The following is a 57,671-nucleotide window of genomic DNA, read 5'->3' on the forward strand; positions in this document are numbered from 1 at the left end:
CTGCTGGGAACAGCGATCCGGCCCCCACCCCCCGGATCGCCGGGCCGATATCCGCTGAGAACACCGATCGTGCACCGGCTACCGGGGCCACGGATTCCCCGTCCGCCACCGGACCGGAGACGCCGGAAGCCGCAACCGCCGGCTCGGAATCGGCGTCCTCCGAACCCGAGGCCCAGGCCACCGGCGCGTCCTCACGAACCTGATCCGGCCGTGCCGGATCTGGATTTGAACCTGCTGGTGGCCCTGCACGCCCTGTTGGAGACCAACAGCGTGACGCAGGCCGCCGAACGGCTCAACACCTCGCCACCGGCGATGAGCCGCACCTTGGCCCGGTTGCGCCGGGTCTACGACGACCCGCTGTTGGTCCGGGCCGGGCGCCGGCTCGTCCCGACGCCCCGCGCGCTCGAGTTGCGGTTCGAGGTCGGCGCTCTGGTCGAGCAGGGACGTGCGTTGCTGGCGAAACCCGATACCGTCGACCCGGCCGCCCTGGTACGCGAGTTCGCGTTGTACGTCGACGACGCGGTGCTGCCCGAACTCGCCGCCCGCCTGCTCACCGAGGTCCGTGCCCGGGCACCGGGAGTGACCTTGCGATTCGTGCCCGGCGAGACGGCCGGTTCGGCGAGTGCGCTGCGCGACGGCCGGATCGACGCACAGGTCGGGGTGATCGCGCAGACCGATCCGCAGACCCGGGTGGAACGGGTACGCGGGGACCGGTTGATCGGTGTCGCCGCCCCCGGGCATCCACTGGTCACCGAGCGGGTCACCGTGGCCGCCTACGCCGCGGCGGCTCATATCAGCGTCTCGGCGCGCGGGATCGCCCGCGGCCCCATCGACGACCGGCTCGCCCTGCACGGCCGGACCCGTCGCGTCGTGGCCACTGTCCCCGATCTGACAACGGCGTTGCTGGCGGTACGTTCCGGCGTCGCGGTATGCCCGGCCCCCGCCGTCGTGGCGGCCACCACTCTGCCCGCACTGGGTCTGCGCGCGTTCGAGATCCCACTGCCGCTGCCGGAGGTGACGATTTCGCTGGCCTGGCATCCACGCAACACCCCCGACCCCGCGCACGCGTGGTTGCGCACCCTGGTGCGTTCGGCGCTGGCACCGGCGGATCCGGTGACCGGGACACCCTCGGGGATGAAGGTTGCGCAAGTCCCATCTGGGTAACTGCTGGGCAGAAACCTGGCGGTGACCGGCCTCTGTGGAGCACCCTGGAATATGTCGGTGTGGTGTCGGGCCGACATGGTGGGACGGGTTAGATGGGTGGTCGCATGCAGACGAAGCGGCGGACTGATATTCGGTGTGGGCGCCGGACGATGTTGTCCGACCTCGGTATATCCGACGGTCCGGTGGGTTCGGACACGGCGGAGCAGACCACCTCCGGGTACGGTTGCGGCTGCGCGCACTGCGCGGAGGCGCAGTGGGATGCGCAGCGACTCAAGTACTGGCTGGCGAGCCGGCTGCTCGCGTTCGGCGCGGACGAGGCGGTGGTGGACCGGCGCTGCGGCCCGGCCACCGTCGACGTATGGTGGCGGCGCGGCGCCGAGCAGTTCGCGATCGAGGTGCGCACCGGTCCACTGACTCAGGAACTGGCGCAGCAACATACCGACCGGCTGCGTGCTCTGGGTTGCGCGAATGTGCTGTGGTTGTGCGCGCCCGGTTTCTGGGTGTCCCAGTTGCCCGCCCTCGGTATCGCCGATCTCGCGCCGGCCTCGTGTGAGTACCGCGCCGTGAGCGGCATGCTGGAAACCGGTCCCACCGGTCTGGTCGTGCCGAGCGCGCGGCCCTACGAATTGCGGGAGTTCCTGCGCGAGTGGGTGGCAGGCGAGGTCGCGTGGGGTTATCGCGATCATGTGAGGAAAGGATGGGCGGCCGTGACCGACTGGGAGAAGCACACCAGGACCCAGGCACTGCTGCTCGAACAGCAGCGGCAGGAACTGATGTCGCAGCGCACCGCGCTGGCTGTGTCCCGGCAGGCGGTGCGGGAGAAGAAGCGGCAGCTCGCCAGGACCGTTGCCCGGATGGAGCGGACGGCGCAGCGTGCCCGGGAGCAGGCCGAGGCGGTGGCGGCGGTGAATCGCCGGATCGCCGATGAGCGGCGGGTACACCGCGCGCTCGAGGACACCATCCGGCGCCTGCACAAAACCATCGACAACTGGCAGCTGATCACGGTTTTCGTCATGTTGTTGCTCGCGACCTTCATCGCGGCGACCATGCTGGTCAAACCCTGACGACGACCGCCCGGCCCGGTTTCGTACTCGCCGGGCAGATCTCAGCGCGGGCGGGCCGCCGGGTCCGCCGCGGGCGGTCGCTTGTCCAGGGCGGCGCACGCGGCGTCGAGCGCGGCGGCGCGTAGTTCTTCTACCGGCGTATCGGCGAGTAGGACCAGGCAGTCGCCGAGTCCGCCCAGCGCGACGATGGCGCGGGCCCGATCGCCCAGTCCGGCGTCGGGACCGACCAACAGGGCCGTGAGCCGACGGCGCCAGTCGACGACACGATCGAGGAAACCGAGTTCGGCCAGCGGCGCGATATCGCGCAGCAGCAGCGCGGTGACCGCGCGATGCCGGTAGGAGACGTCGAAATAGCGTCCGAGTAGTTCCCGTGCGTCCACCGGGCCTGCGCCGGCGCGGGCTTCGTCCGCGGCGATCGCGGCCTCGGCCTCGTCGAACAACGGTTGTACCAGGCTGCGCAACAGATCCTCGCGGGAGGAGAAGTGATAGTACAGCGCGGGTTTGGTGAGTCCGAGGCGTTCGGCGATCTGGCGCAGGCTTGTTTCCCGGATGCCGTGCGCGGTGAAGAGTTCGAGTGCCGCGGCGTGGATACGCTCGCGGGTTTCGCTGGATCGAGGTCTCGGCACCACTCCACCCTAGCGTGTTGACCGCCCGGTAAGTAAGGTAATTTACCGACCGATAAGTAAACGAACTAGGGGAGCGCATGCACATCCTGATCTCCGGTGCGAGTGTGGCCGGGCCCGTTCTCGCCTATTGGCTCGATCGTTTCGGTTTCACGCCGGTCGTCGTCGAGCGCACCGCCTTGCCGCGGCTGGGCCTGGGTGGTCACGCGGTGGATCTCTTCGCCCCGGCGACAGCGGTGATGGGCCATATGGACCTGCTCGAACCACTGCGGGAGGCGAGCACCGAATCGACCGCGCTCCGGCTCGAACGGCCGGGCAAACGGTCCATCGATGTGGATCTGCGCGATATCTCGGAGGCTTTCACCGACGGACGGCACCTCGAGATCATGCGCGGCGAGCTGGCGGCGATCCTGCACGAGGCGACCGGTAGCCGCGTCGACTACCGCTTCGGAGACTCGATCGCCGAACTCACCGACCACGGAGACGGCGTCGCGGTGACGTTCGACAGTGGTGCTTCGGCCCGGTTCGATCTGGTCATCGGCGCCGACGGTATGCATTCCCGGGTCCGGGAACTGGTCTTCGGGCCGGAGGAGCGCTGGCGGCAGCACCTGGGCGGCTACTTCGCGGTGGGGACTCTCCCGAATCATCGGGAACTCGCCGGGCTGACGCTGCTGTACAACGCCGTGGACCGGATCGCCGCGATGTATCCGGTCCGGCAGACCGGCCTGGCGCGTGCGGTGTTCCTGTTCCGGCGTGGCGAAGAACAGGGGCACGACCCGCGCGATATCGACGCCCAGCGCCGGCTGCTGCGCGCGGAATACCGCGACGAGGGCTGGGACATACCGTTGCTGCTCGACGAGATGGACCGGGCCGAGGATTTCTATCTCGATTCCATCAGCCGAATTCGGTTGGATGCCTGGTCGAGGGGCCGCGTGGCGCTGGTGGGCGATGCCGGATACGCTCCCGGACCGGCGGTCGGGGGCGGTACCTCGCTCGCCGTTGTCGGCGCCTATCTCCTCGCCCGGGCCCTCGCCGAAGCCGGCGGCGACCATTCGGTGGCCTTCCCCGCCTATCAGGCGCAGGTCGACGACTACGCCCGGCGCTGCCGCGAAGTCGCCCCCGCGGTGCTGCGGCGGGGTATTCCGCGCTCCCGAACCCAGTTGCTGTTCAGCGAAACGGCGATGCGCCTGCTTCCACATGTCCCGCGCGGGATCCGTGCCCGCCTGATGTCCGGCAGCGCGAGCAGTACGCTCTCGGACTTCACCGTGCCCGAGCCACTTCCGCGGGCCCGGTCGCCGCGACCCGGGGGTTCCGGCTCCGGGTCCGCGCCGCTGCACTGAACGGACTCTCGCCGCGGCATGGGCCCGGATGTCGCAACCGCTACCCGGCGCTCAACCGGAACGGTCCTCTGTCCCACCGCCATCGGTTGCGGATCACCAGCGCGATCAGGTCCAAGAGGTCGAACCCGGTCTCCGCCCGCACCTGTCGCAGCGCGGGCAGCCGGACCGGCCCCTCGGCGAGTAGCTCCGTGAGCCGGTTCTCGAGCCCGGCGGGCGCTCGGTGGGCCGCCAGGTCCGGTTCGCCGAGATGGCTGCCCGTCCACAGCAGCCAGCCCCAGCCGTTCTCGTGCGCCCGGGCGCGGGCCGCCGCGGATTTCATCCGGTTGACATGGAAACCGATATGCCCCAGCGGTTGTTCGTCGATCAGTACCCGGCGCCCGTCGGTGAGTTCGGCGACGACGGTCGGGAAGTGCAACTGTTCCGTGCCGTCGATCCGGTACCCGACGGCATCGGGATATTCCTGGAAGTTGCGGATCCGGTCGTCGGCATCGAGCAGGCGCAGGAGCCGGGCCTCGAGCCCGGAGTCGAAACCGATATCACGTCCGGGTTTGGGTAGATAGAACCTGCCACGGCCGTCGTCGTCCACATCGAACGTCCGTGCCGGGGCGGTGGGCAGCGGTGCGGGCGAGCCGGTTCCGGTGGGCCAGTCGATCCGGTCGAGCCAGGGCGCCGGCGGTCCGGCGGGTTCTTCGTCCGGCCGCAACCGGGACAGCAGATGGTTGGTCTTCTTGCGCCAGCCCACGATGCGCTGCGTGACGAAACCCGCGACCCGTTTCGCGTCGGCCGCGGTATGCCCCGCCAAGCGCAGTTTCAGATACGACAGATCGTTGACCGCGATATCGGTATCGGTGGCGTAGGTTTCGGCCAGCAGCGCGCGCGTGAGCGCCGTATCCCGGGTGCCCACGGGATAGCGCCGGGCGTACTCGGGAACCGGCAGCCGGCCGGAGCGCGCGGTGTGCCGGAGCAGTTCGCCGACCGCCTTGGTGTGCAACTGGCGGGCGCGGTCCCGTGCGAAATCCAGTCGTGCGCCGATACGGGTGAGTGTTTCGGGGCGGTCCCCGGTGATACCCAGCCGCAATCGCAGGATGGTCGCGGCCCGTTCCCGGTCGACCGCGTAATCGTCCACCAGTTCGGCCAGGACGTGTCCGCATTCCTCGAGTTCGAAGGACAGATGCGCCCGGAGATCATCCGGAAACGTCTCCCCGGTGTCCGTGGCGGCCGGACCGTCCGGCATCACATCGCGGGCTGGTTCCGTCTGCACGCACACCCCCTGTCGGGACCCGGCGGACCGGTCGGCTCGAGTTCGTGCGGGTCAGCTTAACGTTGTCCGCCGACATCTCCGTCGGCCACAGCGACCGTCCGTCCGGTGGAGACGGCTGTGCCGGGCCCTGAACCGCCCGATACGCCGCGGCCGATGCGCTCGGGCATCGGCCGATGACGCTCGGTGCGCAGCGATAGCGACCCGATCGCCGCGCGGCCCTGCTGCCACCATTGCGTGGCACCGGATCATGGGAACAGGGCTCGGACACCGCCTGTTCTGTGATCTAATAATGTTTGCTGCATACTTGCTCCAGTAATATCGGCCCGTCGGCCGACGTTCGCGAAGCACGCTCCGGAGACGAGCTCGCCACGACCCACCGCCGAGATCCCCGACCGGTGTCATGGGATATCGGCGCGCCGACCCCACGATGTGGAGGATTTCGTGCTGCACACCGATATCCCGACTCGCGGCGAGATCGAAGCGCTCGCCGCACTCACCGACGACTGGTGCGTGTCGATCTACACCCCCACCGAATCGGACGCCGCCGATCCGGACCGCAACCGGATCGCGTTCTGGGACCAGGTCCGGCAGGCACTCGACCAGGTCACCGATACAGCGGCGCGGACCGCCCTGGAAGAAGAGTTCGACGTCCACATCGACGACGCCGAGTTCTGGCGCTACCAGTCGCGCACCCTGGTCGCCCTCGCCACGCCGACGCGGATCCGCACTTTCCGGGTGCCCAACGAGTTGAATGCCTCCGTCACGGTGGGCGACCGTTTCTACCTCAAACGCCTGCTCCGCGCGGTCACCTTCCCGCAGTCCGCGTTTGTCCTGGCCCTGGCCGAAGGCGGGGTCCGGCTGGTGGAGGTCTCCGCCGACAAACCGGCGTACACGGTGCGGATACCCGGGCTGCCGACCGACGCGGCCGCGCACGCCGGCAAATCGAGCCTGGGTGATCGGGCCCCGAAGCGCCGTTTCCAGGGGGAGGAGGGCCGCAAGATGCGGGTGCGCCAATATGCCCGCGCCATCGACGCCGAACTGCGCGACTTCCTGTCCGGCCGCCAGGTGCCGCTCATCCTCGCGGCCACCGAACCGATCGACTCCCTGTTCCGGTCGGTGAACAGCTACGACGGTTTGCTCGCCGAGAGTATTTCCGGCAACCCGGAGCAGTCCTCGGACGAGGAACTCGCCGAACGTTCCCGGGCCGTGCTGGACCGTCACTACGCCGCGCAACTGTCCGAGCTGATCGACCTGCTGGACCGCCGGCGCAGCGAGGGCCGGGCCGCCACCGATATCTCCGATCTCGCCCGGGCGGCCACCGCGGGTGCGGTCGACACCCTGCTCGTCGATATGGACGCCTCGGTGCCCGGCGCCGTAGCCACCGACGGCGCGGTCACCTTCGCCGAACAGGCGCCCGCCGACGCACCGGGCATCCTGGACGAGATAAGCCGCCGCGTCCTGCTCACCGGCGGCCGGGTCATGGCGGTGCGCGCCGCGGACCTGCCCGGTGAGACACAGGTCGCGGGCATACTCCGCTACGCGGCGTAGCCGCCCGGAGCTGCACGAGAGGCGTCTTCCGATCCATTCGGAAGACGCCTCTCCACTGATCCGATGCGGTGCGCTGTTCAACTACGCCGGTACCACGCCGACCCGTTGTGCGAGCCTGCCGAGGTCGCCCGCGGTCAGGTCGCGGCGCGCCGAGCGCATCATGTGCCCGACCAGTTCGCGTACATGGGTCATGTTCCGGACGTGCTGCGGGGCTGCGTGCTCGGCCCGCAGCAGCGCATACAGTGAGTCGCGGTAGTTCCGCTGCATGGCGTGCGCGCGGCCGATCTCGACGAAGTATTGAGCCTTGCGGCCTTCGGCGGGCAAGTCGGCCGGGGACAGCTGTGGCGCGAGTGCGAGCACCCGGCGCGCCTCGCGCCGTTCCATCGCCGCCGACATGCGCCACAGGGTCACGTTCGCGGGGCCGAAGGTGGGATTGCGCAGTATCGATGTCCCGGCCGGTGCGCCGGCAAGCCTGGCTGCCTGTTCGGCCGCTTCGTCCAAGTGCGGTTCGGGGTCGCCGCCGAGCGCCGCCGTGACGAGCGATGCCTGTAGATGCAGCATTCCCAGCGTCTCTACCTCTCCGACCGTGCACGCGTCGGCGGCGATTTTTTCGGCGGTCCCTTCTGCGTGCTCCAGCGCGGCTCGAAGCGAGTGAGGCCGGGAGAGCAGCACCTGACTACGCGCGAACGCCGTAGCGGCGAGCGCGGCTGTTCCGCCGATGGTGCGGGCGGCGTTCTCGGCCTCCTGCGCAGCCGTCCAGGACAGTGCACCGTACCCGCGTGCTTTCAGTGCCGCCGCGGTGGTGTGCGCGACCATCGACAGCACGTCCCAGGCCCGCTCACGCTCGGCGCCGGCAGCATCACGGATGTGGCGGTGGCAGTCGGTCAGCATCGGCGCGAGCATCGGCCCCAGTGCGGCGTAGTCGCATGCGATTCGCAGTTCCGCCGCACGTTGGGCGGCTGTGGTCAGTTCGTCCAGGGACCGCGGCGGCCGGGTGTCGGTCACGTTACCGGCCGTCCACAGCGCGATTTCGATCTCCGGCACCGACATGTGGAACCCGGCTGCGGCCGGATCGAGCTTCTCTTGCTCGTGGCCGGTCAGATCGGCGATGGTCACGCCGAGCGCTGACGCCAGTGCGAGCAGCGTGCGACGCGAGTCGACCGGTCGTAACCCGTTCTCGTACTTCGCGATAGCGCTGCGTGATAGTCCGGCGCGGTCGGCGAGGACCTGTTGCGAGATTCCGCGCCGGGCGCGGATGGTGCGCACCTGACGGCCGACATACCGGCCGTCGTCGGACTGGAAATCGCTCACGACTTCGAGTGTTCCAGAGCGGAACGGTTTACGACGGGCCCGCTGTCAAGCTTCCCGCTCGAGCCCCGCCGCCGGGTGAGCATGCCTCGGCGGCGGGTGCGGACCAATTACGCACCGCGACAGGGGAGTAAATGGACGGCAGGGGTAGGGCGCTCGGCTTGATCCGCAGAGATGTGTGTGGTTACAGGGTCGATATCCACCGGGTAGCCGAGCGGTTCGAGCACCGGATCGTGTGGACGGTCTACCTCGATACCGGCCCGCTGGTGTCTGCGTTGATCCTGACGAGCGCAGTCATGGAACACGGTGCCGAGGCCGTGGTCGTGCCGGGCTTCGAGCACGCCGACGCGGTGCGCCACACGATTACCGATATCGCCGCGCTGATCACTCCGATGCAGGTCTACCCGCGCGGCTACCGATGGCCGGTCATAGACCTGGACCGGAGGTGGCCGTGATCACGCTGGGGTTCGTGGTGGCGGCAGGGCTGCCGCTCGCAGTGCTGGTCTGGGCGCTGGTCTGGCCCGAAGGCGGGCGCGGACAGCGGCTATACCGGCGAGAGGCGCACTGCGACAAGCAGATCAAAACGCGAGACCGTACCGGTGGGTGATGTCCTCGGATGGCGGACGTCTCGATCGAGTCGACTGCGAAGTAGGCGTATCGTGGCCGACTCCGTTGGGCAGTTCGATCGCATGAGGCGCGCTGTGTGGTGCCGGCATGTCGAATGTATCGAACCCACTCGGGATCGGTCGCGGTAGCCCGCGATTACTTCCACCATGTGTAATCAGCGGCAGAAAAGTGAAAAGGCACTCTCTGGGTCTCCTCAGAAAGTGCCTCTGACTGCTGTCACGATGGTGCGCGATACTGGGATTGAACCAGTGACCTCTTCCGTGTCAGGGAAGCGCTCTCCCGCTGAGCTAATCGCGCGAGGTGGAGACGGGAATCGAACCCGTGTGCACGGCTTTGCAGGCCGTTGCCTCACCACTCGGCCACTCCACCGCGCAAAGGGGGAAGGCATTCTATGCGCCTGGCCCTACCTCTCGAGCGGATGACGGGATTCGAACCCGCGACCCTCACCTTGGCAAGGTGATGCGCTACCAGCTGCGCTACATCCGCATTCTGCATCCCCGGTGGCCGTTTCCGTCCTCCGTGGTGCGAGACAGAACATTAGCCGACGTTCGGCGAAACCTACAAATCGCCTGGTAGACGCCAGTAAATTACAAATTTGTCATTTACAGGCGGTGCCCGGTCCGGCCCGGCCGGGCAGCCGGTCGGCCGCGACGGGACCCCCCTTGCCACTGGGCAGTGCGCGGCCCCGGCCACCCCGCTACGGGAATGACAACCGGGTGATTTGGTGGCGAACGGGTGGTGCGTGTTAAGGTTCGTACTCGTTCGGAGGGCTTCGAAATCCTCCCGAGCGGTTCATCCCGGTCTCATAGCTCAGCGGGAGAGCGTCCGCCTCACACGCGGAAGGTCGCTGGTTCGATCCCAGCTGGGACCACAACAATCCCCCTGCCATATCGCCTGGTCAGGGGGATTTTTGTATTTCAGGATCGGTCTGGTGGAAGTCCGGGAATATGCGCCGAGATCGGGTCGAAGTCGCACGTATGTTGCACGCGATGCGCGCGGAGCCACCACGGGATGGCTCTGCTGGGGGCTGGCATGCGTAAACGCGGGCCGGCTCCCCGCCTGCCCCGATGAGGCCCGCGGTCCGGGTGCACGTGTCGATATCCGGATATGCGTATCCGGTGATGTGGTAGCGGGCATCGGGTGGGGCCCGGAGCTGTATCGTCAACCGCTCCGGTGATAGCTTTCAGGTATGGGTTTCGGGGCGGAGCAGTCGGCTCGCGCGATCGTCCCGGCGCGGCTCGTTGCCGGTTCGGAGAAGCGCCGGGCCGAGGCGGTGTGCGGGTGGGCCGAACCGGTGCCGTACCGGGCAGCGTCGAGATGACGGTCACGGTTCTTCTCGGCGGCGATGTGATGCTGGGTCGTGGCGTGGACCAGATCCTGCCGCATCCGGGAGCCCCGGAATTGCGGGAGCCGTGGGTCCGGGATGCGCGGCGCTACGTCGAATTGGCGGAGTGGGCCCACGGATCGGTGCCGCGGCCCTGTGGCTACGAATGGGTGTGGGGTGAGGTGCCGGCCCTGCTGGACGAGCTGGCGCCCGAGGTGCGCCTGGTCAATCTGGAGACCGCGGTCACCGCCGACGGTCGCTTCGAGCCCGGCAAAGGCATCCACTATCGGATGCAGCCCGGCAATCTGCCGGCGCTCACCGCGTTCGCCCCCGACGTCTGCGCGTTGAGCAACAACCATGCCCTCGATTTCGGTATCGGCGGATTGATGGACACACTCGGCGCACTGGCCGACGCGGGCATTCGGGCCGTGGGCGCGGGGGCCGATCTCGACGCGGCGCAACAGCCCGTCGCGGTGCCACTACCGGACGGACGGCGCGTCCTGATCGCGTCCGTAGCGACCCGGTCCAGCGGTGTGCCGGCGGGCTGGGCCGCGGGCCCCGGCCATCCCGGCGTCTGGCGACTCGACCACCCCTCCGTGCGGCATGCCGACGAAATCGCGGCGCATCTATCGGACCACCGGCGCGACGATGATCTCACGATCGTTTCGATCCATTGGGGATCCAACTGGGGGTACGGAACCGGCCTGAGCGAGCGGCAATTCGCACACCGTCTCATCGACGCCGGCATCGATATCGTGCACGGTCACTCCGCGCACCATCCCCGGCCGATCGAGATCTACCGGGGCAAACCCATCCTGTACGGATGCGGTGATGTGATCGACGATTACGAGGGTATCGGCGGCCACGAGTCCTACCGGCCCGACCTGCGGCTGCTGTATCTCGTCACGCTCGATCCGTCCGGCCCGGCCGTGCTGCGAATGCTGCCCCTCCGTATCCGTCGCATACGGCTCGAGCGCCCGGGGCGATCGGATACGCAGTGGCTACGGACTCGGCTCGCCGATATCAGCCACCGCTTCGGCACCCGGGTCGAGATCGGGTCCGACGATCTGCTGACTGCCGAAGCCGCGGCGTGACGCTCGGCTTTCCTTCTGCCGCAGAACTTTCCGGATTCGGCCTGTAACGGGTCGGCGACCGCGCACGCCGGGAGGCGGCCCGCCGTTACGGATCCGATCAGGGTCGCCCTGGCCTTCGCGGCGAGCCGTCCGGGTGCGGCCGTCGCTGCTGCGGCTCTCCTCGGTCGCGGCTATACGCCGTGGCCCGCTCGGTACCGGGGGCGAGGGCCGAGCGCGAAGTCGGCGAATCGCCCGCCGGAGACCGGCCGTGTGCCGGTCGCTCGGGATGTGTGGCGAGTTGTCCGGCCGGGATCAGCTCCGGAAGGCGGTGGATGCGCAGGGGCGGGAGGTCGCCCGTGTAGCGTGCGATCTGGACCAGGCAGCTGTTGGCCGACGGCCCCTGGGCCAGCGAACTGGTGCCGATGTCGTTGGTGACGGTGTTCGGATTGCCGTGTATGTCCAGTGAATTCGGGTCGGCGGGGTCCAAGGGGTCGTACCAGGCGCCGGTTGCCATGTGCACGACCCCGGGCCGGACCGCGTCGGTGAGCTGCAGGCCCGCGAGCAGGGCGCCGCGGTCGTTGAAGACGCGGACGATATCGCCGTCGCGCAGGCCGCGGGCGGCGGCGTCGGCGGGGTGCATGCGTAGGGGTTCGCGGTCGCGGATCTTGGATTCCCGGCTGGTGACGCCGTAGTCGAGCTGACTGTGCAGGCGGGTCGCGGGCTGGTGGGAGAGCAGGTGCAGCGGGAAGCGTTGCGCGCGGGGGCTGCCGAGCCATTCCCGGGCGGGGAACCAGGCGGGGTGCCCGGGGCAATCGGGGTAGCCGAAGTCGGCGACGGTGCGGGAGAAGATCTCGATCCGGCCCGACGGTGTACCGAGTGGGTGGCGGTCCGGGTCGTCGCGGAATCGTTCGAGTACGTGGCGGCTTTCGGGTAGCCGGGGGCGCAGATCGATCGGCGAACCGGAGCGGAACTCGCTGTAGCCGGGGAGGGTGATACCGGCGGCGGCCGCGTTGTCGACGGTGGTCTGCCACAGGTGCTCCACCCACTGCCGCGCGGTGCGGCCTTCGGTGAACCGTGGGCCGAAACCCAGCCGGTCGGCGAGGTCGGCGAAGATCGCGTAGTCGTCGCGTGCCTCCCGGTAGGGCGGCAGAACCGCGCGCATGGGGGAGAGCCAGTGATCGACCCGCGCGGCGGCGAAATCCTCGCGTTCCTGGGCGGAAGTGCTGGGCAGCACGATATCGGCCAGGCGCGCGGTGGCGGTCCAACTGACCTCGTTGACGATCACCGTTCGCGGCCGGGTCCAGGCGCGGCGCAGCCGGTTGAGGTCCTGGTGATGGTGGAACGGGTTGCCGCCGGCCCAGTAGACGAGGTCGATATGCGGAAGGGTGAGGACGCGGCCGTTGTAGTCGACGGTCTCGCCGGGGCGCTCCAGCATGTCGGTGAGGCGCGCCACCGGAACGACCTCGGCGACCGGGTTCGGCGGCTGCGGCAGGGCGGCGATCTCGAATGGCAGCCGGCGGCGCTGCATCCCGTTGGTCATTCCGCTGCCGGTGCCCATGAGGACGCCGCCGCCGGGCAGACCGATATAGCCGAGTGCGGCGGCCAGTGCCCAGGCGGCCCAATAGGTCTGTTCCCCGTGTTCGGCGCGCTGCAGAGCGTAGGGGAGCCCGATCACACAGCGTTCCCGGGCCAGTAGCCGGGCCAGCTCCCGGATCTCGGCGGCGGGCACTTCCGACAGCGACGCCGCCCACTCCGGGGTTTTCGGTTCGCCGTCCGCGCGCCCGGTCACATAGTCGGCGAAGCGGTCGAAACCGACGGTGTAGCGGTGCAGGAAGGCCCGGTCGTACAGATCCTCGGTCACGAGGGTGTGCACCAGGGCCAGCATGATCGCCACATCACTGCCCGGCCGGCACGGGATCCAGCGGGCGGCGAGCACCGGCTCGAGATCGTCTCGGACGGGCCCGATATTGATCGTGTCGACACCGGCGGCCCGGAGAGCCGCGAGGTGGTCGCGATAGCCGTGGGCGCCGAAGCCGCCCGGGTTGACCTGCGCGTTCCGTGCCGCCGCGCCGCCGAAGAAGACGATGCGGGCACAGTGGCGCGCGATCTCGTCCGTGGTGGGGGCCTGCCGCGCGGCGTAGTAGGCGTTCATCCCGAGTACATGCGGGATCGTGACTTCGGCGGCGGCGAACGAATAGGTGTCGACCGAGGCGGTGTAGCCGCCGAACATCCGCAGGAAGCGATGGATCTGTCCCTGGGTGTGGTGGAACCGGCCGGCGCTGGCCCAGCCGTAGGAGCCGCCGTAGATCGCGCGGTTACCCGCTCGCTCCCGGGTGGACCGCAGGGCGTCTGCGGCGATATCCAGCGCCTCGTCCCAGCCGACCTCCACGAACGGTTCGCGGCCCCGGTGCGCGGTGTCGCTGTGCTCGCGGTCCCGGTAGTAGCCCAGCCGGACGGCGGGCCGGGCGATGCGGTGATCGGGGTCGTGGGTGGCGGTGAGCGAGCGGCCGATCGGCGAGGGGTCGGGGTCGGATCCGGCGGGGGTGACGCGAAGTTCGCCGTCGCCGGCGCGGTCGATCAGGTAGTTGCCCCAGTGTGTCGCGGTCGGTAGCGGCTGCGTCATCGTGGTCCTTCGGGCGGTTGTACGGCGATCCGGGTCATCGATCACGGTACGACCGGGTCGATGTCCGAAGCGGGTCATGGGGTCGAAGGGGCGCGTAATTCGTCAGCCGGGAAGGTTCGGGTCCCTGGGCAGGGTGACAACCGCGGGGGACCCGTCGGCGGGTTACCCGGCGATTGCTATCTTGAACGTCGTTCAAGTCATGGTGTTGCGGAGGTATCCCGGTGAGCGGTGTCGACAACGAGCGGATGCCGCGGCCGGGTATCACCGCCCGCGATATGGCACAGATCGCGGTGTTCGCCGCGTTGATCGCCGCGCTCGGCCTCCCGGGTGCCATCACGGTCGGATTCACCGGTGTGCCGATCACCGTGCAGACCCTCGGTGTCCTGCTGGCCGGGGCGGTGCTGGGACCGCGCAAAGGCACGGCCGCGGTGGCGGTCTTCATCGCTTTGACCCTCATCGGGCTGCCGCTGCTGTCGGGCGGCCGGACCGGGCTGACCGCGCTGGCCGGACCGAGCGCCGGCTATCTGGTCGGCTGGATCCCGACGGCGCTGTTCATCGGGGTGCTCACCGCCCGGCTCGTGCCCAAGTATCCGGTGCTGCCCGCATTGCTGATCAACGCGGCCGGCGGGATCGTGGTCATCTACTTCTTCGGGACCCTCGGACTGCTGCTGCGCACCGATATCGCGCTGTGGGCGGCGATCACCTCGAACGGCGTGTACCTGCCCGGTGATCTGCTGAAGGTGGTCGTCGCGACGATGGTGGCCAAAGGTGTACACCGCGCCTACCCCGGGCTGATCCGTGCCTAGCCGCGAACTCGGCGGAGCCGGCGACGCGCCCGCGCTCGATCTCGGCGGGCAGCGGTACAGCTACGCCGAACTCGACCGCGCCGTCGACCGCTGGATCGAACGGCACGAGCCGGGACCGGGCGGATACGACGCCTCCACTCTTCCCGTCGCCGAAGCGCTGATCTGCGTCTGCGCGGCCGCGCGGCGCGGTGTCCCGGTCGCGGTGGAGGACCCCACCACACGCCCCGACCGCACCGAATGGCCGGCCTCGGCATTCCTGCTGGTCGCCACCTCGGGGTCGACCGGGCGGCCCCGGCCGCTGGCCCGCACCGCCGCCTCCTGGTACGACAGTTTTCCGTCCTTCACCGCGCTCACCGGGGTCACGGCCGCCGACCGGGTCCTGCTCACCGGCCCGCTGCACGCGACGATGCATCTGTTCGGGGCCCTGCACGCGCTGTGGTGCGGGGCCTGTGTCACCGACGACCCGCGACAGGCCACGGTCGTGCACGCCGTTCCGGCGGTACTGCGCGAGGTCGTGCGTACCGCGCCCGAGTTGCGCACCGCCGTCGTCGCCGGAATCGCGGCCGACCCCGGAGCGCTCGCGGCGGCCGGTCATCTGCGCGTCGTCGAGTACTACGGCTCCTCCGAGGTATCGCTGGTCGCCGCCCGGCGGGTACCCGAACCGCTGCGGTTGCTCGACGAGGTGGACGCCGAGATCCGCGACGGGTTGCTCTATGTCCGGTCGCCCTACACGGTGCTCGGTGCGCCCGAATGGTTCGGTGTCGGCGATCTGGCCGTACTCGGGGACAATCGGGAACTCGCGGTGCGCGGACGGGGCGAGGCGGTGATCAATGTCGGTGGTACCACCGTCGTCGCCGAGGACGTGGAACGGATACTCGGCCGTATCGACGGTGTGGTGGCGGCCGCGGTGATCGGTTCGAAGCATGCGGTGTTCGGCTCAACGGTTACGGCGGCAGTGCAATTGGACGGCGTCGCGATCGATGAGGTGCGGCGGCGAGCGCGCGGGCTGCTGAGCCGGGAAGCGGTGCCGCGCCGCTGGGTGCGGGTCGGTGAACTCCCCACCACGACCGCCGGGAAGGTCGCCCGGGGCCGGTTGAAAGACTTGCTGGCGTGAGTGCTGTTCCTGTTCTGGTCGCCGCCCGGCGCACCCCGATCGGCACGGCCGGGCACGCGTTCGCCGGCCTGACCGTCACCGATCTGGCCGCCCCGGTCCTGCGGGCGGTCGCCGGGGAGGTGCGCGCGGCCGGGCTGGACGACGAGATCGACGATGTGGTGCTGGGCAACTGTCTGGGCCCCGGCGGGGATCCGGCCCGGGTCGCGGCGCTGCGGGCCGGGCTCGGAACGCAGGTACCCGGCGTCACCGTGGACCGGCAGTGCGGTTCCGGCCTGGACGCGGTGATGCAGGCCGCGCTGCGGGTGCGCAGCGGCGCGGACGGGCTGATCCTCGCCGGCGGTGTCGAATCCGCGAGTACCGCGCCGTGGCGGTTCTGGCCGCCGGAGCCGGAGCGGGAACCGGTGCGCTACACCCGCGCGCCCTTCGCGCCCGCGGGTTTCCCGGACCCGGATATGGGCGTGGCCGCCGATGATCTCGCCCGGCGCCGCGGTATCGGCCGGGAACGGCAGGACGTCTATGCCGCCCGCTCCCATGCCCGGGCCGCGGCCGCCGATTTCGGCGCGGAGCTCGTGCCGGTCGCGGGGGTGAGCCGGGACCAGCGCATCCGGCCGGGGATGACCGCGCAGCGGCTGGGCCGGTTGCGGCCCAGCTTCGGCGCCGACGGCACCGCGACCGCGGGCAACTCCTGCGGGATATCCGATGGTGCCGCTGTGCTGGCCGTGACGAGCGAGAGGCGGGCGGCGGGATTGCCCGGTCTGCGGATCCTCGGTTCGGCGGTGAGCGGTTCGGACCCCGCGCTGCCCGGGCTGGGGCCGGTGCCGGCGATCCGCAAGGTGCTGCACCGCACCGGTCGCTCGGTGGCCGACCTCGGCATCGTGGAGATCACCGAAGCCTTCGCCTCGGTGGTGCTGGCCGTGGCCGACGAACTGGGTCTGGACGAAGAGACTCTCTGCCCGGAGGGCGGCGCGATCGCCATGGGACACCCCTGGGGCGCCTCGGGTGCGGTGTTGCTCGTGCGGCTGGCGAGTCAGATGCTACGGCCGGACGGACCCGCCCTCGGACTGGCGGCCTGTGCCATCGGCGGTGGTCAGGGGATCGCCGTACTCGTGGAGCGGATGCAATGAGCGAGATCGTCTTCGACGCGGTGAGCCACCGCTACGGTGAGCGCCGGGTCCTGCGCGAGGTGGATCTGCGGATCACCGAGCGGCGGGTCGGGATCATCGGCGCCAACGGGTCCGGGAAATCGACACTGGCCCGGATGATCAACGGCCTGTTGACCCCGACCGCTGGCACCGTCACCGTGGACGGTGTCGACGCCTCGAAGAAAGGTGCGCGGGTCCGCCGCAAGGTGGGGTTCGTGTTCACCGATCCCGACTCCCAGATCGTCATGCCGACGGTCGCCGAGGATCTGGCGTTCTCGCTGCGACGGACGGGTCTGAGCAAGGCCGAGATCGCCGGCCGGGTGGCCGAAGTACTGGACCGCTTCGGCCTCGCGGCGCACGCCGAACATCCGTCCCATCTGCTCTCCGGCGGGCAGAAACAGTTGCTGGCGCTGGGTGCGGTCCTCATCCGGCGCCCGGAGGTGATCGTCGCCGACGAGCCGACCACCCTGCTGGATCTGCGCAACGCCCGCGCGGTCGCCGCGGCGCTCGACTCGGTGGATCAGCAGGTGATCGTGGTGACCCACCAGCTCGGACTGCTGGACAGTTTCGAACGGGTGATCGTCGTCGACGAGGGCGCGGTGGTCTTCGACGGCACCCCCGCCGCGGCAGTACCCGCCTATCGGGAGCTGATCGAGTGATCGGGCTGTACCTTCCCGGCCACTCGCTGCTGCACCGGATGCCCGCCGGTGTGAAACTGCTGTCACTCGTCGCGATCATCGTGGCGGCGACCGTGCTCGTGCGGACACCCGCGCAGGTCGGTCTTCTCGCGCTCGGCGTCGCCGCGGTGTTCGCGCTCGCCCGGATTCCCTGGCGGACGGCGCTGGCCCAGCTGCGGCCGGTGGTGTGGATGCTGGCGTTCATCGCGGTGGTCCAGGTGCTGACGACCTCGCCCGCGCGCGCCACGGTGGTGTGCGGGCTGCTGCTGATCTCGGTGGCGCTGGCCGCGCTGGTCACCTTGACGACCCGGGTCACCGATATGTTGGACGCCGTCACCCGGGGGCTCGCTCCACTGCGCCGTCTCGGCGTCGATCCCGAACGTATCGGCCTGCTACTGGCGTTGGCGATCCGTTGTGTGCCGCTGCTGGCCGGGATCGTCCGGGAGGTGGCCGACGCCCGCCGCGCGCGCGGACTGCAGTGGTCGGTGACCGCCCTGGCCACTCCGGTGCTGGTCCGTGCGCTGCGCACCGCCGACGCGCTGGGCGACGCGCTGGCCGCCCGCGGAGTCGACGATGACTGAACTGCTCGCCGAGCGGATCGCGCGGCAGGCGGCCCGGGATCCGGCGGCGACCGCTGTCGTCGCCGCCCGCGGACACGCCACCTACGGCGAATTCCTGGAGCGGGTCACCCGTACCGCCGCGGGCCTGGCCGGCGCGAACCGGGTGGCGGTACTGCCCACGTCCGATATCGACTCACTGGTCACCGTGGCGGCGGCGATGTCCGCCGGGGTCGGTGTGGTGCTGCTGCACCGCCATCTGCTGCCGCGGCAGCTGGACCGGGTGCTGACGTTGTCGCGTCCCGCGCAGGTGTGCGCCGCTGCCCGCCATCATCGGCTGCTGCGCCGGCTGGGCTGGACGGGCGCGATCCGCACCGCGGCGGAACTGGAATCGGACGGGCCCTGCGGGCGCGCGGCTCCCGGTAGCGAACTACTGGTCGGGATCACCTCCGGTACTACCGGTGAACCCAAACTGTTCGTGCGGGATCAGCGATCGTGGGCGGCGACCCTGGATCGCTCCGACGCGACCTTCGATATCGGTGTGGGAGACCGCGTCTCGACGCCGGGCGTACTCGATCACACCCACTTCCTCTACGGCGCGCTGCACGCGCTGACCCGGGGCGCGACGGTCGATCTGCGTCCGGTCACCGCGGCGCTGGCCGATGACCCCACCCACCTGTACTCGGTCCCCGCCATCGCCTGGGATGTGGTGCGTTCGGACGCGGGGCCGGTCGGCAGCGTGCGCGAGGTGCTCTCCTCGGCGGCGCGCTGGCCGCGGCCGGGTCGCGCGGCCTTGCGGCAGGTACTGCCGAATGCCGCGCTCACCCATTTCTACGGGGCGTCGGAACTGAGTTTCGTCTCGTTCGATCGCGGTCTGGGCGATACCGACGACAGTGCGGCGGGAGAACTGTTCGACGGAGTCGAGGTGGAGATCCGCCACGGGCTGGTCCATGTACGCAGCGATATGGTCTTCACCGGGTACCTGGCCGAGGGCGGGGTGGTGGACGGACCGGTCGACGGCTGGTTCTCGGTCGGCGATCGGGGAGCGCTGGCGGGCCGCAGATTACGGCTCTTCGGCCGCGACGGCGAAATGATCATCCGCGGCGGCCTGAACGTGGAACCGGCGGCGGTCGAGGCCGCGCTGACCGCGATACCGGGGGTCACCGAGGCCGTCTGCGTCGGAATCGCCGACGCCCGCTGGGGGCAGGTACCGGTGGCCGCCGTCGTCGTCACCGGCGACGCGCCCGGCCCCGACGAGATCCGGCGTAGGCTGCGGGCAGCGCTGCCGGCCCCGAGCATGCCGGATCGGATCCGGGTGGTGGACCGGCTGCCGCGGACGCCGCGGGGCAAAGTGGATCGTGCCGCGCTGACCGCCCTGATCTGCTGAAAACCGTGCCCGCCGGGCAGCGACGGTGACCCGTCGCGGTGGGCGCGGCACCCACCCTGGAACGCAAAAATCCCGTGCGCCGGGTAATCTCGCGTATCCGACGTTGCCGGGACTTCGGTCGAGTCGCACCGGTCGTCGAGTAGCCACCGCCGCGACTGGAGAACTCTGTGAATTCCGCACGCCCCACCGCGTTCCCGGGGACCCCGGCCGCTCTCGGCTCACCCCAGAACAGCGCCGGGCCTCGTGTCCCCCTGTACTCCGACGAGATCGCCACCACGCCGCAGCGCGCCTATCAGGACATGCGACGGCGGTACGGTTCGCTGGTCCCGGTCGAGTTGGCGCCCGGGGTCCCGGCGACCCTGGTCATCGGCTACCACACCGCGCTACGGATCCTCAACGATCCCGAGCACTTTCCCGCGGATTCCCGGATCTGGCAGCAGGACGTCCCGCGTGACTGCCCGGTTCGGTCGATGCTGGAGTGGCGTCCGGCCGCCATCCGCAGCACCGGTTCCGAGCATGCGCGCTACCGCCGGGCCACGGTCGCCGGAATCGACGGTGTGGATCTGTTCGCGATGCACAGCACCGTCGAGCAGATCGCGGTCCCGCTGATCGACAGCTTCTGCGGCACCGGGTCCGCGGAACTCATCGGCCAGTACGCGTTTCCGCTGACCTTCGCGGTGGTGAACAGCATGCTGGGGTGCCCGGCCGAGATCGGCCAGCGGGCCGCGGCCGGGATGGCGGCGATGTTCGAAGGTGTCGACGCGGACGCCGGCAATATGATGTTCGGTCAGGCCATGGCGGATCTGGTCGGGTTGAAGCGGTCCGAACCGGGCGACGACGTGGTCACCCGGTTGCTGGCGGATTCGGCCGGCCTGAACGACGAGGAGATGCTGCACCAGGTCCTGAGCTTCTACGGCGCGGGAATCGAACCCCTGCAGAACCTGATCGTCAACACCCTGCGGCTCATGCTCACCGACGACCGTTTCGCCGGCGGCATCCTGGGCGGCAGTCTGTCCACCCGGGACGCGCTGGACGAGGTGCTGTTCACCGATCCGCCGCTGTCCAACTATTCGGTCTCGTTCCCGCGGCAGCCGATCCTCATCGACGGGGTGTGGCTGCCGGCGCATCAGCCGGTGGTGATCAGTATGGCCGGCTGCAACAACGATCCCGCGATCGATACCGGTGCCTACACCGACAACCGCTCGCATCTGTCGTGGAGTGTCGGACCGCATTCCTGCCCCGCGAAATCGGTGGCCTATATGGTGGCCCAGGACGCCATCGATCAATTGCTGGACGCGCTGCCCGAGATCCGGCTCGCCGTACCGGCCGAAGAACTGACCTGGCGGCCGGGACCTTTCCACCGGTCGCTTACCGCATTGCCGGTCGCGTTCCCCGCGTCAGCCCCGCTGCGGCCGCCGAGCGCGTAAGGGCCGTGTCTGCGGCGTCCGGCCCGCGTCGGTGACGCGCCGCCCCGGTGCTCACCGGCGTCGCCACGGTGGGGAGTGCTTCGCGCGATGCGCCGATTATCGTGCAAAGCACAAGTTTCGATGTGTGAAGGGTTCGGGTGGTCGAGGTGTCGGTTCGGGAAAAGGGCAGGGCGGTAGGGCTCACCACGCGGATCGCGGGGTACTACCTGCGGGATGTGATCCGCAGAACGGCTCCCACCGAGCTGACCGAGGTACCGGCGGCACCCGAGTTGCTGACCGAGCAGTGGCTCACCGCCGCGCTGTGCGCGCAGCATCCGCAGGCGCGGGTGGAGTCGTTCACGCTCACCGAGGGCAGTAACGGCACCTCGTCGCGACGGGGGCTCACCGTCCGGTACAACGAGGCAGGGGTAGCGGCCGGGCTGCCGACCGAGCTGTTCACGAAATCCACTGCGGCGCTGACCATGCGGGTGGTGTGCGGGCTGTGCCAACTGCTGGGGAACGAGTCCGGTTTCTACCGCCACATCAGGCCCGAACTCGAGTTGGAGGCGCCCTGGGCGTACCACGCCGCCTTCGATCCGCGGTCCTTCCGCTCGTTGTTCGTGCTCGAGGATGTGGTGGCCACCAAGGGCGCCACTTTCGGCAACCCGCTCACCCGGGTGCTGGACAAGGCGATGGCCGAGGACATGGTGGGGCAGCTGGCGATCTACCACGGTGCGTACTGGGACAGTCCGCGGTTGCGCAGTGATTTCGGCTGGTTGCTCACCGGTGAGCAGTGGCACACCACCATGAACAACATGATCAATACCGGCCGGATGTTCCGCAACGGGCTCGCCCGCGGTGCCGAGGCGATCCCGCCGGAACTGCGCGATCGGCGCGACGAGCTGTGGCCCGGCCTGTTCCGCGCCATGGCGCTGCACCAGCGCACCCCGCAGACCCTGCTGCACGCGGACGTACACGCGGGCAACTGGTACGTCACCGGTGACGGCCGGATGGGCCTCTACGACTGGCAGTGCACCCTGCGTGGGAACTGGGCGGCCGATTTCGCGTACGCGATCATGTCCGGGCTCACCATCGAACAGCGCCGAGAATGGGAGCGTGACCTGCTGGAATACTACCTCGACCGGTTGCGCGCCGCGGGCGGCGCGGCGCTCGCCTTCGATGCCGCGTGGCTGCAGTACCGCCAGCAGACCTTCCAGGGCGTTTTCGCCTGGGTCGGCACGCTGGGACAGGGCCGGATGCAGCCCGATATGCAGCCCCGCGATATCAGCCTCGCGAATTTCGAGCGGATCCTGCAGGCAGTGGTGGATCTGGAGTCGCTGGACAGTCTGGCCGAGTAGACCTGCGGTCGCGACCGGCCCCGCTCAGGCGCGGGGCCGGTCCGGTGGGCCGGCCGGGAGGGGATGGGTCGGGAAACCGGCGGCGAAGTACTGCATAGAACCGCGCCGGTCACCCGCGCGAACTCGGCGGCCGAGCGGGCCCCTCCCGGGTGCCGCGCGACAGGAGATCTCTGCGTGCGAAACCCTTCCGGTCGACCGGAATTCGAATCGGACAAGCTTGGTAACGTCCGCACCCGGTCTGTACTCGATTTCCCGGCCCGACACGCCGATGAGAATACCGCCGCCGCGGCCCGGGCGGGGATGGTCGCCGGTCGTCCCGACCGCTGCCCGGAGTTCCGGCCGGATGACCCGGGTCATGGGGGCGGGTACCGGTAAGCATTGTGTTTCCGCTGCTCAGCGCGTGAATTACTTCGATAGAATCATGTCGATTCGTTGATGTGACGTATGCGGCGCCGGGTCGGTCACCCGGGGTGGCGTCGGGGCGTTACACGCGACCGCCTCCCAATGACACGTATCGGTTGGGTAGCGATTGTCGTTTTCGTCTCACTACCTCTATTGCGGAGTTTTGGTAGTTCTTTACTATATGAGGAGCCGGACTGTGGCATCTCGCACGAATGGGGCGCTATGGACTCCGGTTGCGACGGTCAACCGGCCGGGCTCGCCCGGTTGCCGTGCGTCGAGCTTCGATCAGCTGTCCTGCAAGGGTTTCGGCAGTATTCTGGTAGTCGTACCCGCTCGGTCGATGTGGTTGTGAGGGTGAGATCGTCGCCGTTCGACACTCGCGGAGGCGGTATCGCCAGCCATGGCGATTCCTTCTTAGGCTTTGCTCAGTCTTTACCAATACCATAGTGAGGGTTTAAAACTCGGCCCGTTGCCGTGCCGAGGACCCAACTTCACCGCGAGATGCCGGTTCGCGGTCTGTGCCCGACTGGACATGTTGATCGTCAACCGACCTCGGCCCTGTGCCGAGTCGGCGAAGGAGAACAATGGCAACCAAAAGCCCGAATTCCCCTGTGTCACCGCCTGGATCGGGCTCGTCCGTGTCGACGGCCGGGCCCGGATCCCGCTTTCCCTCCCTGGACCTGAACTCGATCCTGCGCCACGATGTCCCGGCCTCGATCGTGGTCTTCCTCGTCGCGCTACCGCTGTCGCTGGGTATCGCTATCGCCTCCGGCGCCCCCGTGGCGGCCGGGCTCATCGCCGCCGTCATAGGCGGTATCGTCGCCGGCGCGCTCGGTGGTTCCGTACTGCAGGTGAGCGGCCCGGCGGCGGGCCTCACCGTGATCGTGGCCGAATCGATCCATCAGTTCGGCTGGCGCACAACCTGTTTCATAGTGGTCGCGGCAGGTGTCCTGCAGATCCTGTTCGGCCTCAGCCGAATCGCCCGCGCGGCGCTGGCGGTGGCCCCGGTGGTGGTACACGCGATGCTCGCGGGTATCGGTGTCACCATCGCGCTCCAGCAGGCCCATGTCCTGCTCGGTGGTGAATCGAACAGCACCGCGTGGAAGAACATCACCGAACTACCCGCTCAGATCCTGTCCGCGCACGGTCCCGCGACGCTGCTGGGCGTCGTCGTCATCGCCATCATGCTGGGCTGGAAGTACCTGCCCGAACGGGTCAAGGTGGTGCCCGGCGCGCTGGTCGCCATCGTGGTGGCCACCATCATCTCGCTGGTCCTGTCGCTGGACGTGAAGCGCGTGACCATCGACGGTTCGCTGTTCGATGCGATCGGCCTTCCCGAGCTGCCCCGCAGCGACTGGGCCGCCGTCGTGGTGATGATCCTGACCTTCGCGCTCATCGCCAGTGTGGAGAGCCTGCTGTCGGCTGTGGCCATCGACAAGATGCACAACGGGCCCCGGGCCGACTTCGACCGCGAGATGATCGGCCAGGGCTCGGCCAATGTCCTGTCGGGTCTGCTCGGCGGTCTGCCGGTCACCGGCGTCATCGTGCGCAGTTCCACCAATGTCGCCGCGGGCGCCCGTAGCCGGGCCTCGGCGGTACTGCACGGTGTGTGGCTGCTGGTGTTCTCGGTGGCTCTGGTGTCGCTGGTGGAACAGATCCCGCTGGCAGCGCTGGCCGGCCTGCTGATCGTCATCGGCGTGCAACTGGTGAAATTGGCGCATATCCGGCTCGCGCACCGCACCGGGGACCTGCTCGTCTACGTCGTCACCCTGGCGGCCGTCGTGTTCCTGAACCTGCTCGAGGGTGTACTCATCGGGCTGGCGCTGGCCTTCGCGCTGTTGATCTGGCGGATCGTCCGCGTTGCCGTCACGGCCGAACCGATCGGCGGTACCGACCGGTGGCTGGTGCGGATCGACGGCTCCTGCACCTTCCTCTCGCTGCCGAAACTCTCCGCCACCTTCGCGAAGGTCCCGCAGGGTGTCGCGGTGACGGTCGAACTGACGGTGGACTTCCTCGATCACGCCGCCTACGACGCCATCACCGATTGGGCGCGCCAGCACGAGAGCAACGGCGGCAGTGTCGATTTCGTCGAAATCGGGGCCGCCCGGATGGCGAACGCGCAGGACGCGCCGCCCTCGCGCAGTCTGGGCCGGGTAGTCCTCGACGATGTGCTCGGCCCCTGGCAGGTGGACCGCAACGGCTCGGCCGGCGGATCCGGCGACAGCGCAGACCCGCTGGTGAGCGGTATCGCGGCCTATCACCGCAGCCACGCGCATCTGGTGCGGCCGCATCTGGACGAACTGCGCCACCGGCAGGACCCCGACTCGTTCTTCCTCACCTGCTCGGATTCGCGGATCGTGCCCAATGTGATCACCAACAGCGGGCCGGGCGATCTGTTCACCGTCCGCAATGTGGGCAATCTGGTTCCCGAGCACGGTGACGCGTCGGTGGAGGCGGCGCTGGTCTTCGCGCTGGAGAAACTGAACGTGCGGTCGGTCGTGGTCTGCGGTCATTCCTCCTGCGGGGCCATGGGTGCGCTGCACTCCGGCGAAGCCGCGGGCCCGGGTATCGATCGCTGGCTCGAGTACGGACAGCCGAGCCTGGAGCGCTACCGGGCCGGGCATGTGGTCGGCCGTGCCGCCGAGGCCGCCGGATTCGGTCCGGTGGAGCAGTTGAGCATGGTCAATATCGCGGTGCAGCTGGAGAACCTGCGGCGGCATCCGTCGGTCCGCCGGGCCGTCGACGAACGCGGGCTCACCGTCTCGGGTCTGTTCTTCGATATCGCCAGCGCACGGGTCATCGAAGTCCGCCTCGACGGTATCGCCCCCATCGAGGACAACGACGAGTTATTGGCGCAGTTACAGAGAGAACCGGCGCAGTCCGCCCGGTGACGTCCCGGAAGGTGACCCGCCCGAGTGCTCCGGGCGGGTCACGTCCACGCTCCGGTCCCTCGGCGCCTCGTAGGCTGGTACCCGTGGAAAGTCGTTCCGATTCCGTCGCGGATCGCCCCGCGGCCGAGGCCGCTGCGCCCGGGGAGGCCCCCGAGCCCGAAGAGACCGGGCACCGGTCCGGTCCCGCGTTCTGGCGCGCCTACCGGGACCGGATCGCGCGGCGCCCTACGCTCGAGCTCGCCTACCGAGTCGCAGTGGCGGTCGTGGGCACCGCGGTGTTCGTCGTCGGGGTGATCACCATCCCGTTCCCCGGTCCGGGCTGGGCACTGGTCTTCGCCGGTATCGGCATTCTCGCCACCGAATTCGCAGTGGCGCGGCGGGCGCTGGTGTGGTTGCGGGACAAATACCGGCGCGGGATGGCCTGGTACATCTCCCGTGGGCCGATCATGCAGGTGATCGCCTTCCTGGCGACCTGTGCGCTCGTGGTGGCCACGCTGTGGGTACTGGGAACGTTCGGATTGGTCGGTGGCTGGATCGGAGTCGAGTGGCCGTGGTTGCGCAGCCCCCTGATGTCGTAACACCGGTGAGCGGGCGGATGCTCACCGACGAATCGTGGCTGGCGGATCGAATAGCGGATCTCGGCGCGTCCTGGCGTACCGATTCGATGCGGGTGAGCGCGACGCTGTGGTGGTGTACGACGGCCTCGGCGCTGGTAGAGCATGTGGTGGGGGCGCTGGCGCAGCAGCGTCCGATACCGGCGCCCACCGTGGACCGGCTCGCGCTGACACTGCGCGCCGACGGAACGGTCGAGCGGGTGGAGATCGCCACGGCCGGGCGACACGCGGTAGGCGCGCCATCGGACCACGACGGCGGACCGGCCGCGGACTCCGGGCCGGGAGCCACCGAGGCCGATATCGCGGTAGCCATGCGGGAGACCCTCGTCACGGTGATCGACCGCCTCGCCGCGGTGTCGGGCGTCCGGGCACCGGCGCTGTGGGCGGTGGTCACCGATGCGATGGCGAATCGGGCCGTCGACGCCGGGCAGCCCACGATCGGCAGGCGGCTGGCCGAGGCGATCGGCACGGCACTGCCCGCGCCCCGTTTCGTCGAGGTCGCCGGGCGCATTTTCGTCCGCCGTGCCTCCTGCTGCCTGGTGTACGAGGCGCCGGGCTGCGAGAAATGCGTGAGCTGCCCCAAGCGCCGCCCCTACGAGCGCGAAGCACTGCTCGCCGAGTACGCGCGGCGGGGGTGAGCCGGTTCGAGCGCCGTCGCGGTGTTCACGCGGGCCCGGCGGGCGACCTCGCCCGGTCCATCGACACGCGTTCCCGGCTGTGCCGATAGCATGGTCGCGGCCGGGCTGTGCCCGGTCACCGACAGAGGATCGAGCCGTCACCGACCCGGAACGAGCCGGAGTGATGCGGGCGATCCATTGCCCGAGCGAGCCGAACCGAAACCGGCCGTGGATACCCGAGGAGAGCGCCACCGTGACCACCACAGCCCCCCGCAGCCCAGCCACCCTCGTCCGGGTGCCTGCCGGGACGACGGCGGGTGCCGCGGTGCGTGAGGCGGGCCTGCCGGCCAAGGGCCCCGATACCGTGGTCGTCGTCCGCGACGCCGCGGGCCAATTGCGTGACCTCTCCTGGGCTCCGGAACTCGATACCGAGGTCACCCCGGTCGCCGCGAATACCGAGGACGGCCGCAGCGTGATCCGCCATTCGGCCGCCCATGTGCTGGCCCAGGCGGTGCAGCAGGAATTCCCCGAGGCCGTGCTGGGTATCGGCCCGCCGATCAAGGACGGCTTCTACTACGACTTCCGGGTCGAGCGGCCGTTCACCCCCGAGGATCTGGCCAGGCTGGAATCCCGGATGAAGAAGATCGTCAAGGGCGCACAGCGGTTTTCGCGCCGGGTCGTCGAGGTGGACCAGGCGCGGATCGAACTGGCGGCCGAACCGTTCAAACTCGAACTGATCGGCGACAAATCCGGGATCGACGATCCGGAGATCATGGAGGTCGGCGGTAACGAGCTGACCATCTACGACAATCTCGACCCGCGGACCGGCGAGCGGGTGTGGGGCGATCTGTGCCGGGGTCCGCACATCCCCACCACCAAGTTCATCCCGGCCTTCAAGCTGACCCGCAGTTCGGCCGCGTACTGGCGCGGTGACCAGAACCGGGAGGGCCTGCAGCGCATCTACGGCACCGCCTGGGAATCGACCGAGGCGCAGGACGAGTACCTGCACATGCTCGCCGAGGCCGAGAAGCGCGACCATCGCAAACTGGGCCTGGAACTCGATCTGTTCTCCTTCCCGGACGAACTGGGTTCGGGTCTGCCGGTGTTCCATCCCAAGGGCGGCATCATCCGCAAGGAGATGGAGGACTACTCGCGTCAGCAGCACGTGGCGGCGGGCTACGAGTTCGTCAACACCCCGCACATCACCAAGGCGCATCTGTTCGAGACCTCCAAGCACCTCGAGTGGTACGCCGACGGTATGTACCCGCCCATGCACCTGGACGCCGAACTCAACGAGGACGGCACCGTGCGCAAGCCGGGGCAGGACTACTACCTCAAGCCGATGAACTGCCCGATGCACAACCTGATCTACCGGTCGCGGGGCCGGTCGTACCGGGAACTGCCGCTGCGGTTGTTCGAATTCGGCTCGGTGTACCGGTACGAGAAGTCCGGGGTCGTGCACGGCCTGACCCGGGCCCGCGGTTTCACCCAGGACGACGCGCACCTCTACTGCACGCAGGAGCAGGTGGTCGAGGAACTGACCGGCACTCTGCGGTTCGTGCTCGACCTGCTGAAGGCCTACGGTCTCGAGGATTTCTACCTGGAGCTGTCCACCAAGGATCCGGACAAGTACGTCGGCTCCGACGAACTGTGGGACGAGGCCACCGAGACCCTGCGCCAGGTGGGGGAGGCATCCGGCCTGGAACTGGTGCCCGATCCCGGCGGCGCCGCCTTCTACGGCCCGAAGATCTCGGTGCAGACGCGCGACGCGCTCGGCCGCAACTGGCAGATGTCGACCATTCAGCTGGATTTCTTCGAACCGGATCTGTTCGAGCTCGAGTACACCGCCTCCGACGGCACCAAGAAGCGGCCGGTGATGATCCACCGCGCGCTGTTCGGTTCGATCGAACGCTTCTTCGGCGTGCTCACCGAGCACTACGCCGGCGCCTTCCCGGCCTGGCTGGCGCCGGTGCAGGTAGTCGGCATCCCGGTCGCCGATACCTTCGTCCCGCATCTGGACGCGGTGGTGAACCGGCTGCGGGCGGCGGGGGTCCGGGCCGAGGTCGATCGCGGTGACGACCGGATGCAGAAGAAGATCTTCAACCACACCGCGCAGAAAGTGCCGTTCATGCTGCTGGCCGGCGCGCGGGATGTGGAGGCCGGCGCGGTGAGCTTCCGGTTCCGCGACGGCACCCAGGTCAACGGGGTACCGGTGGACGATGCGGTGCGAGTGGTCGCGGAGTGGATCCGCCGCCGCGACAATTCCTCGCCCACCGCGGATACGGTTCGCGTCCTGGTGGACACCGAAGGCGGTGCGCCCGAGTGACACCGGGTCCGTCCGGGCGGGGAAAGGGTATGGAGCATGAGTGAGCGCACGGTGCCGGACGAGCTGACCGAGGAGTCCGGTTCGACCGGGGAGCGGTCCGGCGAGATCGTGGATCGCGGTGCGGGCGAGCCGGACCGGCTGCAGCGGCTGTGGACCCCGTATCGGATGTCCTATATCGCGGAGGCCGCCACCACGGCCCCCAAGGGCGCGACCGGGCATCCGTTCACCGATATCCCCACCATGTCCGACGAGGACGGTCTGGTCATCGCGCGCGGCGAGCAGGTGTACGCGGTGCTGAACCTGTACCCCTACAACCCGGGGCACATGATGGTGGTGCCCTATCGCCGGGTCGCGAATCTGGAGGATCTCACCGCCGCCGAATCCACCGAGCTGATGGAGTTCACGCAGCGGGCCATCCGGACGATGAAGAAGGTGTCCCGGCCGCACGGCTTCAATGTGGGACTCAACCTGGGTGGTGTCGCCGGCGGCTCACTCGCCGACCATCTGCACCAGCACATCGTTCCGCGCTGGGGCGGTGACGCCAACTTCATCACCGTGATCGGGGGTGCGAAGGTGATGCCGCAGCTGCTGCGCGAGACCCGGGCGCTGCTCGCCTCTGCCTGGGAGGAAGCGTAGATGAGCGACGCCGTGCTGCGCGCGCTCGCCGGAGCCGGACGGGTGCGGGTGACCCACCGGGCAGAGCAGGAGGGGTAGGTGCTGAGCATCTTCGGCCGGGCGACCTTCGCCAAGGCCACCGCGCCGCTGGGCAGGGCACTGGTCGCTACCGGCCTCACCCCCGACGCGGTCACCCTCATCGGCACCGCCGCCTCCATCGCCGCCGCGGTCACGCTGTTCCCCACCGGGCATCTGTTCTGGGGCACCATGCTCATCTGGCTGTTCGTCATGTTCGACATGCTCGACGGCGCGATGGCCCGGGCCCGGGGCGGCGGGACCCGCTACGGGGCGGTCCTCGACGCGACCTGCGACCGCGTCGCCGACGGCGCCATCTTCGGTTCGCTGGCCTGGTGGGCGGTCTACTACGAACAGAGCAGACCGCTGTTCGTGGCCACTCTGGTCGTCCTGGTGACCTCGCAGGTCATCTCCTACGCCAAGGCCCGGGCCGAGGCCAGCGGGCTGTCCGCCGACGGCGGCCTGATCGAACGACCGGACCGGCTGGTGATCGTGCTGGTGGGTGCCGGGCTCACCGGGATCGGCGGGCACTGGGGTATCGAGTGGCTCACCTGGGCGGTGCACGTGGCCATGTGGATTCTCGCCGTGCTCAGCATCGTGACGGTGGGCCAGCGGGTGCTGGCGGTGCGCAATTCGCCCGGCGCCCGCGAGATCCTGGGCATCGCGGACAAGGGAACGGAGCAGCCTTCGTGAGCGGGTGGCGGGCGAAGGCGAGCGATCGCGGATACGCCGCGGGCTGGCGGCTGGTGCGCGCCCTCCCGGATCGGGCGGCGCGCACACTGTTCGACCGGGGTGCGGATTTCGCGGCCCGCAAGGGCGGTCCGCTCCAGCTGCGGCGCAACCTGGCCCGGGTGGTCGGGGTGGCGGCGGAAGCCGTCCCCGACGAGCTCGTGCGGGCGAGTATGCGTTCCTACGCCCGCTATTGGCGGGAGGCGTTCCGGCTGCCGACGATGGATCACGCCGAACTGGTGGAGTCGGGGCGGATCACGGTGATCGGCCGGGAGCACCTGGATGCCGCGCTGGCCCGCGGTCGCGGGGTGGTGTTCGTTCTGCCGCATTCGGGCAACTGGGATATGGCCGGTACCTGGCTGGTCCAGAACTACGGGACATTCACCACCGTCGCCGAACGGCTGAAGCCGGAATCGCTGTTCGAACGGTTCGTGGCCTACCGCGAGAGCCTGGGCTTCGAGGTGTTCCCGCTGACCGGGGGCGAGCAGCCGCCGTTCACCGCGCTGGCGCAGCGGTTGCGCGACAACAAGATCGTCTGCCTGATGGGTGAGCGCGACCTCACCGGTCGCGGTGTCCCGGTCACCTTCTTCGGGGAACGGACCTGGATGCCTGCCGGAGCGGCCGCGCTCGCCGCGGAAACCGGTGCCGCGCTCATGCCGGTACACGTCTGGTTCACCGTGGACGACCGCGGCCGGGAGGGCTGGATCGTCCGCACCCGGGAACCGCTGGACGTCACCGGCGGTGTCGCGGCCGCGACGCAGGCGCTGGCGGATTGTTTCGCCGCCGGTATCGCCGAGCATCCGGCCGACTGGCATATGTGGCAGCCGCTGTGGGAAACGGATCTGTCCGAGGCCCGGCTGGACCGAATCCACGCCGAACAGGCGCGGCGCGAGACGTATTCCATCGAAGCCGGTGGAGACCGCACCCCATGAGAATCGGCATGGTCTGTCCCTACTCGTTCGACGTACCCGGCGGCGTACAGGCGCATGTGGTGGAGCTCGCGCAGGTCTTCCGGGAACGCGGCCACAAAGTCAGTGTGCTCGCACCCGCCGCCGAGACGACCGAGCTCCCCGATTTCGTCGTCTCGGCCGGGCGCGCGGTGGCGATCCCGTACAACGGCTCGGTGGCCCGGCTCTCCTTCGGGCCGACCGCCTACACCCGGATCCGCCGGTGGATCGAGAGCAACGAGTTCGACGTCCTGCACATCCACGAACCCAACGCGCCCAGTCTGTCCATGCTGGCCCTCAAGATCGCCGAGGGCCCGATCGTGGCCACCTTCCACACCTCCACCACGAAGTCGCTGGTACTGGCGACATTCCAGGGCGTGCTGCGGCCGTATCACGAGAAGATCAGCGGCCGGATCGCGGTATCGGAACTGGCCCGTCGGTGGCAGGTGGAGGCACTCGGCTCGGACGCGGTGGAGATACCGAACGGGGTCGATGTGCAGGCGTTCGCCCGCGCTCCGCGGCTGCCCGGCTATCCGCGACCGGGCGGCACCGTCCTGTTCCTCGGCCGCTATGACGAGCCGCGTAAGGGGATGCAGGTGCTGCTGGGGGCCCTGCCGGCCCTCGTCGCGCGGCACCCCGCGGTGGAAGTCCTGGTCGTCGGCCGCGGCGACGAGGAACGTCTGCGCCGGGAGGCCGGCCCGCTCGCTCGGCACCTGCGCTTCCTCGGCCAGGTGTCGGACGCGGAAAAGGCCTCGGCCATGCGCAGTGCCGATGTCTACGTGGCACCGAATCTGGGTGGGGAGAGTTTCGGGATCATCCTCATCGAGGCCATGGCCGCCGGAACCGCCGTGGTGGCCAGCGAACTGGACGCCTTCCGCCGGGTACTGCGCGACGGCACCGCCGGGCTGCTGGTGCCGATCGGCGACGCGACGGCCCTGGCCGACGCCCTGGACACGGTGCTCACCGACGAGGCCCGGCGCACCGACCTGGTGCGCACGGCGACACAGGTGGTCGGCACCTACGACTGGCCGGTGGTGGCCGAACAGATCCTGCGGGTCTACGAAACCGTGGTGGTCGGCGATCTGCGGGTGCGGGTGGCCGGATGATCACTTTCTCCGCGACCACGGTTCTGGTTCTGGCGCTCGTCGCCGCCCTCGTGGTGGCACTCGGGGTGTGGGCCTATTCCACCGCCAACCGGCTCGACCGCCTGCATGTGCGCACCGATCTGGCCTGGCACGCGCTGGAGGCGGCGCTGGCCCGCCGGGCCGTGGTGGCCCGGGCGGTGGCGACTTCGCTGTCCGGGTCGCACGCCGGCACCGAGTCCGATACGGCCGAGTCCGCCCGGCGGCTCACCGCACTGGCCGACCGCGCCGAGCGCACCGGCCGCGAAGACCGGGAAACCGTGGAGAATCAGCTGGCGGCCGCCCTGTCGGCCGTCGATATCGGCAAGTTGCCGACCCAGCAGGTCGCCGAACTGGCCGATGCCGAGGCCCGGGTGCTCATCGCCCGCCGCTTCCACAACGACGCCGTACGCGACACCCTGGCGCTGCGGACCCGCCGCCCGGTGCGCTGGCTGCACCTCGGCGGTACCGCGCCCGTGCCGGCCTATTTCGAGATCGCCGAACGGGCCACCCCCGCGGCCTCGACCGGGCTGGAGGTCGACACCACGCGGGTCTCGGCGCGGGTGGCCCTGCTCGACGAACAGGACCGGATCCTGCTCATGCGCGGCCACGATCCGCTGGCCCCGGAGGTGTCGTTCTGGTTCACCGTCGGTGGCGGGGTCGAACCGGGGGAGAGCCTGCGCGAGGCCGCGGTACGCGAGGTGTACGAGGAAACCGGGCTCACCGCCGATCCGGCCGCCCTGCGCGGCCCGATCTGGCGGCGGGTGGCGGTCTTCCCGTTCAACGGCGATCTGATCCGTTCCGAGGAACTGTTCTTCGCGCTGCGGGTACCACGGTTCGAACCCGAGGCGACCGATCTGACCTACATCGAGCAACGCTCCATCACCGGTAACCGGTGGTGCGGCCCCGACGAGATCCGGGCACAGGTTGCCGCAGGTGAGATGGTGTATCCGTACCAACTGGACGAACTGCTCGCGGAAGCCTCGGCCGCGGCCGACGCCGCGAGTGATCCAGAGGTCCGCTCCATCCGGTGAATGTGACCGGGCTCACTGACGTGGTAGGGTCGCAGACGGTTTGACACGCCGAGGATGTGTCGATTCGGTGTGTGGAGGTGAGTACGTGTCCTACATCCTGTTCGATTACCTGTTGCCGATTCTGGGCCCCGGCCCCGCCGAGTACTGGGCGAAGCTGCTGGTGGTCGATCCGATCTGAATCGGTTCGAAGTGCTCCGCCGGGCCGGTATCCCACCGGTCCGGCGGTGTCGTTTTCCGGTCCAGTATCCGGAGGCCGCCGGGAAACCGCAGGTGATCGCCAGGCCAGTGTGCGTCAACTGGCTATGAAGACGGTTTGTCGACCCACCTAGAATCGTGGTGTTCATCGACGATCCCCCCTGGCAACAGACACAGGAGCTGCCGTGACCACGTCCGAGACCACCCAGACCCCCGACGCGACCCGCGAGGCCGGTACCGCCCGCGTGAAGCGCGGTATGGCCGAGATGCTCAAGGGCGGGGTGATCATGGATGTGGTCACCCCGGAGCAGGCCAAGATCGCCGAGGACGCCGGTGCGGTCGCGGTGATGGCGCTCGAGCGAGTGCCGGCCGATATCCGCGCCCAGGGCGGGGTGTCCCGGATGAGCGATCCCGACATGATCGACGGGATCATCGAAGCGGTTTCCATCCCGGTGATGGCCAAGGCCCGGATCGGGCATTTCGTGGAGGCGCAGGTGCTGCAGAGCCTCGGCGTCGACTACATCGACGAATCCGAGGTCCTCACCCCGGCCGACTACGCCAACCACATCGACAAGTGGAATTTCACGGTGCCGTTCGTCTGTGGCGCCACCAATCTCGGTGAGGCGCTGCGCCGGATCACCGAGGGCGCGGCCATGATCCGCTCCAAGGGTGAGGCGGGCACCGGCGATGTCTCCAACGCCACCACGCATATGCGTAAGATCCGGCAGGAGATCACGCGGCTGGCCTCCCTGCCCACCGATGAGCTGTTCGTCGCCGCCAAGGAACTCCAGGCGCCCTACGAACTGGTGAAGGAGATCGCCGAAACCGGGAAACTGCCCGTCGTGCTGTTCACCGCCGGCGGTATCGCCACTCCGGCCGACGCGGCCATGATGATGCAGCTCGGTGCCGAGGGCGTTTTCGTCGGCTCGGGCATCTTCAAGTCCGGCAACCCGGCACAGCGCGCGAGCGCGATCGTGAAGGCGACCACGTTCTACGACGACCCCGACGTGCTGGCCAAGGTCTCGCGCGGACTGGGTGAGGCGATGGTCGGCATCAATGTCGACGAGATCCCGCAACCGCACCGGCTGGCCGAACGCGGTTGGTGATCGGCGCGCCGACATCCGGCGGCACCTGGCCCGCGCACCGGGCGTGCGCCGGGCGCCGCGATCCGGTGCCGTGGCGCGACACCGGATCGCGGCGGGCTCGGTAGCGCGGCGCGGATGGAACTGCGGCAGCTGCGGTACTTCGTCGTACTCGCCGAGGAACTGCATTTCGGTCGCGCCGCCGACCGTTTGTTCATCACCACGCCTACCCTGAGCCAGCAGCTGAAGGTACTGGAACGAGAACTCGGTACCCCGCTGGTGCTGCGCGGCCGCCGCACCGAATTGACTCCGGCGGGAGCGGCGCTGCTGGAATCGGGTCGCGCGGTGTTGCGCGCCGCCGACGATGCGGTCCGGTCGGCCCGGCGAGCGGGCGGTGTCGACGATCCGCGCTTGCGTCTCGGGCTGGTCAACGGTGCACCGCCCTGGTTGCCCACCCGCATCGGCGAGCTGGCCCGGGCGGCGCTTCCGGGGGCTCGGACAGTATTGACCAGCGGTACCACTACCGAGCAGGCCGAGTTGCTGGCCGCGGGCGCGGTGGACCTGGCTCTGCTCCGGGCACCGGTCCAATTGCCTGCCGCCTTCGTCCGGCGACCCGTGGCTGCCGAAGAACTCGGGGTCCTGATGTCGGCCACCCATCCGCTGGCCGGCGTCTCGGTCCTCACACCCGCCGAGCTGGACGGGCACGAACTGGTCCTCTTTCCCCGCGACGTGGCTCCCGGACTGCACGACACGCTGCTCGACGAGCTACGCGCGCGGGGCGTGCGGATGCGGCTCAGCGACAACGTGCTCGGCCATGCCCAGCTGGTTTCGGTACTGCCGTCCCGTGACGATGTGGTGGGTGTGGGGTCACAGCGGGCACGGCGCCCGGGCCTGGTCTGGCACGCCTTCCCCGGTGATCCCCTGATCGTCACCTATGTCGCGGCATGGCCGCGCGACAGTCGCCATCCGGTGCTGCGAGGTGTGCTCGAAGCGCTGCCGGCCGGTGCGCTCACCGGACCCGCCGGACACTGACCGCGCTCCGCGGCCGGGGCATACGGCGCTTCCAGCAGCGGCGTTCGGCCGACTCGAACGGTTGTATGCAACCGGCACATGGACCGGGGATCGCGCCGGTGGTCGACTGGCGCCATGACAGCAGATACGACGGCGACCGAACGGGTCGTCATCATCGGTGGCAGCTCCGGAATGGGTCTTGCGCTCGCCCGGGAACTCGTCGTTACGGGTGCCGAAGTGGTGATCGCCGGCCGGTCCGCCGCACGGCTCGCGACGGCATCGGCCACGCTGCCTGCAGGTCCCGGTGAGATACAGACCCGGCAGCTCGACATCACCCGGGAAACCGAGGTCGAGGCGCTGTTCACCGAGCTCGGCCGGATCGATCACGCGATCGTCACCGCCGCCGATGTGCGAGGAATGTACGCGCCGATCCGATCCTTCGAGCCCGCGGCGACCCGAGCCCTCGTCGATACGAAACTCTTCGGGCCCGCGCTGGTGGCCAAGTACGCCGATTTCGGTCCGGGCGGTTCCCTGGTGCTGACCTCGGGAATCGCCGCCTATCGGCCGGGCCCGGGTTCGGCCCTGGTCGCCGCCGTGAACGGCGGCGTGGCCTCGCTGGCCTACGCACTGGCCCTCGAACTCGCGCCGACCCGTGTCAACGTGATCTCGCCGGGTTGGGTGGACACCCCGATCTGGGAGTCGATCGGTGGCGGTGACCCGGTGCAGCGACAGCGGGACATGGCCGCGCGGCTACCGGTGGGCCGTATCGGGCGGCCGGACGATATCGCGGCCGCGATACTCGCCCTCATGCGCAATCCGTTCGTCACCGGCACCGTTCTGCATGCGGATGGCGGCCACCGCCTGGTCTGATACACCGCCTACTTTGCGCGGCGAAAAGCCCTGATTCGCGCCGGCGCGAGTGGCGCGGGTCAGCGCCCGGTCCGCGCAGATACCGCTCGGTCAGCCTGCGCCGGCCCGCAGGGCGGGGCGGTCGGGATGGTCCCAGCGCACGAAGTAGTCCGCGGTAGCGCCGTGTTCACGATCGTGGGAGAGCAGCGCCGGTACGGTCCAGGCCTCTTCGTCCGGGGTGCCGCGGGCGAGCGCGGCCGCGCCGAGGTCGAGCCGGACGGTGCGATCGAAGGGCAGGCCGCGGCCCAGCAGCATAGGGCCCGCCACGAACAGCGCGGTCCCGGGCAGTGCGGTGCGGCGGCGGGCCCGCGCGGAGCGATCGGCGGCCTCGTCCCACAGCGCGGGCAGCCAGGTACCGGTGTGGTGCACCGCGTCGATGACTTCGCGCCGCAGCGCCGAATAGTCGAACCAACTCGTGCGATACGAGGTCTCGTCGCGGCCGAACTCCATTCGCAGCGAGGCGGGGCGGACGTAATCGTGCAGCGATACCGTTTCGGCGGGCCGGCCGTCCACCCGCACCCGCTCGGCGGCTCGGGTCGCGAATCCGAGCGGGTGCGCCGCGTCGGCGCCGTCGACACCGACCACCCGGTACCCGTCCAGCGTCCGCAGGTCCCGGGTCACGAGTTCGGTGAGAGCGTCGGGGGTGATCGGTGTGAAGCGCGGCACCGGACCATCACAGCAGGTCCCGGCGGGCGGTCGGTGACGGGGATTACCCCTGACCGGATCGTGGAAAAACGGGGGCTCGGGATAATGTCGGCGGATGGCGACTATCGAAGAGGCACTGGAGATCGAACGCCTCGAGCGGGACATCTTCCGCGGCGCGTCCACGAAGACCCAGCTGCCGCGTACGTTCGGCGGCCAGGTGGCGGGCCAGGCGCTGGTGTCGGCGGTGCGCACCGTGGAGCCGCGGTTCCAGGTGCATTCCCTGCACGGCTACTTCCTGCGGCCCGGTAATCCCGAGGCGCCCACCGTCTACATGGTGGACCGGATCCGCGACGGTCGCTCCTTCTGCACCCGCCGGGTCACCGGTGTGCAGGACGGGGACGCGATATTCACCATGTCGGCGTCCTTCCACATCGGTGACCAGGGCCCATCGCATCAGGACGAGATGGCCGACGTCCAGCCGCCGAACGATCTTCCCGACGCCAAGACCAGCATGGATCCGGAGCGGCTGTGGGCCATGCGGGAATGGGAGCACTGGGATATCCGCCCGGTTCCGCAGGATCAGGTGACCCGGCGGCCCGGTGTGGTCTCCCCGCAGCAGGTGTGGTTCCGCTACCGGCACCCGTTACCCGATGATCCGCTGTTCCATGTGTGCACGCTCGCCTATATGAGCGATATGACGCTGCTCGGCTCCTCCAAGGTCACCCATCCCGACGAGCCCACCCAGAACGCCTCGCTCGACCACGCGATGTGGTTCCTGCGCCCGTTCCGCACCGACGACTGGCTGCTCTACGACCAGTCGTCGCCGTCGGCCGGGTTCGGCCGGGCCCTGACCGGCGGGAAGATCTTCGATCGCGACGGCCGGCTGGTGGCCGCGGTGGTGCAGGAAGGTCTTATCCGCACACTGCGGTCCTGAGCGGGCCGGTCCACGGGGTTCCCCGGTGTGCGCGGCGTCGGCGTGACCCCGCGCACACCCGTCCGGCTCGTAAGCTCGCACAGGTGAACGATTCTGCGGTGTCTCCCGAAGCGGCGGCCGCACCGGATGCCGGTGCCGCCCCCGACCGGCCCACCATCGGCGTGCTGGCCCTGCAGGGCGATGTCCGGGAACATGTCGCGGTGCTCGCCGAATGCGGTGCCCGCCCGGTCCTGGTCCGCCGCCCGGACGAGCTGGCCGCCGTCGACGCGCTGGTGCTGCCCGGCGGGGAATCCACGGCGATCAGCAAATTGCTCGAGATCTTCGAACTGCTCGAACCCTTGCGCGCCAGGCTGCGCGCCGGGATGCCGGCATTCGGGTCCTGTGCCGGGATGATCCTGCTGGCGAGCGAGGTGCTCGACACCCGCGCCGATGCGAAACATCTCGACGGCATCGATATGACGGTGCGCCGCAACGCTTTCGGGCGTCAGGTCGATTCGTTTGAAACCGATATCGAATTCGCGGGGCTGCCCGGCGACCCGGTCCGGGCGGTGTTCATCCGCGCGCCGTGGGTCGAACGGGCCGGCGACGGCGTGGAGGTGCTGGCCCGGGTGCCGAGCGGCCCGGCCGCCGGCCGGATCGTCGCCGTCCGGCAGGGCCGCGTGGTGGCCACGGCCTTCCACCCGGAAGTCACCGGTGATCACCGTGTGCACCGAATGTTCGTCGATCTGGTTCGTGGCGTAGCGTTGTCCAGCGATACCGTGCCATCGACCTGAAGGAAGTAGGGAATGAGCGGCCACTCCAAATGGGCCACCACCAAGCACAAGAAGGCGGCGATCGATGCTAAGCGTGGCAAGCTCTTCGCCAAGCTGATCAAGAACATCGAGGTGGCGGCCCGGACCGGCGGTGGCGATCCGGAAGGCAACCCGACGCTGTTCGACGCCATCCAGAAGGCCAAGAAATCGTCGGTTCCCAACGACAATATCGAGCGGGCACGTAAGCGCGGCGGCGGCGAGGAAGCCGGCGGCGCCGACTGGCAGACCATCATGTACGAGGGCTACGGCCCCAACGGTGTCGCTGTCCTGATCGAATGCCTCACCGACAACCGCAACCGGGCCGCCGGTGAGGTGCGCGTCGCCATGACCCGCAACGGCGGGAACATGGCCGATCCGGGCTCGGTGTCCTACCTGTTCCACCGCAAGGGCATAGTCACCCTGGAGAAGAACGGTCTGTCCGAGGACGATGTGCTGATGGCGGTGCTGGACGCCGGCGCCGAGGAGGTCAACGACCTCGGTGAATCCTTCGAGATCATCAGCGAGCCCGGCGACCTGATCGAGGTCCGCAAAGCGCTGCAGTCCGCCGATATCGACTACGACTCCGCCGAATCCGGGTTCCAGCCGTCGGTGAGCGTCGCGGTCGACGCCGACGGTGCCCGCAAGGTGTTCAAACTGGTCGACGCGCTGGAGGACAGCGACGACGTCCAGAACGTCTACACCAATGTCGATATCTCCGACGAGGTACTGGCCGAACTGGACGCCGACTGACTGTACCAACCGGCCGGGCCGGCGTAGTGATCCCGCAGGGCGGGGTAGTAGTCGTCGAAGTCGGGGCGTCGCGCGTCCGTGCGCGACGCCCCGAGTGCGTCCAGACGCTGGTCGCGGGCCTGCCGATCGGGAACCGGTCGGCGATCGCGCTCGCGGTGCGGCGGGTGCCGCGGAGCGGTGCCGGACGCGAGGGTCTCGATCGAGAGGGTGCGGGCGTGCCCTCGCAGGAGCGACGGTGGGCGGCGGCACAATGGCGGCATGGTCGCTGTCACTCTCGTACACGGGGATATCACCGAGCAGCAGGTCGACGCGGTGGTCAACGCCGCCAACTCGGAACTCCTCGGCGGTGGAGGTGTGGACGGCGCGATACATCGGCGCGGGGGCCCCGCGATCCTGGCCGAATGCCGGCGGTTACGGGAGACCGACTACCCCCGCGGACTGCCCACCGGACAGGCGGTGGCGACCACGGCCGGTGACCTGCCGGCCCGGTGGGTCATCCATACGGTCGGCCCGGTGTGGTCGGCCCGGGGTGACCGGGCGGCGCAGCTCGCTCCGCTGCTGGCCTCCTGCTATCGCGAGTCGCTGCGGGTCGCCGACGAACTGGGGGCGCGGACGGTCGCTTTCCCGGCGATCTCCACCGGCGTGTACCGCTGGCCGATGGACGACGGGGCCCGGATCGCGATCGACACCGTCCATGCGGCGCAGACCCGGGTCGAGGAAGTGCGGTTCGTGCTGTACGACGCCGCCGCGTACGACATCTTCGCAGCGCAGCTGACCCGCTGAGCCCCCCCGGCGACCCGGGTCCGTGTCCCTGGCGCCGAGATACCCGCCCCTGCACTAGACTTCGAACAATTGTTCGTTCTGTGAAGGGATTCGTCGGTGCGGGTGATGGGCGTCGACCCGGGGCTCACCCGGTGTGGGGTGAGCATGGTCGAAGGGGGCGCGGGGCGCACCGTGCGGGCGATCGCGGTGGACGTTGTCCGCACCCCGACCGAGATGGACCTGGCCCAGCGACTGCTGCGCATTTCCGACGCCGCCGAGACGTGGATGGAAACCCACAGTCCCGAAGTGGTGGCGATCGAGCGGGTGTTCGCGCAGCACAATGTGCGCACCGCCATGGGCACCGCGCAGGCGGGCGGGGTCATCGCACTGGCGGCCGCGCGCCGGGATATCCCGGTCATGTTCCATACTCCCAGTGAGGTGAAGGCGGCCGTCACCGGTAACGGCGGTGCGGACAAGAAACAGGTGACCGCCATGGTCACCCGGATCCTCGGGCTCGCGGCCCCGCCGAAACCGGCCGATGCCGCCGACGCGCTGGCACTCGCCATCTGTCACTGCTGGCGGGCGCCGCTGCTGGAGCGGATGGCGCGGGCCGAAGCTCTGGCCGAACGAGCCCGGCAGCAGTACACACAACGACTGGAACAGCAGCGGAAGGCGGTACGCGGGTGATCGCGTCCATACGCGGCGAAGTCCTCGAACTCGCCCTCGATCATGTGGTGCTGGAAGCATCGGGCGTCGGGTACCAGCTCAACGCCACCCCCGCCACCCTGGCAGGGCTCACCCGCGGTACCGAGGCCACGCTGTTCACTGCATTGATCGTGCGCGAGGACTCGATGACCCTCTACGGGTTCGCCGATACCGAGTCGCGCGATCTGTTCGGCCTGTTGCAGACCGTGTCCGGCGTGGGGCCGCGGTTGGCCATGGCGGTACTGGCGGTGCTGGAACCGGAGGCACTGCGCAAGGCGCTGGCCGCGGGCGATATCGCGGCACTCACCCGGGTGCCCGGAATCGGCAAACGCGGTGCCGAGCGAATGGTCGTGGAACTGCGGGACAAGGTGAATCTGGTGCCGGTGCCGACGGGTGGCGCGAGCGCCGCCGCGCCGGTACGGACTCCCGTCCGCGATCAGGTGGTGGAAGCGCTCACCGGCCTCGGATTCCCGATCAAACAGGCCGAACCGGCCGTGGACGCGGTGCTGGCCGACAACCCCGACGCCGGTAATTCGGCCGCGCTGCGCGCCGCGCTCGCAATGCTGGGCAGGAACCGTTAGGCCCCGATGGAATACGACGACGACCACAACGCAGCGGAGTCGCCGGTCAGCGCCGGCTATCTGGCCTCCGACGGGGACACCGACTCCGGCTTGCGTCCCACCTCGCTCGACGGTTTCATCGGTCAGCCGCGGGTGCGCGAACAGCTCGCCCTGGTACTGCGTGGCGCCCGGGCGCGTGGCGGCACACCCGATCACATCCTGCTGTCGGGGCCGCCGGGACTGGGTAAGACGAGCCTGGCGATGATCATCGCCACCGAACTCGGCACCGCGTTGCGCATCACCTCCGGTCCGGCCCTGGAACGCGCGGGTGATCTGGCCGCCATGCTCAGCAATCTGGTCCCCGGGGACGTGCTGTTCATCGACGAGATCCACCGGATGGCCCGGCCCGCCGAGGAAATGCTGTATCTGGCGATGGAGGATTTCCGTGTCGACGTGGTGGTCGGCAAGGGGCCGGGCGCGACCTCGATCCCGCTCGATATCGCGCCGTTCACCCTGGTCGGCGCCACTACCCGCTCGGGAGCGCTCACCGGCCCGCTCCGCGACCGGTTCGGTTTCACCGGTCATATGGATTTCTACGAACCCGACGAACTGCTGCTCATCCTGCAGCGCTCCGCGCAGATCCTCGGCGTGGGCATCGACACCGACGCCGCCGCCGAGATCGCGGGCCGCTCCCGGGGGACGCCCCGGATCGCCAACCGGCTGCTGCGCCGGGTGCGTGACTACGCCGAGGTCCGGGCCGACGGCCTGATCACCCTGGCGGTCGCCCGGGCGGCGCTCGAGGTGTACGACGTCGACCCGATGGGCCTGGACCGGCTCGACCGCGCGGTGCTGGGTGCGCTGGTCCGGGGTTTCGGCGGGGGACCGGTGGGTGTATCGACACTGGCCGTGGCGGTCGGTGAGGAGCCGGCCACGGTGGAGGAAGTGTGCGAACCTTTCCTGGTACGGGCCGGGATGGTCGCGCGTACGCCGCGCGGCCGGGTGGCGACGGCTACCGCCTGGTCGCATCTGGGCCTCACACCGCCCCCGGACCTGACCTTCGGGGCACTCGAGGTTCGCGGTCGCGAACCGCATCCGACGCTCGACCTGTTCGAATGAGCGTTGGGCTTCCGGCCTGCCCCGGTCCGCCGGCGTGGGCGATCGGTGAGCCGGTCAGAACCCGAACCGGTGGCGTACCCGCAGCAGGAAGTCGTCCACCTGGTCGGGGTGGTAGCCACGCTGGAAAAAACTCGGGACGGTCCGGACACCGCGGCTCAGGTGTTCGGACGTGAGCGTCGCGCGCCCGGCGAGGGCGGCCGCGATCAGGTCCAGCAGTTCGTCGACATCCTGCTCCCGATAGCCGCGACGGCCCAACGGCGCTCGCGCGAAAGTGATCTCGTGGACTTCCTCGGGAGTCATCCCTCGATTATCGCGGGGCCCGCCGTCGCCCGCCGGGCGTTCACCGGAGGACGAGATGTGCCACGGCCCGCCCCCTGCGTCGGCCGCACGCCGCGTGTTGTGGCGTGCGGGTGTGGCGCGGATCCGAGGAACTGGCAGACTGTGTGCGTACCTGTCCCCCTCCCCATCCAGATCAGGAACTGACTTCGACCATGGATCTGCTGTTTCCGCTCATACTGGTCGCGCTGCTGGTGCCGATGTTCCTAGGCATGCGCCGCCAGAAGAAAGAGGCCGACAAAGTCGCCCAGATGCAGGACAGTCTGAAGGTCGGTGACCGGGTCACCACCACCTCGGGCCTGTACGGCACCGTGGTCGAGGCCGACGACACCAGTGTCGATCTCGAGATCGCCGAGGATGTCGTGACCACCTGGCTGCGTGCGGCCATCCGCGAGGTGCGCGTCGACGATACCGACGACGAAACCACCGGTGACGGCACCGAGGGCGCCGAGTCGACCGACTCCGCCGCCGCCCCCGCCGCCGAGGAGACCCCGGAGCAGACCGAAACCCGGCTGACCAAGGACTGATCACCGCGGCCCGGCCACCGGAACCGGAAATCCCGGGCAACCGGTGGTAGAGGCATGTGCCGTGGCCGTTCCACCCAGAACTTCCGCCTAGGAGATGACGACCTGTGCCACCGTCCCAGGGATCGGCGCACCAATTCCGCTGGCTCGCCTTGTTCGGCGTGCTGGTGGCCGCGATCTACGCGCTGGTGTTCTTCACCGGTGACAAATCACCGACACCCAAACTCGGCATCGACCTGCAGGGTGGTACCCGGGTCACCCTGACGGCGCGAACGCCCGACGGGAACCGGCCCAGCAAGGACAGTCTCGCCAAGGCGCAGGAGATCATCGAGAACCGGGTGAACGGGCTCGGCGTCTCCGGATCCGAGGTGGTGATCGACGGGGACAACCTGGTCATCACCGTCCCGGGAGAGGACAGCCAGCAGGCCCGCACCCTCGCCAGCACCGCCAAGCTGTACATCAGGCCGGTCCTGAACGCTTCGCCGGCGCCGAGCGCGCAGCAGCCGGCCGCGGGCGGCACCACCCCGGCCCCGGGCCAGACCACCCCGGCGCCCGAGCCCGCTCCCGCACCGGCCGGTGCGGAGGGCGCGGTACCCGGTACCGGTGCAGAGGGCACAGTTCCCGATGCGGGCGCCACGCCCGATACCGGCACCCAGGACGGTACGGCTCCCGATACCGGCGCCACCGCACCGGTCGAGGAGACCCCCGCCGCGGCGCCTCTGCCGGAGAGCGAGATCGACGTGCATCCGGCCCAGGCGCCCGGTGAACCGCCCGCCGAACCTTCGGCGCCCGCCGAGACCACTCCGGCTCCCGCCCCGCAGGATCCGAATGCCCCGCCGGCCACTCCCGCAGAAGGATCGCTGAGCCCGCAGGAACAGGCGCAGCAGGAGATCCAGACGGCCAAGGCCATCCGGCAGAGTACCGATCCCACCACTCAGCAACTCGCGATGGCGTCCCTGGACTGCACCGCCGCCGATCCGCTCGCCGGAAACGACGATCCGAACCTGCCGCTGGTCACCTGCTCCACCGACGGTAAAGAGGTGTTCCTGCTCGACAAGAGCCGGATCGACGGACAGGAGATCGCCGACGCGACCTCCGGCCTGAACACCGAACAGGCGCGGCACGAGGTCAACCTGGAGTTCAAGGGCAGCGGTAGCGATGCCTGGGCCTCGCTGACCGGTGAGTACGTGCAGCAGCGGGTGGCCTTCGTCCTCGATTCGGAGGTGGTCAGCGCTCCGGTGGTCCAGCAGGGCCCCCAGCTGGGCGGGCGCACCTCGATCTCCGGTGACTTCAACGCCGCCAGCGCCAAGGAACTGGCGAACACGCTGAAGTACGGTTCGCTGCCGCTGTCGTTCCAGACCTCCGAGGCCGAGACGGTGTCGGCGACCCTCGGGCTGTCCTCGCTGAAAGCGGGCCTGATCGCCGGGGCGGTCGGCCTGGTCGCGGTACTCGTCTACTGTCTGGTCTATTACCGCATGCTGGGGTTCCTCACGGCATTGTCGCTGGTCGGGTCCGGTTTCGCGGTGTACGGCATCATGGTCCTGCTCGGCCGGTGGATCGGGTTCACCCTCGACCTGGCCGGTATCGCCGGTTTGATCATCGGTATCGGTATGACCGCCGACTCGTTCGTCGTGTTCTTCGAGCGGATCAAGGACGAGATGCGGGAGGGACGAAGTTTCCGGTCGGCGGTACCGCGCGGCTGGCAACGCGCCCGCAAGACGATTCTGTCCGGTAACGCCGTCAGCTTCATCGCCGCCGCCGTGCTGTACGTGCTCGCGGTCGGTCAGGTGCGCGGCTTCGCGTTCACGCTCGGTTTGACCACCATCCTCGACGTGGTGGTCGTGGTCCTGGTGACGGCGCCGCTCGTCCACCTGGCCTCCCGGTCCACTTTCTGGGCCAAACCGTCGGTGAACGGGCTCGGCGCGATGCAGGAGCTCGCCCGGGAACGCAAGGCGGCCGAGGCCGCGGTCGGGAAGGCGTGACGATGAACAGCCCCGTGACGATGGACAAACCCGCCGCGCCGCGCCCCTCCGGCGCCCGGCACAGCTGGTTGAACCGCCTCTACACCGGCACCGGTGTACTCGATGTGGTCGGCAACCGCCGCCGCTGGTATCTGATCACCGCCGGAATCGTGCTGGTCTGCCTGATCAGTATGGCGGTGCGCGGGTTCACCTTCGGTATCGATTTCGTCGGTGGCTCCCGTATCCAGCTGCCGGCAGGTGATGTCACCACCGAGCAGGTGGAGACGGTATACAGCGACACCATCGGTTCGCCGCCCGAATCGGTGCAGACCGTGGGCACCGGCGACGGCAAGACCATCCTGATCCGCTCGGAGACACTGGACGCCGAACAGCTCGGCGCCCTGCAGACCGCGCTGTTCGACCAGTTCCAGCCGCGCGACGACAGCGGGAATCCGAGCCGCAACGCCATCAGCGCCTCCGATGTCAGCGAGACCTGGGGCGGTCAGATCACCAGGCAGGCGCTGATCGCGCTGGCGGTGTTCCTGGTACTGGTCAGCGTCTACATCGCTATCCGCTACGAACGCGATATGGCCTTGGCGGCGCTGGCCGCCCTGGTCTTCGACCTGCTGGTCACAGCCGGGGTGTATTCACTGGTCGGCTTCGAGGTCACCCCCGCCATGGTGATCGGCATGCTCACCATCCTCGGGTTCTCGCTCTACGACTCGGTGGTCGTATTCGACAAGGTCGAAGAGAACACCCGCGGGGTGCTGCACACGAGCCGGCGCACCTACGGGGAGCAGGCGAACCTGGCCATCAACCAGACCCTGATGCGTTCCATCAACACCACCCTCATCGGCGCGCTGCCGATCGTCGGCCTGATGGTGATCGCGGTGTGGATGCTGGGGGTCGGCACCCTGCAGGACCTGGCGCTGGTGCAGCTCGTCGGCACGCTGGTCGGCGCCTACTCGTCGATCTTCTTCGCCACTCCGCTGCTGGTATCCATCAAAGAACGCTGGGGCCCGGTGGCGGCGCATACGAAGAAGGTGCACGCCCGCCGTGCCGCGCAGGCGAGCGGGCGGCCCGTCCCCGGCGGCGACCGGCCCGCGGCGGTGCCGGGCCGGCGCCCCGCGGGCGCACCCGGAGATCCGAATCAGCGCAACCCACGAAGCACCGGGCCCGGCGGGCCTCCGCCCGGCGCCCGCCCCACCGGAAAACGACAGAGGCGGCACTGACAGACGAGGGGTAGTTCGATGCGACACTCATCTCTGCGCCGGACCATCGCGGTGCTCGCGGCCACGGCCGCGGCGGCCGGATTGGCGGCCGGGTGTTCCGGCAAGGACAAGGTGCCCTCGATCGGCTACGCCGTCGACACCACCGTCACCAGCTACAACGGCGGGACCACCGCCGGTGCGGCCGCCGCCCAGGCGGTGTTCGGCCGGGTGCTCACCGGTTTCTTCTACACCGGTCCCGACGGGCAGCCGATCGCCGACACCGATACCGGCACCGCCAAAGAGGTGCCCGGGGAGGCGCAGACCATCCAGTACCGGCTGAACCCCGCGGGGGTCTACTCCGACGGTGTCCCCACCTCGTGCGACGACCTGGTATTCACCTGGGCCGCGCGCAGCGGCCGGTTTCCCGGGTTCGATTCGGCGAGCACGGCCGGCTACGAGGATATCGAGCGGGTGGAATGCCAGCCGGGGTCCAAGGACGGCACCGTGGTGTTCCGGCCGGGCCGTCGCTACTCGCCCTGGCGCACCCTGTTCGGCGCCGGTGAACTGATGCCCGCCCATGTGGCGACCCAGGCGGCGAATGTGCCCGATATCGTCGCCGCCGTCCAGAACGACGACCGGCCCGCCCTGGACCGGCTGGCCCAGTTCTGGAACACCGGATGGAATCTGGCGCCCGGTGATCTCGATATCACCGCCTTCCCATCGTCCGGGCCCTACCGGATCGAATCGTTCGATCTCGACGACGGACTGGTCCTGGTGGCCAACGAACGCTGGTGGGGTGACGCTCCCGCCACCGGCCGGATCGTGGTGTACCCGAAACCGGCCGATATCGCCGCCCATATCGAGGACGGTTCGGTCGCCGTGGTCGATATCGGCACGGGCTCACTGCCGGAGCTGAATCTGGACGCCTTCGCCGTCGAACAGCAGCCCAGCCGCGGGGTGGAGCAGCTGGTGCTCGGTACGGGGGGAGTTTTCGAAACCGATGCCGCGCGGCGCGCGTTCGCGCTGTGTGTGCCCCGCCAGGCGCTGTTCGATCAGCTCGGCCGGGTTGCGGAGGCGCCGGAGACCGGACTGGGCTCCGGCCCGGCGGATTCGCGGATCGTGCAGCCGGACTCGCTGTTCTACCCGGCGGTGACCGGTGCCGCCGACCCGTTCGCCGGCGGTGATGTGGCCGGCGCGAAGTCCGCGCTCGCCGAGACCGGGAAGAAGCAGCTCACTGTCCGTGTCGGTTATCTGGCCCCGGATGCCCGTCGCGCCCGCACCGTGTCCATGATCGCCGACTCCTGCCGAGCGGCCGGGATCACCGTCGAGGACGCCGGCACGCCGGACTTCGGTACCGCGCAACTGGCCGGTGGCGCGGTGGACGCGATCCTCGGCGGCCCCGGCGGACTGCCCGGCCCGGCCGGTTCGCTCGACGGCACCGTCGCGGTGAGCGGACTGCGCAGCGGCGGCGGGCTCAATGTCGGTCAGTTCCGTAACGGCCGCTACGATGCGATCACCGATCAGCTTGCGGCCGACGACAACTCGACGGATCAGCTGAATCTGCTGGCCGAGGCGGAGAACCTGCTGTGGGCCCAGCTGCCGAGCGTTCCGTTGTTCGCGACCCCGCGCACCATCGCCTTCGGCGGCGGGTTGCAGAACGCCGTCGCGGGGCCCACCCGGGCCGGATCCGGCTGGAATATGGACAAGTGGGTTCTGCAGCGCTGAGCTGCGCGGCGGTTGCCGACGATGGAGGTGTGGATGAGCAAGCATGCGGCGGTCGAACCCGCGGACTCGGTGGCCGAAAGATCCGGTCAGGCCGCCGAGATGGTGCGCAGATACACCCGCTGGGCCGACGACTTCCCGGAACAAGGGGTCCGATTCGCCGATCTCACTCCGGTTTTCGCCGATCCCGTGGGTTTTCGCACAGTGGTGGACTGCTTGGCCGCGCTGGTACCTGATGCCGATCTGGTGGCCGGGGTCGACGCCCGCGGCTTTCTCCTCGGCGCCGGAGTCGCCACCACGCTGGGAACCGGTGTGCTGGCCGTCCGTAAGCGCGGCAAACTCCCACCGCCGGTGTTCACCCGGGAGTACGAACTCGAATACGGTACGGCGGCGTTGGAGATCCCGGCCACCGGCGTGGCGCTGGCGGGCCGCCGCGTACTGCTGCTCGACGATGTCCTGGCGACCGGCGGCACGCTGGCCGCGGCGGCCGATCTGTTCTCCGATGCCGGGGCCGAGGTGGTGGCTGCCGCGGTCGTGCTGGAACTCGAGGCGCTGGGTGGACGGGCCCGGCAGGGCGAGTACCCGGTCACGTCGATCGTCACCGTCTAGTCACCCGGCCGCTCGGCGGCGGGATACCGGGCAGTTCGAGACGAGCTCCGAGGTGAGCGCATCGGGTCGCGCACGAGCCACGTGTCGCCGCGACAGGACGGCCGGGGTGCCAGGATCGGGTGCCCGCCTTCCGGGCCCGGGTGACTCGGGCCATAATGTGCTGGCGTTCGCGATGGCCGGCGCGTAGTGTCGCCGGAGTCTTGTTCCCGATGATCGGAGCTGCCGTTGCTCTCATGAGGTAGTCGCTCGTGCGGCCCGCGTTCTGCGCGTCGCCTCCGTATCGATACCTCCAGGGGCAGCCATGGCCGATATTCGTCTTTCCGATCTTTCTTTCACCTGGTCCGACGGGACTCCGGTATTCGACGGGCTCGACGCGGTGCTCACCGCAGGCCATATCGGGCTGGTCGGAGCCAACGGCGCCGGGAAATCCACCCTGCTGCGGCTGATGGCGCGCGATCTGCCACCCGCCCGCGGGTCGATCACCGTGACCGGGAAGCCGGCATATCTGCGTCAGGACCTCGGGCTCGCCGCCGGCCGGCGCGTCGACGAGGTGCTCGATATCGCTGTGATACGAGAAGCGCTGCACCGCATCGAGTCCGGTGACGCCGGCGAGACCGATTTCGAGATCGTCGGTACGCAGTGGGATATCGAGGAACGCGCGGTGGCGATGCTCGGCCGGCTCGGACTCGGCTATCTCGCCGACGGTGTACAGCAGCTGGACCGCCGCCTGGCGACGCTGTCCGGTGGCGAGACCGTACTGCTCGGCCTGGGCGCGCAACTGCTGACCGAACCTGATGTGATGTTGCTCGACGAACCCACCAACAACCTCGACCGGGCCGCCCGCGCCCGCCTCTACGAGGTGGTCGCACAGTTCACCGGGACCGTCGTGGTGGTCAGCCACGACCGCGATCTGCTCGAGCGGATGGACACCATCGCCGAACTCCGCGGCGGCGCGCTGCGATTGTTCGGCGGCAACTACAGCGACTACGAGCGTGCCGTCGAGCAGGAACAGCAGACAGCGCGGGCAGCGATCCGGGATGCCCGCAGCGATGTGCGCAGACAGTCTCGGGAACTGGTACAGGCCCGGATCAAACTCGATCGGCGGCAGCGATACGGGCAGAAGATGTTCGAGAACAAACGCGAACCGAAGATCATCATGGGTCAGCGCAAACGGCAGGCGCAGGTGGCGGCGGGCAAACTGCGCAACAACCACCTGGAGAAAGCGCAGGACGCCGCGCAGCGGCTGGACAAGGCCGAGGAGATGCTGCGCGACGATCGTGAGATCCGCGTCGCTCTGCCCGGTACCTGTCTGCATCCCGGGCAGGAAGTCCTCGATCTGGACGGGGTGGAACTGGCCAACGGTCCGGTGGTGTCCCTCACGGTGCGGGGGCCGGAGCGGCTGGCGATCACCGGCCGCAACGGCGTGGGCAAGACCACGCTGCTGCGGCGGATCACCATGGAACCGCCCCGAGTTCCCTGGCGGCTGCTCCCGCAGCGTCTCGATATCTTCGACGAGCACCGGACCATATACGACAATGTCGCCGACGCCGCCCCGCACGCCGCACCGGAGCGCATCCGCGCCCAGCTCGCCCGGTTCCTGTTCCGTGGTGCCGCCGCCGATGTGCCCGCCGCCGGCCTGTCCGGTGGCGAGCGGCTGCGGGCCGCGCTGGCTGTCCTGCTGCTCGCCGAACCCGCGCCCGGCCTGCTGATACTGGACGAACCCACCAACAATCTCGATCTGGTGAGCCTCGGCCATCTCACGCAGGCGCTCGCCGCGTATCGGGGAGCGTTGCTGGTGGTGAGTCATGATCAGCGGTTCCTGGACGAGATCGGCATCACTCGACAGTTGGAACTGACCTCGGCCGGTCTGCTGGAATGACCCCCGGCCGCGCCGCCGGGCAACGCCGGGGTGCGATCGGGCGTTCTCCCGGGTGGCCCGCGGATATCGATCCATGTCGATGGTGTTGCGGCGGGGGTTTCCCACGGTGCTGTGGGGGTTAAAGTTGGTGGTCTGGAACGTTGCGGTGATCTGCCGCGGCATGGAGAGGTGGTGGCATGACTCAGCATCTGGGCGAGGCGAATGTCGAGCAGACGTCCGGTTCGCAGTCGAAAGGTGCCGCCACCCCCGCCCCTGCCGCCGGTTCGCGCCCGGGGACCGCGCCCGAACCCGACGGCGCTCGGTCCTCGGGCGCGGTACCGAGTTCGGCTTCGCGCCGGGTACGGGCCCGGCTGGCCCGGCGGATGACCGGTCAACGTGGCATCCCGGCGGTCAAACCGGTGCTCGAGCCGCTGGCCACGGTGCACCGCGAGCTGTACCCGAAGGCCAACCTCACCCAGTTGCAGCGGGCGTTCGATGTGGCCGACGAGCGGCACGCGACCCAGTTCCGCAAATCCGGTGACCCGTACATCACCCACCCACTGGCAGTCGCGAACATCCTGGCCGAGCTGGGGATGGACACCACCACCTTGGTCGCGGCCCTGCTGCACGACACCGTCGAGGACACCGGGTACTCGCTCGAGCAGCTGACCGCGGATTTCGGCTCCGAGGTGGCCCACCTCGTCGACGGTGTCACCAAGCTGGACAAGGTGAATCTGGGTGCCGCGGCGGAGGCCGAGACCATCCGCAAGATGATCATCGCCATGGCGCGTGACCCGCGTGTCCTGGTGATCAAGGTGGCCGACCGGTTGCACAATATGCGGACCATGCGGTTCCTGCCCCCGGAGAAGCAGGCCAAGAAGGCACGCGAAACCCTCGAGGTGATCGCGCCGCTGGCGCATCGGCTGGGCATGGCCACCGTGAAGTGGGAACTCGAGGATCTCGCGTTCGCGATTCTGCATCCGAAGAAGTACGACGAGATCGTCCGCTTGGTCGCCGACCGGGCGCCGTCACGTGACACCTATCTCGCGAAGGTGCGCGCGGAGATCGTCAACACCCTCGCGGCGTCCCGGATTCCCGCCACCGTCGAGGGCCGCCCCAAGCACTACTGGTCGATCTACCAGAAGATGATCGTGAAGGGGAAGGACTTCGACGATATCCACGACCTGGTGGGTATCCGGATCCTGTGCGACGAGGTGCGCGACTGCTACGCCGCGGTCGGCGTGGTGCATTCGCTGTGGCAGCCGATGGCCGGGCGGTTCAAGGACTACATCGCCCAGCCGCGCTACGGCGTCTACCAGTCGCTGCACACCACGGTGGTCGGCCCGGACGGTAAACCGCTCGAGGTGCAGATCCGGACCCACGATATGCACCGGACCGCCGAATTCGGCATCGCCGCGCACTGGCGCTACAAAGAGACCAAGGGCCGCCATTCCGGGGACGCCGCCGAGGTCGACGATATGGCCTGGATGCGGCAGCTGCTCGACTGGCAGCGGGAGGCCGCCGACCCCGCGGAGTTCCTGGAGTCGCTGCGCTTCGACCTCAAGGCGCCGGAGATCTTCGTCTTCACCCCTAAGGGTGATGTGATCACGCTGCCGCAGAAGTCGACTCCGGTGGATTTCGCCTACGCGGTGCATACCGAGGTCGGGCACAAATGCATCGGCGCCCGGGTCAACGGGCGGCTGGTCGCGCTGGAACGCCAGCTGGAGAACGGCGAGGTCGTCGAGGTCTTCACCTCCAAGGCGCCCAATGCCGGGCCCAGCCGGGACTGGCAGACCTTCGTCGTCTCGCCGCGCGCCAAGGCCAAGATCCGGCAGTGGTTCGCCAAGGAACGGCGTGAAGAGGCGCTGGAGAGCGGTAAGGATCAGATCAACAAGGAAGTCCGCCGCGTCGGACTGCCGCTGCAGCGGCTGATGAGCGTCGACGCCATGACCGCCGTCGCCCACGAACTGCACTACAGCGATATCTCCGCGCTATACACCGCGGTCGGCGAACATCAGGTCTCCGCGCATCATGTGGTGCAGCGGCTGATGGCCCAGCTGGGTGGGATCGGCGATGTCGAGAACGAACTCGCCGAACGGTCCACCCCGTCCACCACACCGTCGCGGCAGCGGCTCACCGGTGATGCCGGCGTACTGATCCCCGGCGCCGAGGGGACCGTCGCCAAGCTGGCCAAATGCTGCACTCCGGTACCGGGTGACGAGATCATGGGTTTTGTCACCCGCGGCGGGTCGGTGAGTGTGCACCGGGTCGATTGCACCAATGCCGATTCGCTGCGTGCCCAGTCCGAACGCATCATCGAGGTGGAGTGGGCGCCGTCGCCGCATTCGGTGTTCCTGGTGGCCATCCAGATCGAGGCGCTGGACCGCACCCGGCTGCTCTCCGATGTCACCAAGGTGCTCGCCGACGAGAAGGTCAACATCCTGTCCGCATCGGTGGCCACCCACGGCGACCGGGTGGCGATCAGTAAGTTCACCTTCGAGATGGGTGATCCGAAGCATCTCGGGCATTTGCTGAATGTTGTCCGCAATGTCGAGGGCGTCTACGACGTGTACCGGGTGACCTCCGCCGCCTGAGCGTCCCGCCGCCCCGCTGTGGTCGTGATCCTCCCGGGCGTGCGCGTGCGCGCCGTGGCCGGGGGCTCGTGTACTCATGTGTCCGCCGCGGTGGTCCCGGCGGCCGAGCGGTGCGCAGGCGCCGGTCGGTGGTTCCGGGTGTCCCGGTGGTGACCGCTTGCGTTTCCTGCGGATTCTGTCCCGCACCGAGAGCGGAACAGGGGTGTCCCCGGACGTGTTTCGGGGTCTTGGCAGCACTTCCGCGCTGGCCGGAAGAATATAACGTTCGGGCGTCGGCGCGCCGCGTCTCGTACGGATCGTGCTGGCGGGTCGCGTAAACTCTTCGGCGCTTCAGCGGTCATAGCCGGAATCTGTTACCGTTTACTGCGTTTCGTCGCGCTCGGTAACTGCGGTAGGACTGATTGCGGGTCGCTATGGCTGGATGCACAAGATTCTCGGGGATGCTGATCGCATTCACCGTCGCTGTGGCGACGGCGACAGCAGGCACACTCGCCGCTCCCGCGTACGCTCAACCGCCGAATCCGGCGGGTCCATCGACCGAACTCGCGGTGACCTCGTGTCCGGCACTGTACGCGTTGGGGATTCAGGGCACCGGTGAATCCTCGCCGGATGCCGCGCCGACGACCGATACCGGCATGCTGTCCACCGTCTTCCGGCCACTCATGGCCGCGGCGCCCGAGCAGGGGCTGGTCGAGCGTGCCTACGTACCCTACGAGTCCAGCTTCGGCGGGGTCGACGGCGGTAGCGCCACACCGTATTCGGATTCGGTGAAGGGCGGCCTGATCCGGTTGCGCAGTATGGCGAACTCGGTGGCGCAGCGCTGCCCGGAGACCCGCTTCGCGATCGTCGGGTATTCGCAGGGCGCGCATGTGGCCTCGGTGTTCGCGCAGGAGGTCGGCCGGGGGCAGGGTGGCCTGCCCGCGGACAAGGTCGCCGCCGTCGCGTTGATCGGTGACCCGACCCGTAATGCCGGAGCGCCGCTGTTCCCCGGTGCGCCGGGTAAGGCCAACCCCGACCCCGCGCCCGGTACGGAGGGCGCCGCGATCGGGCATATCGCGGCACTGAACCAGACGCCGGCCACCGGCGGTGGTATCGCGCCGGACCGGGACACCGCGGAGAATTTCGGTGCGCTCACCGGCCGGGTGGCCAGTTTCTGCGCCGCGGGCGATCTCGCCTGCGACGCCCCCGAAGGCGCGCCGATTCTCAAGGCGGTGGCCGGTGTCGTGGGGCAGATGAAGCTCAGTGGCGGCGATCCGATCGCCTCGCTCACCTCGATCGCCCAGGCCCTGGCGTTCACCTCGATCAAAACGGCCACCAAGGTGGTCAACGAGGACATCCAGGGCACCTCGCTGGCGACGCTGAACATCTCGCCGAAGAAGTCGATCTCCGAACGGCTGGCCGATGCCGCCGACCCGCGGACCCCGCTGGATATCCCGGGGGCCATGCGAGCCCTGCTGAAAGTGGGCATGATCGGGCTGAACGCGGTGGTCACGGTGGTCCGTACGGTGTTGAACCCCACGGCGATCGCCGAACTGGCCACCGCCGGTCTGGCGAATCCACCGGCGGCGCTGATGATGCTGGGAGTCAAACTGCTGGGAGCGATTCCGCAGCTTGTTCCGCCTACCACCGGTATCCGATTGGTGAGTCAGGCCTTCGACGCGGTCGTCGACAACATCACCGACAACCACGCCCTGCTCGACACCACGACATGGGTGCGCTACTGGGACACCATCCAGCGGCACCAGGCCTATGGCAATGCGGCCATTTCGGCCACCGGTGAGGCGCCCACCCGCTTCATCGCCGACTGGTTCGCCGCCGCCGCGCGGGATCTCGCCGCGGTACACGGCAGCGACAACGAACCTGTCGCGGAAAAGGCGGTACCGCAGCTCCCGAGCAGGCCGGACAGCACAGTTCCCGCTCCGAACGGATTCTCAGGTTCCGATCCCGGCGCGTCGCCCGCGCCCGCTCCCTCCGGTACGGGACAATTCCCATTTGGGACAGGAGTGAACAATGGTGCCCCGGAGGGTCCGGTGACCATCACTCCCACAGCCCGTACAACCGAAACCGACTCGTTCTCCGTGAACTGATCGCCGAGAGGGATCGATGATGCCAGATCACGCGCCCGGCGCCACGGGAATGGGGGAATGTTGAAGTCCTACAAAAAGCTCGATCGATGGTACGGTCCGCTGGAGCCGGAGGGGGCGCGCGACACGGATACCTCGTCCCGCGCGCCCGAGCCCGGCGGTGCGGCCGTACCGGGCGCCGATGACGGCCCCGCCCGGTACCCCGATTACATCGCCGAGGCCGCAAGCGCGACCGCCCGGCCCGATCCGGCACCCGCCGAACTCTCCGGCCGGCGCACCGAATTCACCGGTGGTTGGTCGGACTGGGTGGACGCGCCCGCGGAGGACCGGGACGCGGATCTGGTGCGGTTTCCCTGGACCGACGACGAAGAACTCGCCGAACCCGCGCGGATCGGCCGAACCCCGGCCCGGCTGCGCGATATCGGGGCCGATGACGGCGCCCGCCGGCGCCGTACCGCCGGAGTACTGCTCGCCGCCGTGGTGCTGCTCGGAATCGCCGCCGCCGTGGTGCTGTACCTGCTGGTGCCCGGAACCCCGGGTGCCGCCGGCCCCGGAGCGGCTCCCGACGCGGGCACGGGCCTGCGCTTCACCGCCGGGAGCAGCGGCGCCGATCCCGGCGCCGCGAGGTGTCCGGCCGAACAGACCCCGCAGATGGTGCGTGGCGCGGGGCCGGGCGGGACGAATTCCGGGCCCGAGGCGATTCTGCGCTTCCAATACGCTTACTACGTGCAGCGTTCCGGTGCCGAAGCGCGCGCCGCGGTCGCGCCCGACGCCCCGGTGTCCGCCGCCGAGGTGATCCAGGCCGGTATCGACACCGTCGCGCCCGGCACCGCACACTGCGTACAGATCGTGACCGTGGCCGATGGCCGGTACACGGTCGAGGTCACCGAGTTCCGGCCCGGAGGCGAGCCCGCTACCTACAGCAGGCAAACGGTCACCACCGCGGTGATCGACGGCCGCACCCTCATCACGGGTATCTCGGCCGGATAGAGGAGAGTGCTGCGATGGGAGAGGATTGGAGCCGCTGGCTCGATACCGCACCGGATGCCGAGGTGACGGACGAGGCACCGGGGGAGCCGAAGGCGCGGGTGGTGCGGTTGCCGGGTGGCGTCCGGACCCGCGCGGTCGGCGAGCCCCGGCCGATCCTGGTGGTGGGCGGCTGTGGCGGCGCCGGTACCACGACCACCGCGCTCGGGCTGGCGGGCGAGCTCGGCCTCGCGGGTGTCGCCACGGTCGCGGTGGACGCCACCCCGGCCGGGGGGGATCTGGCCCTGCGCGGTGCCGACGAGCATCTGCACCCGATCAGCATGCAGCAGTGGTTGTACGGCCGCGGCGATGACGAACCGGCCCCGTTGAAGGACTGTATGTCCCGGGCGACCTCCGGGATCGGCCTGCTGTGGCGTGACGCCGCCCCGCTGCGCCGCCGCGCGAGCTATCTCACCGTGGCCCGGGCTGTCGATCAGGCCGGCTACACCGGCGTCTACGACGGCGGCAATCCGATCGCGAGCCGGCAGTTGCGGCCGTTGCTCGATGACGCGG

The 57,671-nt window shown here is 69.1% G+C and carries 51 protein-coding genes and 4 tRNA genes (1 of these 55 running past the window's edge); 45 read left to right on the forward strand and 10 right to left on the reverse strand.

Going from position 1 to position 57,671, the window contains the following annotated elements; translation table 11 throughout:
- A partial coding sequence (locus NS4_RS32985; protein ID WP_218020376.1) for a hypothetical protein occupies positions 1-181 on the reverse strand: 181 nt, incomplete at its 3' end.
- 29 nt (positions 182-210) lie between these two features.
- On the opposite strand from NS4_RS32985, the gene NS4_RS20030 reads away from it, so the two are divergent.
- Both NS4_RS20030 and NS4_RS20035 read left to right on the forward strand, forming a co-directional pair.
- On the forward strand, positions 211-1,164 hold the full coding sequence (locus tag NS4_RS20030) for a LysR family transcriptional regulator (RefSeq protein ID WP_174552115.1): 954 nt from the start codon (positions 211-213) through the stop codon (positions 1,162-1,164).
- A 182-nt stretch (positions 1,165-1,346) separates the two neighbouring features.
- Complete coding sequence (locus NS4_RS20035) at positions 1,347-2,228, forward strand: hypothetical protein (RefSeq protein WP_245665571.1); 882 nt, start codon at positions 1,347-1,349, stop codon at positions 2,226-2,228.
- 41 nt (positions 2,229-2,269) lie between these two features.
- Here the strand turns inward: NS4_RS20035 and NS4_RS20040 are convergent, their stop codons facing one another.
- Positions 2,270-2,854 (reverse strand): TetR/AcrR family transcriptional regulator, encoded by a 585-nt coding sequence (locus NS4_RS20040; RefSeq protein ID WP_063061109.1) that lies wholly within the window; start codon positions 2,852-2,854, stop codon positions 2,270-2,272.
- Between the two features lie 77 nt (positions 2,855-2,931).
- On the opposite strand from NS4_RS20040, the gene NS4_RS20045 reads away from it, so the two are divergent.
- Positions 2,932-4,191 carry an FAD-dependent monooxygenase gene (locus NS4_RS20045; protein WP_084487536.1) on the forward strand — a complete coding sequence of 420 codons (1,260 nt, stop codon included), beginning with the start codon at positions 2,932-2,934 and terminating at the stop codon, positions 4,189-4,191.
- Between the two features lie 40 nt (positions 4,192-4,231).
- Here NS4_RS20045 and NS4_RS20050 read toward each other — a convergent pair whose 3' ends face one another.
- Positions 4,232-5,452: a sigma-70 family RNA polymerase sigma factor gene (locus NS4_RS20050; RefSeq protein ID WP_245665573.1), complete on the reverse strand. Its 1,221-nt coding sequence runs from the start codon at positions 5,450-5,452 to the stop codon at positions 4,232-4,234.
- Positions 5,453-5,893: 441 nt separating this feature from the next.
- On the opposite strand from NS4_RS20050, the gene NS4_RS20055 reads away from it, so the two are divergent.
- Positions 5,894-7,000 (forward strand): baeRF11 domain-containing protein, encoded by a 1,107-nt coding sequence (locus tag NS4_RS20055; RefSeq protein ID WP_063061111.1) that lies wholly within the window; start codon positions 5,894-5,896, stop codon positions 6,998-7,000.
- Positions 7,001-7,081: 81 nt separating this feature from the next.
- Here the strand turns inward: NS4_RS20055 and NS4_RS20060 are convergent, their stop codons facing one another.
- The gene (locus NS4_RS20060; RefSeq protein ID WP_063061068.1) at positions 7,082-8,311 is read right to left on the reverse strand and encodes a helix-turn-helix domain-containing protein; all 1,230 of its coding nucleotides are present in this window, start codon (positions 8,309-8,311) and stop codon (positions 7,082-7,084) included.
- Positions 8,312-8,442: 131 nt separating this feature from the next.
- Between NS4_RS20060 and NS4_RS20065 the strand changes: the two genes are divergently transcribed.
- Both NS4_RS20065 and NS4_RS32325 read left to right on the forward strand, forming a co-directional pair.
- Positions 8,443-8,763, forward strand: a complete 321-nt coding sequence (locus NS4_RS20065; RefSeq protein ID WP_245665575.1) for a hypothetical protein — start codon at positions 8,443-8,445, stop codon at positions 8,761-8,763.
- Positions 8,760-8,915, forward strand: coding sequence for a hypothetical protein (locus NS4_RS32325; RefSeq protein WP_157106143.1), 156 nt, complete (start codon positions 8,760-8,762; stop codon positions 8,913-8,915). The genes NS4_RS20065 and NS4_RS32325 overlap by 4 nt, the downstream gene beginning before the upstream one ends.
- A gap of 242 nt (positions 8,916-9,157) precedes the next feature.
- Here NS4_RS32325 and NS4_RS20070 read toward each other — a convergent pair.
- The 3 genes from NS4_RS20070 to NS4_RS20080 form a co-directional block, all read right to left on the reverse strand.
- A tRNA-Val gene (locus NS4_RS20070) sits at positions 9,158-9,232 on the reverse strand.
- Position 9,233: 1 nt separating this feature from the next.
- Positions 9,234-9,304 (reverse strand) — tRNA-Cys (locus NS4_RS20075).
- A gap of 44 nt (positions 9,305-9,348) precedes the next feature.
- Positions 9,349-9,421 (reverse strand) — tRNA-Gly (locus NS4_RS20080).
- Between the two features lie 313 nt (positions 9,422-9,734).
- On the opposite strand from NS4_RS20080, the gene NS4_RS20085 reads away from it, so the two are divergent.
- Together NS4_RS20085 and NS4_RS20090 are read left to right on the forward strand one after the other, a co-directional pair.
- Positions 9,735-9,806: transfer RNA gene (locus NS4_RS20085), tRNA-Val, on the forward strand.
- A gap of 446 nt (positions 9,807-10,252) precedes the next feature.
- Positions 10,253-11,353 (forward strand): CapA family protein, encoded by a 1,101-nt coding sequence (locus NS4_RS20090; RefSeq protein ID WP_063061112.1) that lies wholly within the window; start codon positions 10,253-10,255, stop codon positions 11,351-11,353.
- 97 nt (positions 11,354-11,450) lie between these two features.
- Here NS4_RS20090 and NS4_RS20095 read toward each other — a convergent pair whose 3' ends face one another.
- Positions 11,451-13,955 (reverse strand): molybdopterin-dependent oxidoreductase, encoded by a 2,505-nt coding sequence (locus NS4_RS20095; protein ID WP_084487541.1) that lies wholly within the window; start codon positions 13,953-13,955, stop codon positions 11,451-11,453.
- Positions 13,956-14,200: 245 nt separating this feature from the next.
- Here NS4_RS20095 and NS4_RS20100 point away from each other — a divergent pair, with 245 nt between their 5' ends.
- The 20 genes from NS4_RS20100 to NS4_RS20200 all read left to right on the forward strand — a co-directional run bounded on the left by NS4_RS20100 (position 14,201) and on the right by NS4_RS20200 (position 36,931).
- Positions 14,201-14,761 (forward strand): biotin transporter BioY, encoded by a 561-nt coding sequence (locus NS4_RS20100; RefSeq protein WP_501193453.1) that lies wholly within the window; start codon positions 14,201-14,203, stop codon positions 14,759-14,761.
- A complete protein-coding gene (locus NS4_RS20105; protein WP_063061070.1) occupies positions 14,754-15,875 on the forward strand; it encodes a class I adenylate-forming enzyme family protein in 1,122 nt (373 codons plus the stop codon). The genes NS4_RS20100 and NS4_RS20105 overlap by 8 nt, the downstream gene beginning before the upstream one ends.
- The gene (locus NS4_RS20110; RefSeq protein WP_063061071.1) at positions 15,872-16,999 is read left to right on the forward strand and encodes a thiolase family protein; all 1,128 of its coding nucleotides are present in this window, start codon (positions 15,872-15,874) and stop codon (positions 16,997-16,999) included. Before NS4_RS20105 ends, NS4_RS20110 begins: the two co-directional genes overlap by 4 nt.
- Positions 16,996-17,676: an energy-coupling factor ABC transporter ATP-binding protein gene (locus tag NS4_RS20115; RefSeq protein ID WP_063061072.1), complete on the forward strand. Its 681-nt coding sequence runs from the start codon at positions 16,996-16,998 to the stop codon at positions 17,674-17,676. Before NS4_RS20110 ends, NS4_RS20115 begins: the two co-directional genes overlap by 4 nt.
- A complete protein-coding gene (locus NS4_RS20120; protein ID WP_063061073.1) occupies positions 17,673-18,275 on the forward strand; it encodes an energy-coupling factor transporter transmembrane component T family protein in 603 nt (200 codons plus the stop codon). Before NS4_RS20115 ends, NS4_RS20120 begins: the two co-directional genes overlap by 4 nt.
- Entirely contained in the window at positions 18,268-19,638 is a 1,371-nt protein-coding gene (locus NS4_RS20125) for an AMP-binding protein (RefSeq protein ID WP_063061074.1), read from the forward strand. Before NS4_RS20120 ends, NS4_RS20125 begins: the two co-directional genes overlap by 8 nt.
- A gap of 167 nt (positions 19,639-19,805) precedes the next feature.
- Complete coding sequence (locus NS4_RS20130; RefSeq protein ID WP_063061075.1) at positions 19,806-21,065, forward strand: cytochrome P450; 1,260 nt, start codon at positions 19,806-19,808, stop codon at positions 21,063-21,065.
- A gap of 146 nt (positions 21,066-21,211) precedes the next feature.
- Positions 21,212-22,402, forward strand: a complete 1,191-nt coding sequence (locus tag NS4_RS20135) for an aminoglycoside phosphotransferase family protein (protein ID WP_157106144.1) — start codon at positions 21,212-21,214, stop codon at positions 22,400-22,402.
- 986 nt (positions 22,403-23,388) lie between these two features.
- Positions 23,389-25,695, forward strand: coding sequence for a SulP family inorganic anion transporter (locus NS4_RS20145; RefSeq protein ID WP_084487537.1), 2,307 nt, complete (start codon positions 23,389-23,391; stop codon positions 25,693-25,695).
- An 83-nt stretch (positions 25,696-25,778) separates the two neighbouring features.
- Positions 25,779-26,273 carry a TIGR02611 family protein gene (locus NS4_RS20150; protein WP_084487538.1) on the forward strand — a complete coding sequence of 165 codons (495 nt, stop codon included), beginning with the start codon at positions 25,779-25,781 and terminating at the stop codon, positions 26,271-26,273.
- A 5-nt stretch (positions 26,274-26,278) separates the two neighbouring features.
- Complete coding sequence (locus NS4_RS20155; protein WP_245665577.1) at positions 26,279-26,947, forward strand: (2Fe-2S)-binding protein; 669 nt, start codon at positions 26,279-26,281, stop codon at positions 26,945-26,947.
- Between the two features lie 232 nt (positions 26,948-27,179).
- Entirely contained in the window at positions 27,180-29,252 is a 2,073-nt protein-coding gene (gene thrS / locus NS4_RS20160) for a threonine--tRNA ligase (RefSeq protein ID WP_063061115.1), read from the forward strand.
- 36 nt (positions 29,253-29,288) lie between these two features.
- The gene (locus NS4_RS20165) at positions 29,289-29,888 is read left to right on the forward strand and encodes an ATP adenylyltransferase (RefSeq protein ID WP_063061080.1); all 600 of its coding nucleotides are present in this window, start codon (positions 29,289-29,291) and stop codon (positions 29,886-29,888) included.
- A 78-nt stretch (positions 29,889-29,966) separates the two neighbouring features.
- Positions 29,967-30,635 carry a phosphatidylinositol phosphate synthase gene (pgsA, locus tag NS4_RS20170; RefSeq protein WP_063061081.1) on the forward strand — a complete coding sequence of 223 codons (669 nt, stop codon included), beginning with the start codon at positions 29,967-29,969 and terminating at the stop codon, positions 30,633-30,635.
- Entirely contained in the window at positions 30,632-31,603 is a 972-nt protein-coding gene (locus NS4_RS20175; protein ID WP_063061082.1) for a phosphatidylinositol mannoside acyltransferase, read from the forward strand. Before pgsA ends, NS4_RS20175 begins: the two co-directional genes overlap by 4 nt.
- Positions 31,600-32,724 (forward strand): glycosyltransferase family 4 protein, encoded by a 1,125-nt coding sequence (locus tag NS4_RS20180; RefSeq protein WP_063061083.1) that lies wholly within the window; start codon positions 31,600-31,602, stop codon positions 32,722-32,724. Before NS4_RS20175 ends, NS4_RS20180 begins: the two co-directional genes overlap by 4 nt.
- Positions 32,724-33,773: an NUDIX hydrolase gene (locus NS4_RS20185; RefSeq protein ID WP_063061116.1), complete on the forward strand. Its 1,050-nt coding sequence runs from the start codon at positions 32,724-32,726 to the stop codon at positions 33,771-33,773. Before NS4_RS20180 ends, NS4_RS20185 begins: the two co-directional genes overlap by 1 nt.
- Positions 33,774-34,153: 380 nt before the next feature.
- Positions 34,154-35,074, forward strand: a complete 921-nt coding sequence (gene pdxS / locus NS4_RS20190) for a pyridoxal 5'-phosphate synthase lyase subunit PdxS (protein ID WP_063061084.1) — start codon at positions 34,154-34,156, stop codon at positions 35,072-35,074.
- Between the two features lie 114 nt (positions 35,075-35,188).
- Positions 35,189-36,082, forward strand: coding sequence for a LysR family transcriptional regulator (locus NS4_RS20195; RefSeq protein WP_063061085.1), 894 nt, complete (start codon positions 35,189-35,191; stop codon positions 36,080-36,082).
- A gap of 114 nt (positions 36,083-36,196) precedes the next feature.
- On the forward strand, positions 36,197-36,931 hold the full coding sequence (locus tag NS4_RS20200) for an SDR family oxidoreductase (RefSeq protein WP_063061086.1): 735 nt from the start codon (positions 36,197-36,199) through the stop codon (positions 36,929-36,931).
- Between the two features lie 90 nt (positions 36,932-37,021).
- Here the strand turns inward: NS4_RS20200 and NS4_RS20205 are convergent, their stop codons facing one another.
- On the reverse strand, positions 37,022-37,636 hold the full coding sequence (locus tag NS4_RS20205; RefSeq protein WP_063061087.1) for a nucleoside/nucleotide kinase family protein: 615 nt from the start codon (positions 37,634-37,636) through the stop codon (positions 37,022-37,024).
- Between the two features lie 94 nt (positions 37,637-37,730).
- Here NS4_RS20205 and NS4_RS20210 point away from each other — a divergent pair, with 94 nt between their 5' ends.
- The 7 genes from NS4_RS20210 (at position 37,731) to ruvB (ending at position 43,233) form a co-directional block, all read left to right on the forward strand.
- Positions 37,731-38,549, forward strand: coding sequence for an acyl-CoA thioesterase (locus NS4_RS20210; protein ID WP_063061088.1), 819 nt, complete (start codon positions 37,731-37,733; stop codon positions 38,547-38,549).
- Positions 38,550-38,647: 98 nt separating this feature from the next.
- Positions 38,648-39,322: a pyridoxal 5'-phosphate synthase glutaminase subunit PdxT gene (pdxT, locus tag NS4_RS20215; RefSeq protein ID WP_063061117.1), complete on the forward strand. Its 675-nt coding sequence runs from the start codon at positions 38,648-38,650 to the stop codon at positions 39,320-39,322.
- Between the two features lie 12 nt (positions 39,323-39,334).
- On the forward strand, positions 39,335-40,090 hold the full coding sequence (locus NS4_RS20220; protein ID WP_063061089.1) for a YebC/PmpR family DNA-binding transcriptional regulator: 756 nt from the start codon (positions 39,335-39,337) through the stop codon (positions 40,088-40,090).
- A gap of 258 nt (positions 40,091-40,348) precedes the next feature.
- Complete coding sequence (locus tag NS4_RS20225; protein ID WP_063061090.1) at positions 40,349-40,873, forward strand: O-acetyl-ADP-ribose deacetylase; 525 nt, start codon at positions 40,349-40,351, stop codon at positions 40,871-40,873.
- 96 nt (positions 40,874-40,969) lie between these two features.
- Positions 40,970-41,539 carry a crossover junction endodeoxyribonuclease RuvC gene (gene ruvC / locus NS4_RS20230; protein ID WP_063061091.1) on the forward strand — a complete coding sequence of 190 codons (570 nt, stop codon included), beginning with the start codon at positions 40,970-40,972 and terminating at the stop codon, positions 41,537-41,539.
- Positions 41,536-42,138 (forward strand): Holliday junction branch migration protein RuvA, encoded by a 603-nt coding sequence (ruvA, locus tag NS4_RS20235; protein WP_063061092.1) that lies wholly within the window; start codon positions 41,536-41,538, stop codon positions 42,136-42,138. Before ruvC ends, ruvA begins: the two co-directional genes overlap by 4 nt.
- A 6-nt stretch (positions 42,139-42,144) precedes the next feature.
- On the forward strand, positions 42,145-43,233 hold the full coding sequence (gene ruvB / locus NS4_RS20240) for a Holliday junction branch migration DNA helicase RuvB (protein WP_063061093.1): 1,089 nt from the start codon (positions 42,145-42,147) through the stop codon (positions 43,231-43,233).
- 54 nt (positions 43,234-43,287) lie between these two features.
- Here ruvB and NS4_RS20245 read toward each other — a convergent pair whose 3' ends face one another.
- Positions 43,288-43,533, reverse strand: coding sequence for a DivIVA domain-containing protein (locus NS4_RS20245; protein WP_063061094.1), 246 nt, complete (start codon positions 43,531-43,533; stop codon positions 43,288-43,290).
- Between the two features lie 191 nt (positions 43,534-43,724).
- Here NS4_RS20245 and yajC point away from each other — a divergent pair, with 191 nt between their 5' ends.
- The 10 genes from yajC to NS4_RS20295 all read left to right on the forward strand — a co-directional run.
- Positions 43,725-44,096 (forward strand): preprotein translocase subunit YajC, encoded by a 372-nt coding sequence (gene yajC, locus NS4_RS20250; RefSeq protein WP_063061095.1) that lies wholly within the window; start codon positions 43,725-43,727, stop codon positions 44,094-44,096.
- Positions 44,097-44,200: 104 nt separating this feature from the next.
- Complete coding sequence (gene secD, locus NS4_RS20255) at positions 44,201-46,075, forward strand: protein translocase subunit SecD (RefSeq protein WP_063061096.1); 1,875 nt, start codon at positions 44,201-44,203, stop codon at positions 46,073-46,075.
- 2 nt (positions 46,076-46,077) lie between these two features.
- A complete protein-coding gene (gene secF / locus NS4_RS20260) occupies positions 46,078-47,286 on the forward strand; it encodes a protein translocase subunit SecF (RefSeq protein WP_084487539.1) in 1,209 nt (402 codons plus the stop codon).
- 18 nt (positions 47,287-47,304) lie between these two features.
- Positions 47,305-48,990, forward strand: coding sequence for an ABC transporter substrate-binding protein (locus tag NS4_RS20265; RefSeq protein WP_063061097.1), 1,686 nt, complete (start codon positions 47,305-47,307; stop codon positions 48,988-48,990).
- A gap of 33 nt (positions 48,991-49,023) precedes the next feature.
- Entirely contained in the window at positions 49,024-49,596 is a 573-nt protein-coding gene (locus NS4_RS20270; protein ID WP_063061119.1) for an adenine phosphoribosyltransferase, read from the forward strand.
- A gap of 301 nt (positions 49,597-49,897) precedes the next feature.
- Positions 49,898-51,475 (forward strand): ABC-F family ATP-binding cassette domain-containing protein, encoded by a 1,578-nt coding sequence (locus NS4_RS20275; protein WP_063061098.1) that lies wholly within the window; start codon positions 49,898-49,900, stop codon positions 51,473-51,475.
- A gap of 176 nt (positions 51,476-51,651) precedes the next feature.
- On the forward strand, positions 51,652-54,048 hold the full coding sequence (locus tag NS4_RS20280; RefSeq protein ID WP_063061099.1) for a RelA/SpoT family protein: 2,397 nt from the start codon (positions 51,652-51,654) through the stop codon (positions 54,046-54,048).
- A gap of 440 nt (positions 54,049-54,488) precedes the next feature.
- Complete coding sequence (locus NS4_RS20285) at positions 54,489-56,135, forward strand: cutinase family protein (protein WP_063061100.1); 1,647 nt, start codon at positions 54,489-54,491, stop codon at positions 56,133-56,135.
- A 57-nt stretch (positions 56,136-56,192) separates the two neighbouring features.
- Positions 56,193-57,122: a DUF8176 domain-containing protein gene (locus NS4_RS20290; RefSeq protein WP_063061101.1), complete on the forward strand. Its 930-nt coding sequence runs from the start codon at positions 56,193-56,195 to the stop codon at positions 57,120-57,122.
- 14 nt (positions 57,123-57,136) lie between these two features.
- Positions 57,137-57,671: the 5' portion of a MinD/ParA family ATP-binding protein gene (locus NS4_RS20295; RefSeq protein WP_063061102.1), read on the forward strand. 335 nt of this gene lie beyond the right edge of the window; only the first 535 of its 870 coding nucleotides appear in the window; the start codon lies at positions 57,137-57,139; the stop codon falls past the right edge of the window.

The organism is Nocardia sienata NBRC 100364, assembly GCF_001613205.1.
Classification (GTDB): Bacteria; Actinomycetota; Actinomycetes; order Mycobacteriales; family Mycobacteriaceae; genus Nocardia; species Nocardia sienata.

Bases quoted from the DNA above. Each gene is read 5' to 3' on its own strand.
- NS4_RS20045 (WP_084487536.1), top strand. From the start codon at position 2,932: ATGCACATCCTGATCTCCGGTGCGAGTGTGGCCGGGCCCGTTCTCGCC.
- NS4_RS20065 (WP_245665575.1), top strand. From the start codon at position 8,443: ATGGACGGCAGGGGTAGGGCGCTCGGCTTGATCCGCAGAGATGTGTGT.
- NS4_RS20090 (WP_063061112.1), top strand. From the start codon at position 10,253: ATGACGGTCACGGTTCTTCTCGGCGGCGATGTGATGCTGGGTCGTGGC.
- NS4_RS20095 (WP_084487541.1), bottom strand. From the start codon at position 13,955: ATGACGCAGCCGCTACCGACCGCGACACACTGGGGCAACTACCTGATC.
- NS4_RS20100 (WP_501193453.1), top strand. From the start codon at position 14,201: ATGCCGCGGCCGGGTATCACCGCCCGCGATATGGCACAGATCGCGGTG.
- NS4_RS20115 (WP_063061072.1), top strand. From the start codon at position 16,996: ATGAGCGAGATCGTCTTCGACGCGGTGAGCCACCGCTACGGTGAGCGC.
- NS4_RS20125 (WP_063061074.1), top strand. From the start codon at position 18,268: ATGACTGAACTGCTCGCCGAGCGGATCGCGCGGCAGGCGGCCCGGGAT.
- NS4_RS20145 (WP_084487537.1), top strand. From the start codon at position 23,389: ATGGCAACCAAAAGCCCGAATTCCCCTGTGTCACCGCCTGGATCGGGC.
- NS4_RS20165 (WP_063061080.1), top strand. From the start codon at position 29,289: ATGAGTGAGCGCACGGTGCCGGACGAGCTGACCGAGGAGTCCGGTTCG.
- NS4_RS20180 (WP_063061083.1), top strand. From the start codon at position 31,600: ATGAGAATCGGCATGGTCTGTCCCTACTCGTTCGACGTACCCGGCGGC.
- NS4_RS20195 (WP_063061085.1), top strand. From the start codon at position 35,189: ATGGAACTGCGGCAGCTGCGGTACTTCGTCGTACTCGCCGAGGAACTG.
- NS4_RS20200 (WP_063061086.1), top strand. From the start codon at position 36,197: ATGACAGCAGATACGACGGCGACCGAACGGGTCGTCATCATCGGTGGC.
- NS4_RS20210 (WP_063061088.1), top strand. From the start codon at position 37,731: ATGGCGACTATCGAAGAGGCACTGGAGATCGAACGCCTCGAGCGGGAC.
- NS4_RS20220 (WP_063061089.1), top strand. From the start codon at position 39,335: ATGAGCGGCCACTCCAAATGGGCCACCACCAAGCACAAGAAGGCGGCG.
- NS4_RS20225 (WP_063061090.1), top strand. From the start codon at position 40,349: ATGGTCGCTGTCACTCTCGTACACGGGGATATCACCGAGCAGCAGGTC.
- ruvB (WP_063061093.1), top strand. From the start codon at position 42,145: ATGGAATACGACGACGACCACAACGCAGCGGAGTCGCCGGTCAGCGCC.
- NS4_RS20245 (WP_063061094.1), bottom strand. From the start codon at position 43,533: ATGACTCCCGAGGAAGTCCACGAGATCACTTTCGCGCGAGCGCCGTTG.
- yajC (WP_063061095.1), top strand. From the start codon at position 43,725: ATGGATCTGCTGTTTCCGCTCATACTGGTCGCGCTGCTGGTGCCGATG.
- secF (WP_084487539.1), top strand. From the start codon at position 46,078: ATGAACAGCCCCGTGACGATGGACAAACCCGCCGCGCCGCGCCCCTCC.
- NS4_RS20265 (WP_063061097.1), top strand. From the start codon at position 47,305: ATGCGACACTCATCTCTGCGCCGGACCATCGCGGTGCTCGCGGCCACG.
- NS4_RS20270 (WP_063061119.1), top strand. From the start codon at position 49,024: ATGAGCAAGCATGCGGCGGTCGAACCCGCGGACTCGGTGGCCGAAAGA.
- NS4_RS20275 (WP_063061098.1), top strand. From the start codon at position 49,898: ATGGCCGATATTCGTCTTTCCGATCTTTCTTTCACCTGGTCCGACGGG.
- NS4_RS20280 (WP_063061099.1), top strand. From the start codon at position 51,652: ATGACTCAGCATCTGGGCGAGGCGAATGTCGAGCAGACGTCCGGTTCG.
- NS4_RS20285 (WP_063061100.1), top strand. From the start codon at position 54,489: ATGCTGATCGCATTCACCGTCGCTGTGGCGACGGCGACAGCAGGCACA.
- NS4_RS20290 (WP_063061101.1), top strand. From the start codon at position 56,193: ATGTTGAAGTCCTACAAAAAGCTCGATCGATGGTACGGTCCGCTGGAG.